This window comes from Catellatospora sp. NPDC049609, from assembly GCF_040675365.1.
Classification (GTDB): domain Bacteria; phylum Actinomycetota; class Actinomycetes; order Mycobacteriales; family Micromonosporaceae; genus Catellatospora.
In genome coordinates, this window is record NZ_JBFAOU010000029.1 from 1 (window position 1) to 57671 (window position 57671).

General features: G+C 72.3%; 50 protein-coding genes, 1 tRNA gene and 1 pseudogene (1 of these 52 running past the window's edge). 28 read left to right on the plus strand and 24 right to left on the minus strand.

All coding sequences use genetic code 11. The features are described from left to right. From AB0J67_RS11425 to AB0J67_RS11435, 3 genes and pseudogenes are all read right to left on the minus strand, one after another. Positions 1-313 (minus strand): annotated as a pseudogene (locus AB0J67_RS11425) (hypothetical protein); the annotation flags it as partial. Between the two features lie 115 nt (positions 314-428). Then, complete coding sequence (locus AB0J67_RS11430) at positions 429-941, minus strand: DinB family protein (RefSeq protein WP_363479788.1); 513 nt, start codon at positions 939-941, stop codon at positions 429-431. 82 nt (positions 942-1023) lie between these two features. Next, positions 1024-2361: a hypothetical protein gene (locus AB0J67_RS11435; RefSeq protein ID WP_363479791.1), complete on the minus strand. Its 1338-nt coding sequence runs from the start codon at positions 2359-2361 to the stop codon at positions 1024-1026. 291 nt (positions 2362-2652) lie between these two features. On the opposite strand from AB0J67_RS11435, the gene AB0J67_RS11440 reads away from it, so the two are divergent. From AB0J67_RS11440 to AB0J67_RS11505, 14 genes are all read left to right on the plus strand, one after another. Further along, on the plus strand, positions 2653-3669 hold the full coding sequence (locus AB0J67_RS11440; RefSeq protein WP_363479794.1) for a carbohydrate binding domain-containing protein: 1017 nt from the start codon (positions 2653-2655) through the stop codon (positions 3667-3669). Between the two features lie 139 nt (positions 3670-3808). Further along, the gene (locus AB0J67_RS11445) at positions 3809-4120 is read left to right on the plus strand and encodes a hypothetical protein (RefSeq protein ID WP_363479797.1); all 312 of its coding nucleotides are present in this window, start codon (positions 3809-3811) and stop codon (positions 4118-4120) included. Between the two features lie 334 nt (positions 4121-4454). Beyond that, on the plus strand, positions 4455-6731 hold the full coding sequence (locus AB0J67_RS11450; protein ID WP_363479800.1) for an ATP-binding protein: 2277 nt from the start codon (positions 4455-4457) through the stop codon (positions 6729-6731). Then, positions 6725-7144, plus strand: coding sequence for a roadblock/LC7 domain-containing protein (locus AB0J67_RS11455; protein WP_363479937.1), 420 nt, complete (start codon positions 6725-6727; stop codon positions 7142-7144). Before AB0J67_RS11450 ends, AB0J67_RS11455 begins: the two co-directional genes overlap by 7 nt. Before the next feature lie 2 nt (positions 7145-7146). Further along, a complete protein-coding gene (locus AB0J67_RS11460; protein ID WP_363479803.1) occupies positions 7147-7506 on the plus strand; it encodes a DUF742 domain-containing protein in 360 nt (119 codons plus the stop codon). Next, positions 7490-8068 (plus strand): ATP/GTP-binding protein, encoded by a 579-nt coding sequence (locus tag AB0J67_RS11465; protein ID WP_363479806.1) that lies wholly within the window; start codon positions 7490-7492, stop codon positions 8066-8068. The genes AB0J67_RS11460 and AB0J67_RS11465 overlap by 17 nt, the downstream gene beginning before the upstream one ends. Positions 8069-8133: 65 nt before the next feature. Beyond that, on the plus strand, positions 8134-9105 hold the full coding sequence (locus AB0J67_RS11470; protein ID WP_363479940.1) for a tyrosine-type recombinase/integrase: 972 nt from the start codon (positions 8134-8136) through the stop codon (positions 9103-9105). Between the two features lie 175 nt (positions 9106-9280). After that, positions 9281-11203 carry a molecular chaperone DnaK gene (gene dnaK, locus AB0J67_RS11475; protein WP_363479810.1) on the plus strand — a complete coding sequence of 641 codons (1923 nt, stop codon included), beginning with the start codon at positions 9281-9283 and terminating at the stop codon, positions 11201-11203. A gap of 10 nt (positions 11204-11213) precedes the next feature. Next, positions 11214-11915 (plus strand): nucleotide exchange factor GrpE, encoded by a 702-nt coding sequence (gene grpE, locus AB0J67_RS11480; protein WP_363479812.1) that lies wholly within the window; start codon positions 11214-11216, stop codon positions 11913-11915. A 3-nt stretch (positions 11916-11918) separates the two neighbouring features. Next, positions 11919-12896, plus strand: coding sequence for a DnaJ C-terminal domain-containing protein (locus AB0J67_RS11485; RefSeq protein WP_363479815.1), 978 nt, complete (start codon positions 11919-11921; stop codon positions 12894-12896). Beyond that, a complete protein-coding gene (locus AB0J67_RS11490) occupies positions 12893-13231 on the plus strand; it encodes a chaperone modulator CbpM (protein ID WP_363479818.1) in 339 nt (112 codons plus the stop codon). Before AB0J67_RS11485 ends, AB0J67_RS11490 begins: the two co-directional genes overlap by 4 nt. Then, entirely contained in the window at positions 13185-15842 is a 2658-nt protein-coding gene (clpB, locus tag AB0J67_RS11495) for an ATP-dependent chaperone ClpB (RefSeq protein ID WP_363479821.1), read from the plus strand. Before AB0J67_RS11490 ends, clpB begins: the two co-directional genes overlap by 47 nt. Position 15843: 1 nt before the next feature. After that, positions 15844-16299 (plus strand): thioredoxin, encoded by a 456-nt coding sequence (trxA, locus tag AB0J67_RS11500; protein ID WP_363479824.1) that lies wholly within the window; start codon positions 15844-15846, stop codon positions 16297-16299. 51 nt (positions 16300-16350) lie between these two features. After that, positions 16351-16914, plus strand: coding sequence for a YdeI/OmpD-associated family protein (locus tag AB0J67_RS11505; RefSeq protein ID WP_363479827.1), 564 nt, complete (start codon positions 16351-16353; stop codon positions 16912-16914). Positions 16915-17082: 168 nt separating this feature from the next. Here AB0J67_RS11505 and AB0J67_RS11510 read toward each other — a convergent pair whose 3' ends face one another. Continuing rightward, a complete protein-coding gene (locus AB0J67_RS11510; RefSeq protein WP_363479830.1) occupies positions 17083-17865 on the minus strand; it encodes an alpha/beta hydrolase in 783 nt (260 codons plus the stop codon). Between the two features lie 88 nt (positions 17866-17953). Between AB0J67_RS11510 and AB0J67_RS11515 the strand changes: the two genes are divergently transcribed. Further along, a complete protein-coding gene (locus AB0J67_RS11515; protein WP_363479833.1) occupies positions 17954-18952 on the plus strand; it encodes a LysR family transcriptional regulator in 999 nt (332 codons plus the stop codon). 32 nt (positions 18953-18984) lie between these two features. Here the strand turns inward: AB0J67_RS11515 and AB0J67_RS11520 are convergent, their stop codons facing one another. From AB0J67_RS11520 to AB0J67_RS11535, 4 genes are all read right to left on the minus strand, one after another. Further along, entirely contained in the window at positions 18985-19743 is a 759-nt protein-coding gene (locus tag AB0J67_RS11520; RefSeq protein WP_363479836.1) for an arginase family protein, read from the minus strand. Positions 19744-19882: 139 nt separating this feature from the next. Next, positions 19883-20584: an NAD(P)-binding domain-containing protein gene (locus AB0J67_RS11525; protein ID WP_363479839.1), complete on the minus strand. Its 702-nt coding sequence runs from the start codon at positions 20582-20584 to the stop codon at positions 19883-19885. 27 nt (positions 20585-20611) lie between these two features. Then, positions 20612-21643: an LLM class flavin-dependent oxidoreductase gene (locus AB0J67_RS11530; protein WP_363479842.1), complete on the minus strand. Its 1032-nt coding sequence runs from the start codon at positions 21641-21643 to the stop codon at positions 20612-20614. Continuing rightward, a complete protein-coding gene (locus tag AB0J67_RS11535) occupies positions 21636-22685 on the minus strand; it encodes an LLM class flavin-dependent oxidoreductase (RefSeq protein ID WP_363479844.1) in 1050 nt (349 codons plus the stop codon). Before AB0J67_RS11535 ends, AB0J67_RS11530 begins: the two co-directional genes overlap by 8 nt. Positions 22686-22762: 77 nt before the next feature. Between AB0J67_RS11535 and AB0J67_RS11540 the strand changes: the two genes are divergently transcribed. Together AB0J67_RS11540 and AB0J67_RS11545 are read left to right on the plus strand one after the other, a co-directional pair. Beyond that, positions 22763-23251 (plus strand): MarR family transcriptional regulator, encoded by a 489-nt coding sequence (locus AB0J67_RS11540; protein WP_363479847.1) that lies wholly within the window; start codon positions 22763-22765, stop codon positions 23249-23251. Between the two features lie 150 nt (positions 23252-23401). Further along, the gene (locus tag AB0J67_RS11545) at positions 23402-24082 is read left to right on the plus strand and encodes a hypothetical protein (RefSeq protein WP_363479850.1); all 681 of its coding nucleotides are present in this window, start codon (positions 23402-23404) and stop codon (positions 24080-24082) included. Positions 24083-24098: 16 nt separating this feature from the next. Here AB0J67_RS11545 and AB0J67_RS11550 read toward each other — a convergent pair whose 3' ends face one another. From AB0J67_RS11550 to AB0J67_RS11575, 6 genes are all read right to left on the minus strand, one after another. Continuing rightward, the gene (locus AB0J67_RS11550; protein ID WP_363479853.1) at positions 24099-24737 is read right to left on the minus strand and encodes a hypothetical protein; all 639 of its coding nucleotides are present in this window, start codon (positions 24735-24737) and stop codon (positions 24099-24101) included. Between the two features lie 58 nt (positions 24738-24795). Continuing rightward, the gene (locus AB0J67_RS11555) at positions 24796-26148 is read right to left on the minus strand and encodes a HEAT repeat domain-containing protein (protein ID WP_363479856.1); all 1353 of its coding nucleotides are present in this window, start codon (positions 26146-26148) and stop codon (positions 24796-24798) included. A gap of 183 nt (positions 26149-26331) precedes the next feature. Further along, positions 26332-28812, minus strand: a complete 2481-nt coding sequence (locus AB0J67_RS11560) for a beta-L-arabinofuranosidase domain-containing protein (RefSeq protein WP_363479859.1) — start codon at positions 28810-28812, stop codon at positions 26332-26334. A 291-nt stretch (positions 28813-29103) separates the two neighbouring features. Beyond that, positions 29104-30360, minus strand: coding sequence for an ankyrin repeat domain-containing protein (locus AB0J67_RS11565; RefSeq protein ID WP_363479862.1), 1257 nt, complete (start codon positions 30358-30360; stop codon positions 29104-29106). A gap of 33 nt (positions 30361-30393) precedes the next feature. Continuing rightward, positions 30394-30466, minus strand: a tRNA-OTHER gene (locus tag AB0J67_RS11570). 187 nt (positions 30467-30653) lie between these two features. After that, positions 30654-31325: a hypothetical protein gene (locus tag AB0J67_RS11575; RefSeq protein WP_363479865.1), complete on the minus strand. Its 672-nt coding sequence runs from the start codon at positions 31323-31325 to the stop codon at positions 30654-30656. 153 nt (positions 31326-31478) lie between these two features. On the opposite strand from AB0J67_RS11575, the gene AB0J67_RS11580 reads away from it, so the two are divergent. The 4 genes from AB0J67_RS11580 to AB0J67_RS11595 all read left to right on the plus strand — a co-directional run bounded on the left by AB0J67_RS11580 (position 31479) and on the right by AB0J67_RS11595 (position 41520). Beyond that, a complete protein-coding gene (locus AB0J67_RS11580; RefSeq protein WP_363479868.1) occupies positions 31479-32261 on the plus strand; it encodes a hypothetical protein in 783 nt (260 codons plus the stop codon). Between the two features lie 24 nt (positions 32262-32285). Then, a complete protein-coding gene (locus AB0J67_RS11585) occupies positions 32286-33500 on the plus strand; it encodes a cysteine desulfurase-like protein (RefSeq protein WP_363479871.1) in 1215 nt (404 codons plus the stop codon). Positions 33501-33681: 181 nt separating this feature from the next. Further along, positions 33682-35454 (plus strand): hypothetical protein, encoded by a 1773-nt coding sequence (locus tag AB0J67_RS11590; RefSeq protein WP_363479874.1) that lies wholly within the window; start codon positions 33682-33684, stop codon positions 35452-35454. Positions 35455-36090: 636 nt separating this feature from the next. Next, positions 36091-41520, plus strand: coding sequence for an RHS repeat-associated core domain-containing protein (locus tag AB0J67_RS11595; protein ID WP_363479877.1), 5430 nt, complete (start codon positions 36091-36093; stop codon positions 41518-41520). A gap of 119 nt (positions 41521-41639) precedes the next feature. On the opposite strand, the gene AB0J67_RS11600 is transcribed toward AB0J67_RS11595, so the two are convergent. Continuing rightward, positions 41640-42464: a metallophosphoesterase gene (locus AB0J67_RS11600; protein WP_363479880.1), complete on the minus strand. Its 825-nt coding sequence runs from the start codon at positions 42462-42464 to the stop codon at positions 41640-41642. Then, positions 42461-43405, minus strand: coding sequence for an AraC family transcriptional regulator (locus AB0J67_RS11605; protein ID WP_363479883.1), 945 nt, complete (start codon positions 43403-43405; stop codon positions 42461-42463). The genes AB0J67_RS11600 and AB0J67_RS11605 overlap by 4 nt, the downstream gene beginning before the upstream one ends. Positions 43406-43454: 49 nt before the next feature. Between AB0J67_RS11605 and AB0J67_RS11610 the strand changes: the two genes are divergently transcribed. Next, positions 43455-44195, plus strand: a complete 741-nt coding sequence (locus tag AB0J67_RS11610) for an SDR family NAD(P)-dependent oxidoreductase (RefSeq protein ID WP_363479886.1) — start codon at positions 43455-43457, stop codon at positions 44193-44195. 46 nt (positions 44196-44241) lie between these two features. On the opposite strand, the gene AB0J67_RS11615 is transcribed toward AB0J67_RS11610, so the two are convergent. Together AB0J67_RS11615 and AB0J67_RS11620 are read right to left on the minus strand one after the other, a co-directional pair. After that, entirely contained in the window at positions 44242-44907 is a 666-nt protein-coding gene (locus AB0J67_RS11615) for a hypothetical protein (RefSeq protein ID WP_363479889.1), read from the minus strand. Positions 44908-44939: 32 nt separating this feature from the next. Beyond that, positions 44940-45761 (minus strand): peptidoglycan-binding protein, encoded by an 822-nt coding sequence (locus AB0J67_RS11620; protein WP_363479892.1) that lies wholly within the window; start codon positions 45759-45761, stop codon positions 44940-44942. Positions 45762-45982: 221 nt separating this feature from the next. Here AB0J67_RS11620 and AB0J67_RS11625 point away from each other — a divergent pair, with 221 nt between their 5' ends. After that, positions 45983-48337 (plus strand): tetratricopeptide repeat protein, encoded by a 2355-nt coding sequence (locus AB0J67_RS11625; protein WP_363479895.1) that lies wholly within the window; start codon positions 45983-45985, stop codon positions 48335-48337. A 212-nt stretch (positions 48338-48549) separates the two neighbouring features. On the opposite strand, the gene AB0J67_RS11630 is transcribed toward AB0J67_RS11625, so the two are convergent. The 3 genes from AB0J67_RS11630 to AB0J67_RS11640 all read right to left on the minus strand — a co-directional run bounded on the left by AB0J67_RS11630 (position 48550) and on the right by AB0J67_RS11640 (position 50201). Further along, positions 48550-49002 (minus strand): hypothetical protein, encoded by a 453-nt coding sequence (locus tag AB0J67_RS11630; RefSeq protein ID WP_363479898.1) that lies wholly within the window; start codon positions 49000-49002, stop codon positions 48550-48552. Positions 49003-49131: 129 nt separating this feature from the next. Continuing rightward, the gene (locus AB0J67_RS11635; RefSeq protein WP_363479901.1) at positions 49132-49332 is read right to left on the minus strand and encodes a hypothetical protein; all 201 of its coding nucleotides are present in this window, start codon (positions 49330-49332) and stop codon (positions 49132-49134) included. A gap of 212 nt (positions 49333-49544) precedes the next feature. Then, the gene (locus AB0J67_RS11640) at positions 49545-50201 is read right to left on the minus strand and encodes a HEAT repeat domain-containing protein (protein ID WP_363479904.1); all 657 of its coding nucleotides are present in this window, start codon (positions 50199-50201) and stop codon (positions 49545-49547) included. A gap of 478 nt (positions 50202-50679) precedes the next feature. Between AB0J67_RS11640 and AB0J67_RS11645 the strand changes: the two genes are divergently transcribed. Continuing rightward, positions 50680-51282 carry a hypothetical protein gene (locus tag AB0J67_RS11645; protein ID WP_363479907.1) on the plus strand — a complete coding sequence of 201 codons (603 nt, stop codon included), beginning with the start codon at positions 50680-50682 and terminating at the stop codon, positions 51280-51282. Positions 51283-51469: 187 nt separating this feature from the next. Here AB0J67_RS11645 and AB0J67_RS11650 read toward each other — a convergent pair whose 3' ends face one another. Further along, entirely contained in the window at positions 51470-52183 is a 714-nt protein-coding gene (locus tag AB0J67_RS11650; RefSeq protein WP_363479910.1) for a hypothetical protein, read from the minus strand. A 481-nt stretch (positions 52184-52664) separates the two neighbouring features. Between AB0J67_RS11650 and AB0J67_RS11655 the strand changes: the two genes are divergently transcribed. Together AB0J67_RS11655 and AB0J67_RS11660 are read left to right on the plus strand one after the other, a co-directional pair. Then, the gene (locus tag AB0J67_RS11655; RefSeq protein ID WP_363479913.1) at positions 52665-53066 is read left to right on the plus strand and encodes a hypothetical protein; all 402 of its coding nucleotides are present in this window, start codon (positions 52665-52667) and stop codon (positions 53064-53066) included. Between the two features lie 281 nt (positions 53067-53347). After that, a complete protein-coding gene (locus AB0J67_RS11660) occupies positions 53348-53812 on the plus strand; it encodes a DUF4259 domain-containing protein (protein WP_363479916.1) in 465 nt (154 codons plus the stop codon). Between the two features lie 289 nt (positions 53813-54101). Here the strand turns inward: AB0J67_RS11660 and AB0J67_RS11665 are convergent, their stop codons facing one another. Beyond that, entirely contained in the window at positions 54102-54752 is a 651-nt protein-coding gene (locus AB0J67_RS11665) for a hypothetical protein (protein WP_363479919.1), read from the minus strand. A 283-nt stretch (positions 54753-55035) separates the two neighbouring features. On the opposite strand from AB0J67_RS11665, the gene AB0J67_RS11670 reads away from it, so the two are divergent. Then, positions 55036-55386 (plus strand): hypothetical protein, encoded by a 351-nt coding sequence (locus AB0J67_RS11670; protein WP_363479922.1) that lies wholly within the window; start codon positions 55036-55038, stop codon positions 55384-55386. A gap of 237 nt (positions 55387-55623) precedes the next feature. On the opposite strand, the gene AB0J67_RS11675 is transcribed toward AB0J67_RS11670, so the two are convergent. Beyond that, positions 55624-56448: an ATP-grasp domain-containing protein gene (locus tag AB0J67_RS11675; protein WP_363479925.1), complete on the minus strand. Its 825-nt coding sequence runs from the start codon at positions 56446-56448 to the stop codon at positions 55624-55626. Positions 56449-56807: 359 nt separating this feature from the next. Between AB0J67_RS11675 and AB0J67_RS11680 the strand changes: the two genes are divergently transcribed. Next, positions 56808-57671, plus strand: the 5' portion of a protein-coding gene (locus tag AB0J67_RS11680; protein ID WP_363479928.1) for a DUF2855 family protein. The gene runs 225 nt beyond the window's last position; the window shows 864 of its 1089 coding nt (coding positions 1-864); it begins with the start codon at positions 56808-56810; the stop codon falls past the right edge of the window.

A 57671-nucleotide genomic window follows, 5' to 3' on the forward strand; every position in this document is an offset into this window, starting at 1 on the left:
GCGCCATCGCCACCGGGTGCGCCCACACCGGCAGCGGCCGGGCCGCCAGGACCCGCAGCGGCGCGTGCCGCGCGTCGGCCTGGTCGGCGGCCGCCGCCAGCGCCGCTAGTCCGGGCCCCGTGGGCTGAAATCCGGCGACCACGGGCGGTGGCTCCCGCTGCGGCAGCCCGTCGGTCGCGACGGCGCCCGCGAGCATGGTCGAGCACTCCTCGGCCAGCTCGCGGGCCAGGTCGTCGCGTCCGGCCGCCACGGCGTCGTTGATCCGGGCGGTGTATTCGGCCTGCAGCCGGGTGATCTCGTGCGGTGTGTTCACGACCCTCACCTCCGATGAGTTCGAGGTCCTGCCCACCACCCTGCCGACCAGGCATTTCGGGCCGGTTACGCCCGCCGGAAGGGGCCGCGAAGGACTGTCCCACCGGCCCCAGGGGTCAGCCCATCGTCCTCTGCCCGTCGAGTGTCTCGCGGATGATGTCGGCGTGCCCGGCGTGCTGGGACGTCTCGGCGATCACGTGCAGCACCACCCGGCGCACCGACCAGGTCGCGCCCTGCTCGAACCACGGCGCCTCCGGCAGCGCGTGCGCGGTGTCCAGGTCGAGGGTGGCCACCAGCTCGTCGGTCCGGCGGGCGACCTCCTCGTACTCCTTCAGCAGGCCCTCGACGGTCTCCCCCGGGGTCATCCGGAAGCCGTCGGCCCAGTCGGTCTCGCCGTCGGCGCCGGTCATCGCGGCCGCGCCGCCGACCGCGAAGGCCATCCAGCTCTTCTCGGTCAGGGCCACGTGCTTGATCAGGCCGCCGACGCACAGCGCGCTCGTGGTCGGCGTCGCCGCCGCCTGCTCGTCGGTCAGGCCCTGCGCGGTGTAGCGCAGGAAGTGGCGGTGCTTGGCCAGCGTCTCGAGCAGGTCGGCGCGCTCGCGGGTCAGCGTCTTCGCAGATACAGACATGGTGCATCCCCCCATCGATCGGTTCATTCCCCCACACCGTAGGCCCGGCCCCCGACATCGCGGCGTATTGCGCCGTGCCGTGTCAGCCGCTCAGCGGCAGCACCCGCGCGATGCGGATCGACGTGCCGCTGCCACCGGTGGCCGGGTAGGCGGCGCTGCCGTCCGGGTAGGGCTTGAACGCCTGGTAGTCGTGGTCCTTCACGCCGATGGTGAACTTCGCGCCGACGGTCCTGCCGTTGCCGGAGTCGTACACCTGCGCGGCGATCGCCGAGCCCGACGCCCAGGCCAGCAGCATCCGGCCCGCGCCGTAGGCCACCAGGTGCGGGTGGCCGGAGCGGGCGGACGTCCGGACGGTGGTGTCGGACCGGCCGGTGGTGAAGTGTTCCAGACGCACCTGGCCGCCCTGGCTCCACGCGGTCCAGTAGCCCTTGGTCCTGGCGAGCACGAGGTCGCCGCCGAACAGGGTGCCGTCGCAGGCTCCCGCGGCGACGGTCCGGTAGGGGTCCGGCTGGGCGATCCGGCAGCCGTTGTCGGTGGCGCAGACCATCACGAACCGGCTGGTACGCGGATCCCACACCACGCGCGTGGTCCAGCTGTGGCTGCACCCGACCGCGAAGCTGTCGCGATGGCCGGGCACCAGGTTCCCCTTGGCGTCGACGACCTGCATGCGGTCGCCCTCGTGGATGTCGACGCAGTCGCCGTTGCGGACGGTGATGGCGACGCCGAAGTACGCCGCGTAGTTCCGGCCGTCGGTGGCGAGGCGGCCGTGGTGCTGGTACCACCACACGAACCGGGCGCCGTCGTCGTAACCCCGCCGGCCGCCGGTCAGGTTCGTCACCTGCCGCTCCCACACCTGACGGCCGGTGTCGTCGAAGCGGATCATGTACATGGTCCGGCACGGGCTCGACGATCCGCCGCACAGCCTGCCGCCGCCGCAGTCGCCGCGCCGGGTGAGCAACAGCACGCCGCCGGTGCTGTCGGCGTGCACGTCCTGCAGGTCGATGCCGGTGAAGCTGGTGGGCCTGCCCACCAGGCGGTCGTCGCAGTCGAGCCGGCCGAGGTAGACCTTGTCGTCGGTGCCCAGCCAGGCGAGCCAGGAGCCGCCCGCGGGGTCGGCCGCGATGGCCATGGGCAGCGGCTCGGTGTCTCCTTCCCGCCCGTGGCCGGCCACCCGCGTACCGAGCTTGACCTCGGTGACCTTGACGACGGGTGCGGGGCCGGCGGGCCTCGCGCAACCGCCCACCGGCTTCGGCGACGGCGAGGCGGACGCGGCCGCGGCCGGCGTGGCGGAAGCTGCAGGGGTCGCCGCGCTGTCCTGAACCGACGGCCCGGCGGCGTCGGCGGTCAGGGCGGTCACGGAGAACGCGGCGGCGACGCCGATGGCCGTGGCGGCGGCGAGCCCGCCGACGACGGCGATCACGACGCGACGGCGCAGCGGGGGGCGTCCCCGGTGGCGGCCTGCCGAGGACTGCGCAGTGGAACTCATCTGCCGGTGCCCCTCATGTGCGTGTCACGACTGAGCGGCGGCGCCGTCGACGGCGTCGCCGCGGTGGGACTTCTGGACGCCGGCGGATACGGCGATCAGGGCAGGCACCTGAGGATGGCATACCCGGCAAGGACTCGCCACCGGAGTCCGCCCATTGACAGGAACGGATCGCCGCCGCTACTGTCCGTCGCGAATAGACAGGAAACCTAACAGTATGGAGTGATCATGCGGCGCTTCGTCGTCCTCGCCGTGCTGGCCGGCGCGACCGCGTTCGGCGGGGCCGCCCCCGCGCACGCGGCGGCGCCCAACCTGGCGGCGAACGCCTCGTTCGAGCAGGCGCGCTACGCCGATCACGCCACCGTGTGGGCCTGGACGTGCGAGCCCGGCACCAGCCAGTTCGGGCAGCCGCGCACCGGCGCCCGGTCGCTGGCCGGCGTGCCGACCGACACCGGTCTGGCTCGCTGCGCGCAGACCGTGCCGGTCCAGCCCGGGGCCACGTACACGCTGACCGCCTGGGTGCGCGGCGGGTACGCCTTCCTCGGCCACGACCACGGCGTCGCCTGGACACCGCCGAGCGCGGCCTGGACCCAGCTGTCGACCAGCTTCACCGCGACCGCCGACACGGCCACCGTCTACCTGCACGGCTGGTACGGGCAGGCCGCGTACCAGGCCGACGACGTGGTGCTCAGCGGCCCGGACAGCGCCGCGCGCACCCCGGTGGCGCCCGCGACGCCGATCCCGGACGAGACCACCAGCCACTCGGTCCGGCTGGCCTGGATCGGCTCACCCGGCGCCACCTCCTACCGCGTCTACCGCGACGGCGCGTTCCTGCGCTCGGTCACCGGCACCGGCGAGGTCGTCGACGGGCTCACGCCGGGCACGGCGTACTCCTTCCACGTGACCGCCGTGAACCGGGCCGGCGAGTCGCCGGCCACGATCGCGGTGTCGGTCAACACCGCGGCGGCGCAGGGCGCGGTGCCGCCGACGACCCGGTCGCTGGTCGCGACGCCGCACGCGTACCACGTCTGGCTGGCGTGGGAGGCGGTGCAGGCCGCGAGCGACGGCTACCGGATCTACCGGGACGGCGTGCTGGTCGGCTGGTCCTACGGGCCCGCGTTCACCGCGACGGGACTGCGGCACGGCACGCTCTACACGTTCGAGGTCACCGCGCTCAACTCGGCGGGCGAGTCCGTGCGCTCCGCACCGGTCCAGGTGATGACCTGGCAGGTCCCGTCCGCCTGAGCGCGCCCACATCGGAGGGTGCGACACCGTCCGGCGGTTCGCTGACGCAGTGCGTACGCACGATCGCTGCACGTCACAGCACTCGCGTTACGGCTGTGGCGGCGCTAATCTCCTCCGAATGACACTCTCGGGCCGACGTTTGGCCGTTCTCGTCCACGCCCTTCTGGTCATTCCGCTGGTCATCGTCTTCGTCGTGGTCGGCTCGGGGGTGAGCGCGGGCGGCAAGGGCATCGGCACCGTCCTGCTCAGCATCCCCGTGGTGCTGGCCGGTGCGCCGTGGAGCATCCTCACGGCGCAGTTCACCGACGGGGCCTCCCCGGCGGTGTTCGAGTTCCTGGTCGCGTTCCCGGCCGTGCTCAACCTCGGACTACACCTGTTCGTCGGGGAGTACCTGGCCCGCCGCCGCGCCGCCACCGACGCCGCGCGGGAGCCGTTCGCCGCCCGGCGCTGACGGCACGACCTGCTCCGGGTCACCTGTTCCGGGACGTACACACCTCCCGGAACAGGTGACCCGGCACGGCGGAGCACCCGGCGGAGCACGGGACCGTGTCGTGGACCCCCCGCGACCGCGAACCGATCGGACGCCGCGCCGGGGAGATCGGGTAGGCGCGGATCGGCCTCACGGCCAGCTTTGACCCGCATCGCACCGGGAGTGCGATCAGCGCGGATAGGGGCTTGTTAGAACGGGCCGCGCGACGAAAACGTCGCGCGCACACCCCGTCACGCCCCGTCCTGCCGGGGCGTGAGCACCTCCCCCTGCCGCGTCCCCTCCCAGAGCGGGTGCCATGACTCGACCACGCAATCCCGGTCTCCGGAACAAGATCGTCGCTGTCCTCTCCTCGCTGGTGGCCCTGTGGGCGTTCGCCGCGTACGTCACCGTCGGCGAGGGTGTGCACCTGGTCTGGCTGGCCGCGCTGGAGCAGCAGGTCGCCAAGCCGACCGAGGCGCTGATCGCGGCGCTGCAGGCCGAGCGGCGCGAGTCGGTGACCTACGCGGCGGCGGGCGCGAGCGCCGACCGGGCCCCGCTGGACGCCGCGCGGGCCGGCACCGACCAGGCGCAGCAGCGGCTGCGCGGGGCACTGGACAGCACCATCGGGCAGTGGTCCACCAGCGAAGCCAGCGACCTGCGCCACGCCGAGCTGCTGCGCGCGCTGGACGGCCTGCCCGACAAGCGGATCCAGCTCGACCGGGGCCGGCTGGACCGGGTCGGCGCGAACGCCTACTTCACCGGCCTGGCGCAGCTCGGCTTCGACGTGTACGACACGTACACCGCCTGGGACGACTCCGAGGTCATCTTCCACACCTCGACGCTGGTGCTGCTCACCCACTCGCAGGAGATGGTGTCGCGGCAGGACGCGGTGCTGTCCGGGGTGCTCGCCGGCAACCTGTTCACCGACGCCGACCGGTCCACCTTCACCGAGCTGGTCGGCGCCCAGCGATACCTGTCGACGCAGGTCGCCGAGCGGCTGCCGCAGCCGGACCGGGGCGACTACACCCGGCTGCTGAACGACCCGGTGATGCTGACCCTGCAGACGCTGCAGGGTCAGGTGATGCGGGCCGCGCCCGGCACCGCCCCGGTCGCCGACCCGGCGCAGTGGCGCGCGGCGGTCACCGCCGCCATCGACGCCCTGCGCACCATGGTGCTGGAGCTGGCCGACCGGACCGTGGTGCGGTTCCGGCCCGCGGCGATCGGCATCATCGTGCAGCTGGTACTGGCCGCGGGCCTGGGGCTGATCGCGGTGGTCCTGTCGATCCGGTTCACCATCCGGGCGCTGCGCTCGCTGCAGGAGCAGCTGGCGGAGCTGAAGGCGGCCGCGCTGGAGCTGGCGCACGTGCGGCTGCCGCGGGTGGTGGAGAAGCTGCGGGTCGGCGAGGAGGTGGACGTCGCCGAGGCGGCGCCGCCGCTGGGGTTCGGTGACGACGACATCGGCCACGTGGGCCGGGCGTTCGACATCGTGCAGCAGACCGCGATCCAGGCCACGGTGGACCAGGCGGAGCTGCGCCGGGGCGTACGCGACGTGTTCCTGAGCCTGGCGCACCGCATCCAGGCGCTGGTGCACCGCCAGCTGAAGCTGATCGACACCATGGAGCGGCAGGCGGTCACCGACGAGGAGCTGGCCAAGCTGTTCCAGATCGACCACCTCGCCACGCGCATGCGGCGCAACGCGGAGAACCTGGTGGTGCTGTCGGGGGTGCCGGCGAGCCGCACCTACCGGGCGACGGTGCCGATGGTCGACGTGCTGCGCGCGGCGCTGGCCGAGGTCGAGGACTACCCGCGGGTGCGGCTGAGAGCGGCAGAGCCGGCCGCGCTCGCGGGTCACGCGGCAGGCGACGTGATCCACCTGCTGGCGGAGCTGATGGAGAACGCGGTGCAGTTCTCCCCGCCGCACACCGACGTGCACGTGGCGGGCCGGACGGTCCCGGGCGGCTACCTGGTCGAGATCGAGGACCGGGGCCTGGGCATGACCGACGTCGACCTGCACGAGGCGAACCTGCAGCTGGCCGATCCGCCGGAGTTCCCGCTGACCGGCGCGGCCCGGCTCGGCTTCTACGTGGTCGGGCGGCTGGCGCAGCGCCATCAGCTGGTGGTGCAGCTGCGGCGCTCGGCGTACGACGGCGTCACGGCGGCGGTGGTGATCCCGGCCGAGCTGGTGTCGCGGTCCGCGCCGGAGGTCGGCGACCGGCCGCGGGAACGGCTGCTGGCCACGGTCGCGGGGGCCACCGCGGTGAGCCCGCCGGTGCGCGAGCGACCCGCCGTCGCCGGCGGCGGCGGCGAGCCCGCGGCGGCGAGGGGCGCCGGCGGGGACGACACCCAGTACACGCCGGTCGGGCTGCCGTGGCGGGAGAAGCGGCCGAAGCGGACCGTGCCCCGCCCGCGCGACCTGTCCGAGGCCGAGCGGCTGCCCGCCGAGCCGGGGGCGTACCCGAACGGCCGCGAGCCGCGGGAGGTCAGCCGGATGCTGGCCGCGTACGTCGACGCGGCGCAGCGCGCCCGGGAGCACGCGAGCGGCGGCCCCGCCGCAGACCTGTCCACCACTCACGCAGAAGGACGAGCATCGTGACGGAGAAGACGGCAGCGTCGGTCGACCTGGCCTGGCTGGTCGACGACCTGGTGCACCGGGTCGTCGAGGCGAGGTACGCCATCATCCTGTCCACGGACGGGCTGCTCATCGCCGCGTCGAAGGGGCTGGGCAAGGCCGACGCCGAGCACCTGTCGGCGGCGGCGGCCGGGCTGAGCAGCCTGGCGCGGGGCGCGGGGCGGCACTTCGGCGACAGCGTGGTGCGCCGCACCATGATCGAGTTCGGGTCGGGGTACCTGTTCGTCACCTCGGCCGGCAACGGCGCGTGCCTGGCGGTGGTGTGCGGCAGCGACATCGACGTGGGCGTGGCGGCGTACGAGATGGAGATGCTGGTGGTCCGGGTGGGCCAGTACATCAGCACGCCGGTGCGGCAGCCGGCGGGGGCGCAGGGCTGACGATGGACCCCACCCAGCAGTGGCCCGACGCGGGCCCGGTGGTGCGGCCGTACGCGATGACGTCCGGGCGCACCACCCCGGTGCGCGGTGCGTTCGACCTCATCTCGATCGTGATGGCGACCCGGCCGCCGGAGGACGACGACGGCCTGCACCCGGAGTCCGCGCAGATCCTGCGGCACAGCCAGCAGCCGGTCTCGGTCGCCGAGCTGTCCGCCGAGCTGGACCTGCCCGCGGGCACGGTCATGGTGCTGCTCGGCGACCTGCTGGCGCAGCAGCTCATCGTCACCCGATCCCCCACCCCGGCCCGCGGTGTGGCGAGCCGGCCCGTTCTCGAGGCGGTCATCAATGGACTCAGTGGTTAGCGACGCCGCACCGGTGGTGCTGCCCACCGCGGTGAAGATCCTGATCGCGGGGCATTTCGGGGTGGGCAAGACGACGATGGTCGGCGCGGTGAGCGAGATCAAGCCGCTGCGCACCGAGGAGGTGCTGACCGACGCGGGCATCGGCGTGGACGACCTGTCCGGCGTGGAGGGCAAGACCCACACCACGGTGGCGATGGACTTCGGGCGGATCACCATCAGCCGCGACCTGGTGCTGTACCTGTTCGGCACGCCGGGCCAGGACCGGTTCTCGTTCCTGTGGGACGAGCTGGCCGCGGGCGCGATCGGCGCGGTGGTGCTCGCCGACACGCGCCGGCTGAAGGAGAGCTTCGCCTGCATCGACTACTTCGAGGACCGGGAGACCCCGTTCATCGTGGCGGTGAACTGCTTCGACGGCGGCGAGCGCTTCCAGCCCTCGGACGTGCAGCTGGCGCTGAACCTGGACGCGGGGGTGCCGGTGGTGATGTGCGACGCGCGTGACCAGGTGTCCTCGCGCCGAGTGCTGGTGGCGCTGCTGCAGCACGTGCTGTCGCTGCCGGTGTGAGCCGCGGTGGCGCGGTCCGCATGTCGGGCCGCGCCGCTAGGCTGTCGATCGTGAACGGTGAGATCATGATCCCGGCGCAGGGCGGCGCGCTGGCCGCCGCGCAGGAGTATGTGGACTTCACCGAGGCGTGGCTGAACAACCGGCGGTTGTCGGCCAACACGCGCGAAGCCTACCGGCGCGACGTCAACGGCTATCTGGCCTGGTGCGCCGAGCACGGCATCGAGCCGCTGCGGGCCCGGTTCACCCACGTCAACGAGTACGGCCGCTGGCTGGAGTCGTCGGTGGACCCGCGCAGCGGCCGGCCGCTGGCGCCGACCACCGTGGCCCGCAAGCTGTCGGGCCTGTCCAGCTGGTACGAGTTCCTCCACAAGCTGGAGGTCATACCGGTCAACCCGGTGACCGGTGCGGACCGGCCCGGTGTGCAGCGCGACCACTCCGCGACCGTGGGCATGAGCGCCGCCGAGGTGGAGGCGCTGCTGCGGGCCGCGGCGGAGGACTCGGCGCGCAACCACGCGCTGCTGACCCTGCTGGCCGACCTGGGGCTGCGGGTCAGCGAGGCGGTCCGGCTGGACCTGGCTGATCTCGGCCACGAGCGCGGCCACCGCACGGTGCGCTTCTCCGGCAAGGGCGGCAAGCCGCGCCGCCGGGCGCTCGCCCCGGGCACCTCGGCCGCCCTGGACGCGTACCTGGCCGAGCGCGCCGAGGGCGCCGGGGTGGCGGTGGCGGACCTGAGCGGGCCGGTGTTCGTCTCCAAGACCGGCCGGCCGGTTGACCGCATCGCCGTGTTCCGGCTGGTGCGCAGGCTGGCCGACAAGGCGGGCATCCCCAGTGCGGCGGACCTGTCGCCGCACTCGCTGCGCCACGCGTTCGCGACCACGGCCCGCGGCGAGGGCGTGCCGCTGGAGGACGTGCAGGACGCGATGGGCCACGCCGACCCGCGCACCACCCGCCGCTACGACCGCGACCGGCACAACCTCGACCGCGACCCGTCGTACGCGGTGTGGTCCGCCCGGACCCGGCGCGGCGCGGGGGCCTGACCTCGGCGGAAGAGCCAGTACCGGCACATCGGGCCGGGCGGTCCGCTAGATTTATGTGAGTCCGATTTATGTGCATATAACGGATGTTCATGCGGCGTGCCCCGGGTCGGCAGCCCGGTGGAGAGTCCCCCGCGCAGGGGGCGGCGCCGGAGACAGCGGACGTCGGGAGCTGGGCATGGCCAAGGCAGTGGGTATCGATCTGGGCACCACGAACTCGGTGATCGCGGTCTTCGAGGGCGGGCAGCCCACCGTGATCCAGAACGCGGAGGGCTCGCGCACCACCCCCTCGGTGGTGGCGTTCACCGACGCCGGCGAGCGCCTGGTCGGGCAGCTCGCCCGGCGGCAGGCGATCCTGAACCCCAAGGGGACGATCTACTCGGCCAAGCGGTTCATCGGCCGGCACTTCGACGAGATCAGCTCCGAGGCCAAGGCCGTCGCGTTCGACGTGGTGCCCGGCCCGGACGGGCTGGTCCGCTTCGACGTCAAGGGCAGGATGTACTCCCCGGAGGAGATCAGCGCGCAGGTGCTGCGCAAGCTGGTCGACGACGCGTCGAAGTTCCTGGGCGAGAAGGTGACCCAGGCCGTGATCACCGTCCCGGCGTACTTCAACGACGCGCAGCGCACCGCGACCAAGGACGCCGGCCGCATCGCCGGGCTGGACGTGCTGCGGATCATCAACGAGCCGACCGCGGCCGCGCTGGCGTACGGGCTGGACAAGAAGGGCCACGAGACGGTCCTGGTGTTCGACCTGGGCGGCGGCACGTTCGATGTGAGCATCCTCGACGTCGGCGACGGCGTGGTGGAGGTCCGCGCCACGGCCGGCGACTCGCACCTGGGCGGCGACGACTTCGACCGCAGGCTGGTCGACTTCCTGGCCGACGAGTTCAAGAACGACAACGGCATCGACCTGCGCACCGACCCGCAGGCGCTGCAGCGGCTGTTCGAGGCCGCCGAGAAGGCCAAGGTCGAGCTGTCCTCGGTCACCCAGACGCAGGTGAGCCTGCCGTTCGTGACCGCCGACGCGTCCGGGCCCAAGCACCTGACCACGACGATCACCCGGTCGAAGTTCGAGGACCTGACCAAGGACCTGGTGCAGCGCTGCCTCGGCCCGGTCGAGCAGGCCATGGCCGACGCGAAGGTGACCGCCAACGACCTGGACGAGGTGATCCTGGTCGGCGGCTCCACCCGGATCCCGGCGGTGCAGGCCCTGGTGCGGCGGCTGACCGGCGGCAAGGACCCGAACATGAGCGTCAACCCCGACGAGGTCGTGGCGATGGGCGCGGCGATCCAGGCGGGCGTGCTCACCGGCGAGGGACCGGACGTGCTGCTGCTGGACGTCACGCCGCTGTCGCTGGGCCTGGAGACCCTCGGCGGGCGGATGACCAAGGTCATCGAGCGCAACACCACCATCCCCGCGCGGCGCAGCGAGACGTTCAGCACCGCCGAGGACAACCAGCCCGCCGTCGACATCCACGTGCTGCAGGGCGAGCGCGAGCTGGCGGCCGACAACCGGACGCTGGGCAAGTTCCGGCTGGAGAACATCCGGCCCGCCGCGCGCGGCATCCCGCAGATCGACGTCACGTTCGACGTGGACGCCAACGGCATCCTCAACGTCTCCGCCAAGGACAAGGAGACCAACGCCGAGCAGCAGATCACCATCACCGACAGCGGCAACCTGGACCGGTCCGAGGTCGAGCGGATGGTCTCCGACGCGGAGTCGCACCGCGAGGAGGACACCCGGATGCGCCAGCTCATCGACGCCCGCAACGAGCTGGAGTCGCTGACGTACCAGGTCGAGCAGCGGCTGGGCGAGCTCGGCGAGTCGGCGCCCGCGCACGAGAAGGCCCGCGCGGACCTGCTGGTCGGCGACGCCCGGCAGGCGCTCAAGGAGAACGCGCCGATGGACCGCCTGCGCTCGCTCATCGGCGACCTGCAGCAGGTCGCCCAGGGGCTGATGGCGCAGCCGTCCGGCCCGCCGCCCGGCGCCGGTGGGCAGCCGGGGCAGGCCGGCCAGGCGGGCCAGGGCGGGCAGGGTGCCGGGGCCCGGACCGGGCAGGGCGACGACGACGTGATCGACGCCGAGTTCTCCCCGAGCTGAGAGGCCGGTCATGGCACACCACCCGCACGGGGGCTCGGGTCCGCAGGCCGACACCGCGCCCGAGCAGCCCCAGCCGCACGCGCCCCGGCACAGCGCCGAGCCGCCGGGGCCGGTCGCCATGGATCCGGCGGAGGTGGACCGGGTGGCCGGGCACGCCGGGCAGGCCACCGCCGAGGCACCCGCCGAGCAGGCCCCCGGCGGGCCGCGGGCCGGGACGTCGCCGCCGCCCGGCGCGCAGGCCGGTGGGGTGCAGGGTGTGGCGCAGCCCGGGACCGGCGGGCCGACGGCGGCCGAGCTGGAGGCCAGGCTGCGGCGGGCGCTGGCCGACCTCGACAACATGCGCAAGCGGTACGAGCGCCAGCTGACCGCCGAGCGGGAGAACGAACGGGCCCGGGTGGCCGCGGTGTTCCTGCCCGTCATCGACAACCTCGACCTGGCCCTGTCGCACGCCGACAGCGACCCGTCCGCGGTGGTCGACGGCGTGCGCGCCGTACGCGACCAGGCCGTGAGCACGCTGGGCACGCTCGGGTTCCCGCGCCGGGAGGACACCGGGGTGCCGTTCGACCCGGTGTGGCACGAGGCGGTCAGCGTGGTGCCGAACACCGGCGAACCCGACGGCACCGTGCTGCAGGTGATCCGGCCCGGTTACGGCGAGCCCGACCGGCAGCTGCGCCCGGCCACGGTCGTCGTCGCCGGCAACACCCAGGGGTGAACGGTGGCGCGTGACTTCTACGAGGTGCTCGGGGTCGGCCGGAGCGCGTCCGCCGACGAGATCCAGCAGGCGTTCCGCAAGCTGGCCCGCAGGTACCACCCCGACGTGAACAAGAACCCGGACGCCGAGGAGCGCTTCAAGGAGATCAACGAGGCGTACCAGGTGCTGCACGACCCGAAGACCCGCGCCCGCTACGACCGCTTCGGCGAGGACTTCCGCAAGGTCCCGGAGGGGTACGAGGAGATGGCCGGCGCGGGTGCGGGCGGGTTCCGCGGCCGGGGCGGCGGCTTCCCGGGCGGCGGCTTTCCCGGCGGCGGGTTCGCGGGCGGCTTCCGGGGCGGCGAGCAGGGTGAGCCGTTCACGTGGAGCTACGACGGCGGCGACGTGGACCTGGAGGACCTGCTCGGCGGCATGTTCGGCGGCGGGCGGGGCGCGGGGCCCATCGCGGGCGCGGACCAGGAGGCGGAGCTGCCGCTCAGCGTCGAGGAGGCGTACCGGGGCGGGCAGCGCAGCATCACGCTGTCCGGTGCGGAGGGTCCGCGCAGCTACGACGTGAACATCCCGGCGGGCGTGACCGACGGCCAGCGCATCCGGCTGGCCGGGCAGGGCGGCCGCGGCCGCGGCAACGCCCCGCCCGGCGACCTCTACCTGGTGGTACGCCTGCAGCCCGACCCGCGCTACCGGGTGGAGGGCCGCGACATCCACGTCACGCTGCCGGTGAGCCCGCCGGAGGCGGCGCTGGGCGCGAGCGTGCCGCTGCGCACGCCCGGCGGCGAGACGAAGGTGACCGTGCCGCCCGGCACGTCGAGCGGCCGCCGCCTGCGGCTGCGCGGGCAGGGCATGCCGCACCGCCGCGGCGAGCCCGGCGACCTGTTCGCCGAGGTCCGGATCATGGTGCCGGCCACGCTGACCCCGCGCGAGCGGGAGCTCTACGAGGAGCTGGCCAAGGCGTCCGACTTCGACCCGAGGAGCGGCCGATGACCACGGTGTACGCGCTCGCCGTGCCGACCCGGCTCAGCCTGGACCGCTTCGCCCGCCAGGCGAACCTGCACCCGGTGCTGGTGCAGCGCTACGTGGCGCTGGGCCTGCTCGACTGCAGCCGCGACGCCGCCGGGAACCTTTGGTTCTCCCCCGCCGCCGTGCGCCGGGTCGCCCGCGTGCAGCGCCTGCGCAGCGACCTGTCCCTGAACTACACCGCGATCGGGCTGGTCATGGACCTGCTGGACCGCGTCGACGAGCTCGAGTCCGCACTGCGAAGGAGCCAGGCCCGTGGACATGAACCGGCTGACCCAGAAGTCCCAGGAAGCGCTGCATGACGCGCAGACCATAGCGCTGCGGCTGGGACACACCGAGGTCGACGGCGAGCACCTGCTGGCCGCGCTGCTGGAGCAGCCCGACGGCATCGTGCCGCGGCTGGTCGAGCAGACCGGCGCCGACCCGCGGCGGCTGCGCGCCGAGGTCGAGCAGGACCTGTCCCGCCTGCCGAAGGTGAGCGGGCCGGGCGCCCAGCCGGGCCAGGTGTTCGTGACGCAGCGGCTGTCGCGGGTGCTGGACACGGCCGAGCGGGAGGCCAGGCGGCTCAAGGACGAGTACGTCTCGACCGAGCACCTGCTGCTGGCCCTGGCCGACGAGGGCTCGGCGACCGCGGCGGGACGCCGGCTCAAGGAGAACGGCGTCACCCGCGAGGCGTTCCTGGCCGCGCTGACGCAGGTCCGCGGCAACCAGCGGGTCACCTCGGCGATGCCCGAGGTCACCTACGAGGCCCTGGAGAAGTACGGCCGCGACCTGGTCGCCGACGCCCGCGCCAACCGGCTCGACCCGGTCATCGGCCGCGACGCGGAGATCCGGCGGGTCATCCAGATCCTGTCCCGCAAGTCCAAGAACAACCCCGTGCTGATCGGCGACCCCGGCGTCGGCAAGACCGCGATCGTCGAGGGCCTGGCCCAGCGCATCGTGCGCGGCGACGTGCCCGAGGGTCTGCGCGACAAGACCGTGTTCGCCCTCGACATGGGCTCGCTGATCGCCGGCGCGAAGTACCGCGGCGAGTTCGAGGAGCGGCTCAAGGCGGTGCTGAACGAGGTCCGCGCCGCCGAGGGCCGCATCCTGCTGTTCGTCGACGAGCTGCACACGGTCGTCGGCGCGGGCGGCGGCAGCGAGGGCGCGATGGACGCGGGCAACATGCTCAAGCCGATGCTGGCCCGCGGTGAGCTGCACATGATCGGCGCGACCACCGTCGACGAGTACCGCAAGCACATCGAGAAGGACGCCGCGCTGGCCCGCCGCTTCCAGCAGGTGCTGGTCGACGAGCCGACGGTCGAGGACACCATCTCCATCCTGCGCGGCCTGCGCGAGCGCCTGGAGGTCTTCCACGGTGTGAAGATCCAGGACAGTGCGCTGGTCGCGGCCGCGACGCTGTCGCACCGCTACATCACCGACCGGTTCCTGCCCGACAAAGCGATCGACCTGGTGGACGAGGCGTGCGCGCGGCTGCGTACCGAGATCGACTCGATGCCGGCCGAGCTGGACGAGATCACCCGGCGGGTGATGCGGCTGGAGATCGAGGAGGCGGCGCTGGCCAAGGAGACCGACCCGGCGAGCGTGGCGCGGCTGGACCAGCTGCGCCGGGAGCTGGCCGACATGAAGGCCGAGTCCGACGCCAAGCGCGCCCAGTGGGAGAGCGAGCGCCAGGCCATCCGGCGCGTGCAGGACCTGCGCGAGGAGCTGGAACGGGTGCGCCGCGAAGCCGAGGAGGCCGAGCGCGCGTACGACCTGAACAAGGCCGCAGAGCTGCGCTACGGCCGCATCGCCGACCTGGAGCGGCGGCTGACCGCAGAGGAGGAGAAGCTCGCCGCCCGCCAGGACGGGCGGGGCCTGCTGCGCGAGGTCGTCACCGAGGACGAGATCGCCGAGATCGTGGCGGCGTGGACCGGCATCCCCGTGTCCCGGCTGCAGGAGGGCGAGCGGCGCAAGCTGCTGCGCCTCGACGAGATCCTGCACGAGCGCGTCATCGGCCAGGACGAGGCCGTCCAGGTCGTCGCGGACGCGATCATCCGGGCGCGCTCGGGCATCAAGGACCCCCGGCGGCCGATCGGGTCGTTCATCTTCCTCGGGCCCACCGGTGTCGGCAAGACCGAGCTGGCCAAGGCCCTGGCGGCGGCGCTGTTCGACGCCGAGGACAACATCGTGCGCCTGGACATGAGCGAGTACCAGGAACGCCACACCGTCAGCCGGCTGGTGGGCGCGCCGCCCGGCTACGTCGGCTACGAGGAGGGCGGCCAGCTCACCGAGGCCGTACGCCGCAAGCCGTACTCGGTGGTGCTGTTCGACGAGATCGAGAAGGCGCACACCGACGTGTTCAACACCCTGCTGCAGGTGCTCGACGACGGCCGCATCACCGACAGCCAGGGCCGCACCGTCGACTTCCGCAACACCGTCATCATCATGACGTCCAACATCGGCGCCGAGTACCTGCTGGAAGGCTCCGATGCCGACATCTCCGAGCAGGCACGGGCCAAGGTGATCGGCGAGCTGCGCGGGCACTTCCGGCCCGAGTTCCTCAACCGCGTCGACGACATCGTGCTGTTCCACCGCCTGACGCTGCCGCAGATCGAGAAGATCGTCGACCTGCAGTTCGCCGACCTGCGCGGCCGCCTCGGCGAGCGGCAGATCACCCTCGACCTCACCGAGGACGCCCGCAAGCTCATCGCCGAGCACGGCTTCGACCCGGTGTACGGCGCACGCCCGCTGCGCCGCTACATCGCGCACGAGGTCGAGACCCGCATCGCCCGCGCCATCATCGCCGGTGACCTGCGCGAAGGCGCGGTGATCCACGTGGACGTGCGCGACGGCGCATTGGACGTTACCTTCGACGCGGCACCCGCCGTGGCGGAGCCGATGGCAGAGGCGGGCGCGGGAACGGGAGCATGACATGACCCAGGCACCACAGCAGACCAGGGCCGACCTGGTGACCTGCCCGCACTGCGGCAAGCGCAACCGGATCCGCGCGGCGGCCAGCGGGGTGGCCCGCTGCGGCAGCTGCCGCGGCATGCTCCCGTGGCTGACCGACGCGACCGACGCCGACTTCGACGCGGTCGCCGTGCGGTCGTCGCTGCCGGTGCTGCTCGACCTGTGGGCGCCGTGGTGCGGCCCGTGCCGCATGGTCGCGCCGGGTGTCGAGCGCGCGGCGCAGCAGTTCGCCGGGCGGCTCAAGGTGGTGAAGGTCGACGTGGACAAGTCGCCGCAGACCGCCGCGCGCTACCAGGCCCAGTCCATCCCGCTGCTGCTGATGCTGCAGGGTGGCGAGGTCGTGGCGCGCCAGCTCGGCGCGGTCCCGCCGGACACGCTGCTGCAGTGGGTGCAGAACGCGCTGCCACCCGCGAAGTGACCCCGGCTCCGGGGCGGCGCGCTGTCACAGCCCGCGCCTAAAGTCGTGCCCGTGGAGATCTTGAGCTTCGAGAACGCCGACCAGTGGGAGGCGTGGCTGGCCGCGCACCACGCCACCGCCGACGGCGCCGTGTTGAAGGTCCGCAAGAAGAACGCGAAGCAGGTGGCGATCACCGTGGCCGAGGCGGCCGACGTCGCTCTGTGCTACGGCTGGATCGACAGCGTCCGCAGGTCCTACGACGCCGACCACTTCCTGCAGCGATACTCCCGCCGCAGGCCGCGCAGCCCCTGGTCGCGGGTGAACGTCGAGCGCATGGAGGCGCTCATCGCCGCGGGCCGGGCACGGCCACCGGGCCTGGCCGAGGTGGCGGCCGCCAAGGCCGACGGGCGGTGGGACGCCGCCTATGCCGCGCAGCGCGACGCCACCGTCCCCGACGATCTCGCGGCGGCGCTGGCCGCGGACGCCGCCGCCCGCGAGTTCTTCGACCGGCTCGGCAAGACCGAGCAGTACCTGGTGATGCTGCCGCTGCTGAAGGCCACCACCGCCGAGACCCGCACGGCCCGCCTGCGCAAGGCCGTCGACGACCTCGCCGCCGGCCGCAGCCCGCGCCCCTGACCGTCCGGCGCGCTCGACCGCGACGCGCGGCGCTGACCGTCCGGCGCGCTGACCGCAACACGCCTCTGACTGGACCGGCGGGCTCGACCGCAGCGCGCACTCCGTCGAGCATTCGCAACGCGGGTCCTGGTGCGCCGTGACCGAGCGCACCGGGACCCGCACACCCGACTACCGGGACAGCCAGTCGGTGAGGATCGAGTCGACCTGGGCGGCGTGCGCCGTCTGCGGGGCGGCGTCGATGCCCGGCTCCTCGGCCAGGGCGTGCCCCAGCCCGGGGACCGTGACCAGCGACGCGCCAGCGGGCAACGCCGCCCACAGCCGCTCGGCCGGGTCGCGGAAGGCGTCCTTCTCGTCCTCCTCGCCGACCACCATCAGCAGCGGCCGGTCGATCTCCGCGGCGCGGGCCACGAAGTCGAGCCGGTCGGCCGCGGCCCGGCTCTGCTCGGTCCAGGTGTACGGCATGCCGAACCGGCGCGAGTTCGCGTCGACCAGCGTGCCGAGCTGCACGGCCGGGCTGACCAGCGCGACCCGGTCCACGGCCAGGCCGGAGCCGGTGAGCACGCGCAGCGCGGTCATCGAGCCGATCGAGCCGCCGAGCAGGCTCAGCGGGCCGGTCGTGCCGAGCTGCGCGCGCAGGTCGGCGAGCGCCGCCGGGAACTCCTCAGCCGCCTGCCGGGTCAGCGGCTCGAACAGGTTCAGCACCGCGTCCTCCATGACGAGCTTCATCAGCTCGTCGGGGCCGCCGGGCAGGGAGCGGGCGCCGGTCATCGGCAGGCCGAGGTAGACGCGCCAGGCGTTCAGGCCGTTCAGGGGTAGTGCGGCAGCCATCGCCTGCTCGCTGCGGGGCGGGTCGAGCAGGTGCCAGGCGACCACGAGCGGGGTGTCCGCGGACGGGACGGCGGGCGGCAGGGCGACGTACGGCACTCCGGCCGCGGTTCCAGTGAGCGTCATGCGGTCAGTCAACCCGCCGTGACCGGCAGCGTCGAACAACCATGCGAACGGGGTGGACAACCGTCGGTTGTCAGGCCAGGCTGGCCCGATGGATCTGGACCTGGCACAGGTACGCGCGTTCGTGCGCGCCGCCGAGGAGCTGCACTTCGGACGGGCCGCGGCGGGGCTGTACCTGACACAGCAGGCGCTGTCCAAACGCGTCGGCCGGCTGGAGCAGGCGCTGGGCACGCGGCTGTTCGAGCGGGGCGGGCAGCGGGTGGAGCTGACCGATGCCGGTGCGCGGTTCCTGCCGTACGCCCGCGACCTGCTGACCCTGGCCGTGCGGGCGGCGCAGGCAGTCCGGCCGACGCCGCTGCCGCTCAAGGTGGACGTGTGGGGGCCGGTGCACCGCCCGCTGTCGCTGCTCGGCGAACTGGTCGCGGCGTACCCGGATCTGCTGCTGGAGCTGAGCATGCGGCGCAGCCTCGGCTCGGCGCTGGACGCGGTGGCCCGCGGGGATGTCGACCTGGCCTGGGGCCGGCCGCACGACCTGGGCACGCCGTGGCCGGAGGGGCTGCGCCGGCGGCTGGTCTGCCTGGAGCCGATCGCGGCCGGGGTGCTCGCCGGGCACCCGCTCGCGTCGGCGGCGTCCGTGGGCGCGCCGGAGCTCGCCGAGTACGGCCTGTGGATCCCGTTCGAGGACCGTCCGCCGGAGCTGGTCGGCCTGCTGCGCGCGTACGCCGGGGCGCTGGGCGTGCCGCTGACCGGCACCGCGGGCAACCTGGGCGTCGAGCACACGCTGGCCGAGCTGCGCCGCAGGCCGGAGCGGGTGACGCCGCTCGGTGCCTGGTGGCAGCTGCCCGCCGACGTGGTGCGGGTGCCGCTGCGCCCGACGCCGTACCTGCCGTGGTCGGTGGTGTGGCGGGCCGACAACCCGCACCCGCTGCTGCCGCGGCTGCTCAAGCTGCTGCCGGGGCCGGGCTCGGTGCGGTTCGCCCCGGACCGCGACTGGCTGCCCGAGGCCGACCGCGCCGACCTGCCCGCCCCGCCGGACGGGCGAGCGGCGCGCGTTCCCCGGCAGTCCGGCCGCACCCGGGCGGCCGCCTAGGACGTCGGCGGCCGCCCGGGCCCGGTGTGCGCTCAGGCGGCGGTCAGCTCGGCGAGCAGGCGGGCGCGCAGGCCGGTGTCGTCGCGGCCGTCGGGATACCAGGTGCAGGCGACGTCGATCGCGGCGACGCGGCCGGTGGCCAGCACCCGGCGCGCGGCGGCGAGCACCGCGTCGGCCGACGGGCCGCCGGGCACCGGGAAGCGCAGGCCGGGCAGGTCGGCCGGGTCGATGACGTCGAGGTCCAGGTGCAGCACGAGCGGCCCCGGCGGCAGCGCGTCCTCGCCCAGGTCCGCGACGCCGCTGCGGTGCACGGCGGCGGCGTCGAGGTAGGCGGCCTCCGGCGGGTCCAGGTCGCGGGCGTCGACGAGCAGCGCGCGGTCCTCGGCGATCGGGCGCAGGCCGATCCGCTGGGAGATCAGCTCCGGCCGGTAGCCGACGATGATGCGCAGCGGCATGCCGCCGACGTACCCGGAGGTGGTGGTCTCCAGGGTCTGCACGTCGCCGTGCGCGTCGAACCACACGATCGCCGGGTCCACTCCGGCCTGCTGCAACCCGGCCATGGTGGCCAGGGAGACGGTGCAGTCGCCGGACACGACCACCGGCACCGCGCCCGCCCGCGCCACCCGGGCCACCTCCCGCGCCGCCGAGGTGTAGAGCCTGCCGAGCCGCGCCCACACGTCACCGCCGGGCAGCTCCTCGGTCACCGCGGTGACATCGAGGTGCGGCGGCAGCGGCAGGTCGCGATCGGGCAGTCGCTCGTCGAGGTGATACGGCACCAGAATGATCTCCACAAACCCCACCCTACCGGCCCCACCCCAGCGCCGATCTTGCGCGTACGGTGGGTACGACACGCGCAGATCGGGCAAAAGGGCAACAGTTCGCGCAAGATCGACGAGATCTTGGGCGCGGGCCGCGGGCCGGGGTGGCGGGTCAGCGGGTGGTGGTGCGGGCCAGGGTGATGGTCCGGCCGCGCTCGGTGTCGGGGAAGCGGGCGAGTCTGGCCCGGACCTCGGCGGCGTCCACATCGGCGCCGAACAGCTCGCTGCCGGGTTCGAGGCGTACCCCGTCGGCCAGCGACCCGGCCACGACGGGGTCGAAGCCGAGCGAGTCGACCAGCGCCGCCACGGCGGCGAGGTCCGCGGGGTCGTCGCCCGCGATCGCCACGGCCAGGCGCTGCGGGTCGCCCGCGGGCCGGGCCTGGTCCTCCAGGTTGTGGTAGCCCACGTGGTTGAACGCCTTGACCACCCGCGAGCCGGGCAGGAACGCCTGGACCAGCTCACTGCTCGACGTGCGCGGGTCGGTGAGGTCGGCGCGGACGCCGTCGACCTCCCACCAGTAGTTCATGGCGTCGACCACGAGCCTGCCCGCCAGCGCGTCCGCCGGGATGGTGCGGTACCTGCCCAGCGGCAGGGCGAGCACGACGATGTCGGCGCGCGCGGCGGCGTCCCGGGCGTCGGTGGCCACCGCGCCGGGGGTGAGCACCTCGACGGTGAGCGCGATCTTCGCGGGGTCGCCGGAGCCGGCGACGAGCACTCGGTGCCCGGCGGCCAGGGCGAGCCGGGCGAGCACGGTGCCCAGCTTGCCGGCGCCGAGGATGCCCAGGGTGAGTGGATGCGGGGTGGGGTGGGTCATGGGGTCTCCGATCAACGTGCGGCGGCGTCAGCCGGCGAGCAGGTCGCGGACCATGGGGAGCACCTTCGAGCCGTACAGCTCGACCGCCCGCAGCCGGGCGCTGACCGGCTGCGCGCCCGCGGTGTAGATGAGGTCGAACCGGCCGACGCCGAGCGCGCGCACCGCACCGGCGATCTTGCGGGCGACGGTCTCCGGGGAGCCGATGTAGAGCGAGCCGTGCTCGACCTCGGCGTCGAACTCGGCGCGGGTGACCGGCGGCCAGCCGCGCAGCGCGCCGATCCGGTCGCGGATGACCCGGTAGTGCGGCCAGAACACCGCCCTGGCCGCGTCGTCGGTGTCGGCGACGAAGCCCGGCGAGTGCATGCCGACCGGGTGCGCGGTGGTGCCGTACTGCTCGGCGGCCCGCCGGTAGAGGTCGAGGTACGGCGCGAAGCGCTGCGGCCGCCCGCCGATGATCGCGAGCATGAGCGGCAGGCCGTGGCGCGCGGTGCGCACGACCGACTGCGGCGAGCCGCCGACACCCACCCAGGTGGTGAGGCGGCCGGACGCGGTCTTCGGGAAGACGTCGGCCCGGTCGAGCGGCGGGCGCATGGTGCCCGTCCAGGTGACCGGTTGCTCGTCGAGCAGCTTCACGAACAGGTCGAGCTTCTCCTCGAACAGCGCGTCGTAGTCGGCCAGGTCGTAGCCGAACAGCGGGAACGACTCGGTGAACGAGCCCCGGCCGAGGATGACCTCGGCGCGGCCCTGCGACAGCGCGTCGACGGTGGCGAAGCGCTGGAAGACCCGCACCGGGTCGTCGGAGCTGAGCACGGTCACGCCGGAGCCGAGCCGGATGCGCGAGGTGCGGGTGGCGATCCCGGCGAGCACGGTCTCCGGGGTGGACACGGCGTACTCGGGCCGGTGGTGCTCGCCGAGGGCCAGCACGTCGACGCCGAGGTCGTCGGCGAGCACGGCCTCGGCGACGACCTGGCGGATCGCGGCCGCGTAGGACACCGGCCGGCCCGCGTCGTCCTCGGGCACGTCGCCGAAGGTGTCGAGGCCGAAGATGAGATCAGACATGGGCGGGCTCCGTCGCGAGTAGTTCCCGCACCCGCGGGGCGACCTCGCGGCCGAGCAGCTCGATGCTGCGGGCGCGGGCCTGGCGGGGCAGGTGCATGATGTCGTACTTGAGGTCGAAGCGGCTCAGCCGCAGGTCGCGGGCCACCGTGGCGATCTTCTGCGCGACCGTCTCGGGCGAGCCGACGAACAGCGCGCCGCCGTCGAGCTCGGCCTCGTAGCGTTCCCGGGTCGGGTGGTAGAAGCCGCGCTCCCGCTGGATCTTCGCCACGACCGGCTGCCAGTGCCGCCACCAGGTCTCCCGGGCCTGCTCGTCGGTGTCGGCGACCAGGCCCAGCGAGTGCTGCCCGATCGGCAGCGCGGGGTGCCCGAACTGGGCCAGCGCCCGCAGGTAGAGGTCGACGTGGCCGGCGAAGCGCTGCGGCCGCCCGCCGATGATCGCGAGCATGAGCGGCAGTCCGTGGCGGGCGGCGCGGACCACCGAGCCGGGGCTGCCGCCGACGCCGATCCAGGTGGGGATGCCGCCGGGCCGCATCCGGGGGTGCAGGCGCTGCTCGACCAGCGGGCTGCGTACGGTGCCGGACCAGGTGACCCGGTCCTCGCGCTGCAGCCGCAGGAACAGGTCGAGCTTCTCCTCGAACAGCCGCTCGTAGTCGGCCAGGTCGTAGCCGAACAGCGGGAACGACTCGGTGGCCGAGGCCCGGCCGAGCACCAGCTGGGCGCGGCCGTGCGACACCGCGTCCAGGGTCGAGAACTCGTGGTAGAGCCGTACCGGGTCGTTGGTGCTGAGCACGGTGACGGAGGTGCCGAGCCGGATCCGCTCGGTCGCGGTCGCGATGGCCGCGAGCAGCACGGGGGTCGCCGAGTCGGTGTGGCCCTCCCGGTAGTGCTCCCCCACGCTGAACACGTCGAGCCCGACGGAGTCGGCCAGCCGGGCCTCCTCGACGATCAGCCGCACGGTCTCGGCGTCGCTGAGGACCCGGTCGCCGTCGGTGGCGACATCGCCGAACGAGTTGAGTCCCAGCTCGAATGCTGCTGTCGGCATCGCTGCCCCTTCCCGGTCGGCTGATTGACATGTCAATTATGTAAGCCGGTATGATTGACATGTCAATCGGAGGGACCATGACGCGCACCACACCTGAACAGCGCAGACGACGCCAGTTGCCGACGACCGAGCAGCTGCGGATCTGGCGGGACTTCATCGAGACGACGGAGGCGCTGCGTTCGGAGATCGCCTCGCGGCTGCAGAGTGACTGCTCGCTGTCGCCGGGCGACTATGCGGTGCTGCTCGCCCTCAGCGAGGCCCCGGACCGGCGGATGCGCTCCTCCGAGCTGGCCGCCCGCATCAACTGGGAGCGCAGCCGCCTGTCCCACCACCTCGGCCGGATGGAGCGGCGCGGGCTCATCCGCCGCGAGGAGTGCGCCGCCGACAGCCGCGGGGCCGAGATCGTGCTGGCCGACAGCGGAGCCGAGGCGTTCCACGCCGCCACGGTCCCCCACCTGCGCGCGGTCCGCGAGCTGTTCGTGGACGCCCTGACACCGGACCAGCTGACCGCGGCGGGCGAACTCGCCGCGGCGCTCCGCGCCGGCCTGGCGTCCCGTGAGCCGTGAGCCGTGAGCCGTGCCGAACGGTGCCTGCTGGCCTGACCTGCCACCGTGCCACGGCCGGGATCCCTGCCGCGGCACCGGGCGGGCCGCGATGAGATCCAGTGTGGACGATCACACTGTGGGATTGTCGGCGCGTTGTGTGAAACTCCTCGGGTGACGTTCACCCCGCCGCCGACACCGCCCGAGTATCCGCCCACCGCCCCGTGGCAGCCGGGCCCCGTCCCGCCGCAGCCCCGCAGCAACACGGGACTCATCATCGGCGTGGTCGCCGGCGTGCTGGTGCTGTGCCTGGCGGGCCTCGCCATCGGCGGCATCGTGGTGTTCAACGTGCTCGACGGCAGCCCGAGCGCGAGCGGGCGGCCGTCGCCCGCGTCACGCACCACCGAGGCCGCGGTCTACTCCCCGCCGCCGGTGGTCGAGACCACCGAGGCCGCGCCGCCGCCCGCCCCGGTCCGGGTCGGCGACTGCGTCGCGGTCGACACGTCGGGCAACTACCTCGGGCTCGGCAACTGCAACGGCTCGAGCGGCACCTACCGGGTCCTGTCCGTGGACCACTCGCAGCGCACCTGCGCCGACCCCGACTCGCCGTACATCACCGTCGACGGCTACCGGCTGTGCATGGAGCTCTACCTGGTGCGCAACTACTGCTACAAGCTGCCCGCGGGCAGCGGGTGGGTGACCGCGGCGGCCAAGTGCAAGGCCAAGGGCACGGTCCACGTCATCGACATCGTACCCGGCGCGAAGAACGGCGACCGGTGCACCCGCGACTACAAGTGGAACCACTGGTACCGCTACACCCACCCCACCGTCGTCTACTGCGTCATGAAGTACTGACCACGGCCGGTCCGGTTCACAGCGAGCCGGACTCCGGCCAGAACGACCAGTGCGTGTTCGGCCGGTGCGTCGGCCGGTACGCCGCCACGTCGCCCGTCGCCAGCACCTGCGCGAGCTGCTGGAACGTCTCCGTCTCGCTGGGCAGCTGGTCGTGGCGGGCCGGGTCGCGGTGCCACCACTCCTGCAGCACCATGATCCGCGGCAGGTCGGCGGGCAGCCGGTGGCGCAACTCCTGCTCGTCGGCGAGCAGCAGGTCGCGGTACTCGGGCACCAGGCGGCGCAGCACGTCCCACACCGGCTCGCCGGCCTCCGCACGGACCGGGACGGCCTCGCCGCGCACGACGACCGGCACCATGCCGCCGTGGCCGGCGCGTTCCAGCTCGTGCATGTTCTCGACGCGCTCGATGAAGTCGCCCGGTCCGTAGCCGGGCGCGCCGCCGGTCAGGCAGTTGCCGAAGCAGTGCAGCACGTCGATGACGTTGCCCGCGCGGGCGTGGAAGCCCACCAGCTCGATGACCAGCGCCCAGCGGCGCTCGTCGCGGAAGGCGTGCAGCCGGGCGTCGATCGCGTGGTGGTAGCCGTGGTCCGGGTCGGCGAAACCGAAAGCGCGGGCGGCGGCGTCGAGCTGCGCCAGCACCTCGTCGGGCGAGATCACGGCGGGACACTACACCGTCCGCCGGGCCCGGCGGCCGCCGCGACGCGCCCGTCACGGGTCAGATCCGCAGGGCGCCGGGGGCGGTGCCGTACGCGCGCCCGCACGCGGTGAGGGCGAGCACGCCCTGCCCGCTCATGCGGGTGTGCGGACCGAAGGCGCTCGGATCGACTGAGGTGAGCGCCGCTATGTCGGTGGCGTGGCAGGTCTCGGGGATGCCGAGGCGCTCCATCAGCTCGGCGCGGCGCGCCATGAACGCGTCGGTGTCGGCGAAGTCGATCCCGGCGTAGGCGTCGGCGGGCAGCTCCGGGCGCTCGTCGGGCAGCAGGAAGCCCTCCTCGGCGGGGTGGCGCGGTCCGGCGTGGTTGTCCGCGTCGGCCTCGTAGAAGCGCTGGACCGTCCCGTCCTCCGCCAGGCACCAGGCAGTCCAGCCGTCGCCGCAGCTCATGCCGTAGAGGTGGGCCGCGCCGAACAGCTCGCTGAGCCGGGCGCAGGTGCACATCACCGCGTACGCCCAGTCGAAGGGGTCGTCCGAATCGGCGTGGGCCATGGCGGTGTCGGCGCCGAAGACGAGCGTCCAGCCGTCGACGGCCGGGGTGACGTATGCGCGCCCGTGCCGCCGATGGTCGTCGTGCTGAAGGTGCCATCCGTGGTGGTCGTGGTTCCAGGCCGACTCCCCCAGCCGCAGGGTGACCGGTTCGGGGTCGGACAGGTCGAGGGCGGACAGCACGGCCGCCTGGTCGGTGCTGCGCACGGCGAGCCACGTGCCGCACAGGTGGACCGGCTCGGGTGTCTCGGCGCGCTGCTTGACCCGGATGAGCCGCCGCACCGCGGCCCGGTCGCGCTCGCTGATCGCGGCCGGGTCGATGTCGGCCAGCGCCGTCAGCGCGCCCCGGCGCAGGCCGCCCGGTCCGTGCGCCCGGATCCGCTGCAGCGTCGGGAGCAGGCCCGGCCCCAGCTCAGGCAGCGCCCACTGGCCGCGTTGGCGCACCTGCTCGTCCTCGTCGCGCAGCAGGGCGAGCAGCGCGTCGGCGTGGGGCAGTGAGCGCTCCTTGCGGCACTGCAGCACGTACGCGGCCTGCGCCCGCACCTCGGCGCTCGGGTGCCGCAGCAGCTCGGCGTAGGGTGTCAGGTCGTCGAGCTTCATCCAGCTCAGCGCGAAGCACGCGTAGCGGCGCACCTCGGGGTCCGGATGCTCGGCGATGACGTCGACCACCGGTGCGAACGCGGGCAGCCCGATGCGGCCGAGCAGCTGCGCGGTCAGCCCCCAGTCGATCCGTTGCCGACTGCGGCACAGCTCGGCGACCAGCGCGGGCACGGACTGCGCCCCGGCCCGCACGATCGCCTCCTGCGCGGCCGTCCGGACCGCGCCGTCGGTCGAGGCGAGATCCTCGATCAGCGATGCGTTCCACATGGGACGCCACGCTACGTCAGCGCGCCGACATTCTGCCCGCGATCGGCCGCGCGCAGGCCAGAGGCTCCGGCCGAGCCCAGGGAACAGCTCGGCCGGAGCCTCGGGCGCCGCCCGCCTCGCGTCGACCCGCCGGGCCCGTCGCGCGGCGCGCGGCGCATGACGCGCGGCGCGTGCCGGGGGCGACTACTGCCCCGTGGAGTGGAGGCTCGACACCTCGGCGGCGGTCAGCACGCGGCTGTAGACGCGGAACGAGTCGACCGCGCCGTCGAGGTAGGGGTCGCCGCTGTACTGCGAGCGGCCGATCCAGTTCTGCGAGGTGCTGCCCAGCGCGCCCGGGGTGAGGGTCATCGCGGTGTTGCGGGCGACCTCGGCGCCGTTGACGTACAGGATGCCGACGCCGGCGCCGACGGTGACCGCCACGTGCGTCCAGGCGCCGGTGGGCAGCGCGGCGGGGGCGTTGATGCGCTGCTCGCCGCCCGAGCCCGAGGTCGTGATCGCGAACCGGGCCGTGCCCGAGCTGCTGCTGGGCACCAGGAACATGTTGGTGGTGGTGTTCGAGCCGAAGTCGAACAGCCGCGCCCAGTTGGTCCGGGTATCCAGCCGCACCCAGGTGGCGATGGTGACCGCGGACGCGCCGGCCAGGATGCCCGACGGCAGGCTGACGTACTGCGCGGTGCCGCTGAGGTTGACCGCGTTGCCGGTGCGCCCGGCGACCCAGGTCGCGCCCCCGGCCACCGTCGCGGTCTTGCCGTTGCCGGTGGCGTCGGCGGCCGTGGTGCCGGAGGTCTCGTTGAACAGGTAGTGCGCCACGAACGCGGGCAGCGGCGTGGTCGTGGTGACGTTCCAGTAGACCGTGTACCGCTGGCCGTGCATCTTGTAGAACGGCAGCAGGGTCACGTTGCCGGTGGACGCGCTCGCGGTGAACTGCAGCGGCGTGGCCGTCGCGGCGATCGACGACGCGTTCAGGGTGGGCAGCGCGGACAGGTTCGTGCTGCCGTACGCCCCGGCGAGCACGATCGGGCCGTACTTGACCGCCTGGGTGGTGGCCGAGTCCGGGGTGGCCTCGCGGACCAGTGCCATCGGCAGGGAGACGTCGACGACGTCGCCGGTGGCCCAGGTGCGGTTGATGACGGCGTACGAGCCGGGTGTCACCCCGCTCTGCGTGGTGCCGTTGACGCGGATGCTCGCCCCGGCGGCCCACGCGGGCACCCGCACGCGCAGCGCGAACGTGCCGGACCCGGCCGTGACGGTCAGCCTGCTGGACGGCGCCTCGGGGAACGTGGTGTCCTGCCGGATGGTGACGCCCTTGGCAGCCCAGTTCAGCTGGGAGGCGATGAACAGGTTGACGTACAGGTTGTCGCCGGAGTGGAAGTAGATGCTGTCGCCGTACTTGGTGTTGGTCTCCATGCCCGTGCCGTGGCAGCAGGTGAAGTTGTTGTAGTCGTTGCTGTAGGTCTTGATGCCGCCGGCCCGCAGCGGGATGTAGTAGCTGTGGAAGCCGTGCGCGGAGTTCGGGTCCTGCGCGCCGAGCAGGTGGTTGTACAGCGCCTTCTCGTAGTAGTCCATGTAGTCGGCGCGGGCCGGGTTGGTGAAGAACAGCTGGCGGCTCAGCTTGAGCATGTTGTACGTGTTGCAGCACTCGGCGGTGCTGTCGGACAGCTCGCTGGCGATCCGGTTGGGCGCCTTGAAGTACTCGCCGTTGGAGTTGCCGCCGATGGCGTAGGTGTGCCGCCCGACCACGATGTCCCAGAAGTTGACCGCGATGTCGCGGTAGCGGGTCGTGCCGGTCGCGTGGTACTCGCGGATCGCGCCGATGACCTTCGGGATCTGGGTGTTGGCGTGGTAGTTGTTCAGCGCGTCGGTGTTGGCCGCGAGCGGGTCGAACACCTCGGCGTGGTCGAAGTGCTGGGCCGCGGTCAGGTGCGCACTGTTCTCGGTGAGCTGGTAGAGGTTGGTCAGCACCTCGTTCATGCCGCCGAACTCGGTGTCGAGCATGTTCTGCCGCTGGGTCTGGGTGAGCCGGTCGTTGCGGAACTTGACCCAGCCCGCCATCGCGGTGAGCACCGCGAGCGCCTGCGCGTTGCCGGCCAGCAGATGCATGTCCAGCAGCCCCGCCATGATCTTGTGGAGGGTGTAGTACGGCGCCCACACCTGCTGGCGCGCCTCGACCCGGTCGATGAAGCTCTCCGGGAAGGCCGACAGGTAGCCGGTGTTGTACCCGGCCGTGGTCGCCCGGGCCTGGCAGATCGCCAGCTGCGCGACGAGGTAGTCGCCCTTGGTCTTGAAGCTGGTGGTGCCGGTGCCGGCGTACGCCTGGGCGAGGCCGGTCAGCACGTGGCCCATCGAGTGCCCGCGCAGCTCGGTGGTCGGCGACTCCCAGCCGCCGCACGCGGTGGCCGACGAGCTCAGCCCGTAGTTGAGGCGGAAGGTGTGCAGCAGCCGGTCGGCGTCGAGGAAGCTCAGGTAGCTCTGGGTGCGGCCGGTGTTGCTCAGGAACGGGCCGGCCAGCAGCGTCACCGCGCCGAGCGGGAACGGGTGGACCGACACGCCGATGTCGGTGCGGGCGGCGTGCGCGGGTGCTGCGGGCAGGCTACCGGCGACCGCTGCGGCTGCGGCGCCGACCGCGCCGGCGCGCAGCACGGTACGGCGGGACAGTGCGGACATCTCTTCGCCTTTCTCGGGGACGGGGCGGTGAGAGCGAAGTGTCCGGGCGATCTGACGATGTCCTACGAAAACCCTTTCGGCAAGATGTCCGGCTCATTGCGCCAGCTTTCGAAACCTTTCGGCGCACTGCTGCCAGGCGGCCCCGTCCCGCCAAGATCGCTGCTTTGTGCCATGATCTGCGCTCGCACCACAGGTTCTGACACCGCGAGGCGATCTTCGCCGGGAGACGCGGAAGGCGATGGGGTTCGTCAGCGAACCTTCGGCCAACGTGGACATGGCGGCGGGCCGAGGTCAGCTGCGCGGCGACGCTGATGGACGCCGGACCTGGGCCACGATCTCGTAGCGGGGCAGCAGGCGGCGGGCGGCGGGCACCCGCCCGGCCAGGTCGGTGGCGCCGGGATCGGCGCCGGCCGCCCGCAGCGCCGCCGCGAGGTCATCCGCGAGCGCCTCCTCGGCGCGGTGCAGCGGCGTCGCGCCCTCCTTGTCCCGGCCGTCGACCGGCAGGCCCGCCGCGAGCAGCCGCGGCAGCAGCACCTGGTGGTCCAGGTGGGACAGCACGTGCAGCAGGGTGCCGCCGCTACCCTCGGCGACGGCCGGGTCGAACCCGGCGTCGAGCATCGACACCACCAGGTCGGTGCGCCCGCGCCGGGCGGCGTGGAAGAGGTCGGCGCGCTGCCAGCGCAGCCGTTTCGGCAGCCGGCCGTGGCCGGTCTGCCAGGCGCGCAGCGCCGCCGCGCAGCCCTGGATCCGGCCGCCGAGCGCGCCGAGCGCCAGCTCGCGCCTGATCTCCTGCGGGGTGTGGTCGAGGGCGTCCAGCCGGCCATCGGCGACCCGCATCCGGTGCCACACCGTCGTGCAGCGCACCCTGACCTCGGGAAAGTCCCAGTGCGGCACGGACGGCCGCCGGGTCTGGCCGGGCCGCACCGCCTCGAACACGAGCGGGTGCAGGTCATGGGCGGACATCGGCCCCGGCTCCAGGTATGCCGCGTCGCTCAGGGTTTCGGGGTGCCTGGCGGCGTACGCGGCACGGCGCTCGGCGACCGCGTCCGCGCGCCAGCACCACACCGGCAGCGGGGTCCAGTAGCCGGGCAGCCGGCTCGCGTCGGTGACCCCGAGGTGCGCGCCCCGGTCCTCGGCCGACGACGCCGGTCCGGTGATCACGAGCACCGGGCCGTCGAGCAGCCCGAGCAGGCGCTTGCGCTCCTTGCCGTAGTCGTACGGGTAGGCCGGGACGGCGCGGTGGATCGACGCCTGGCGGGTGAGGACGACGAGCCGGGTCCACTGCGGCCAGCTGCGGTATCCGGTCGCAAGGTAGGCGCCCAGCAGGTCGGGGGCGAGGTGGCGCAGGTCCTCGGCGATGCGCAGGGCCGCGGAGCCGCCGAAGGTGACCGCCACGTCGGCGAGGTCGACCGCGGGCGTCAGCCCGGCGGCACGGCAGGCGCCGGCCCAGTCCCCCGCCTCGCGCAGCCGGGTGCACTCGTCGACCACCGCCGGGGCCGTGTGATGCAGCGGGGTGCGGGTGAGGTGCTCCCACCGCCAGTCGGACATGCCCGGATCTCCCTGTCACCGTCGGGTGGGGAGCGGGACCGGCCGGATTCGCACCGGCGTCCTCTCGATGTGAGTGCGAGCGCGACGACTTCTGCGCTACGGCCCCGCCCGGCGGGCAGTCTAGCGACCGCTCGCCCGGTGCGCGGGTACGGGCGAGCGGCCTTCACGTCGGGTGCGCGGGCGACCCGCCCGCGGGCCGGGACGGGCGGCCGGTCAGGCGTCGCAGCCAGGCGACCCGGAACACGGCGGATGGTCAGGCCTCGTAGCCAGGCGTGCCACGACGCGGCGGCTGGTCAGGCTCGTAGCCAGGCGTGCCAGGAGGCGGCGGTGACGGGGGCGCCCGGGTGGTCCAGGGCCCAGCGCAGGTAGCCGGCGCGCAGGCGGACCAGGCCGTCGAGGTCGTCCTCGGCCCACTCGACGATCATGCGAACCGACGGCTGGTGCAGCGCGCGGGCGAGCTTGACGTAGCCGAGGTCCTCGCAGCGGTGCTCGCGCCGGACCGCCGCGCCGACCAGGGCGAGCAGGTCGCCATGGGTCTCCGGGGTCGGCCCCTGCGTGGCGAGGGTGCGCAGGATGTGCCGCTTGGCCGCCCAGCTCTTGCCCAGCGACGCCCACTCGTCCGGGTACTCGGTCTCCCAGCGCAGGTAGAGCACGGCGTGGCGGGCGAACGGGGCGAGCTCCTCGGCGGCCGCCGCCCCGGACAGGTAGTGCCAGATGGGTGCGGCGAACATCCGGTCGTACGCGTCGCGCATGGCGGCGTGGACCTGGTCGTACTCGGCCTGCAGGCGCGGGGTGGCGCCGTCGCGCTCGGCGACGCGCTGGCGCGCGATGCGCACCCAGGTGTGGTGGCGCGCCCACTCGTTCTGGTAGCCGCGTTCGCGCTCGATCGCGGCCCGGCGCCGGTCGGCGTCCGGGTGCACGATGTCGAAGGTCCAGGCGAACTCGGCCAGCTGATCCACATGCACGGGGCAAGGTTGCCAGCGACTCGGCCGATCGCCAACGAATTGAGCCCCACGCGACCCCGGTGGGCAGTGGGCATGCTTCTACGCGATCATGCGACTACATAGAGTTACGAACGATGGCTTCCGGTCGGTCCGACCGGCACCTAGGGTGACGACGTGATCTTGCTGTTGAAGCTGGTGCTGGCGCCCGGCCTGGTCGTCGCCTCCTCGCTCGCGGGACGGCGCTGGGGCGCGCAGGTGACCGGCACCCTGGTCGCGCTACCCATCGTGGCCGGGCCGATCCTGTTGATCACCTGCCTGCAGCACGGCGCCGCGTTCGGCGCCCGCGCGGCCGGTGCCGCCCTGCTCGGCCTGGTCACCCTCGCGCTGTTCACGGTGGTGTTCGCGCGCTGCTCGCGTACCACCGGATGGGCCGGCTCGCTGGCCGCCGCCTGGGCCGCCTGCCTGGCCGGGGACTTCGCGCTGGCCGGGCTCGCCCTTCCCCCGGTGCTCGGCCTCGGCGTCGTGCTCGCGGCGGTCGTCGCGGCGCTGCGGATGCTGCCCGCCGTGCCGCCCGCCGGGCCCGCCGACGGGGCGCCCGCCTGGCCGTGGTGGGACCTGCCCGGCCGGGCGGCCGCGACCGCCGCCCTGGTGGTGGCGGTCACCGCCGCGTCCGGCGCGCTCGGGCCAGGTCTGACCGGGGTGCTGGCGCCGTTCCCGATCGCCACCAGCGTGGTCGCCGCCTTCGTGCTCGCCCAGAGCGGCTCCGACCAGGCGGTACGCACCCTGCGCGGCGTCGCCCACGGCCTGGTCGGCTTCGCCGTCTTCTGCTTCGGCGTGGCCGTGCTCGTCGAGCCGGCCGGCACCGCCGGGGCGTTCGGGGTCGCGCTGGCGGCCACGCTCGGCGTCCAGCTGGGCCTGCGGGCGGGGCTCAGCCGGTGGCGGATGCGTACCACCTGATCGCAGCGGGTTAGAGTCGCCGCCATGGCGTTCGACATCGCGACAGCCCGCGCGGCCTACCCGGCCCTGGGCGAGGGATTCCGGCACTTCGACGCGGCGGCGGGCTCGCTGGTGGCCGAACCGGTCGCCCGAGCGGTCCACGCCGTGTACACCGGCGCGGTCGCCAACCGCAGCGACGCGTTCGCGCCGGGCCGCCGCGCCCTGGAGATCGTCGTCGAGGCGCGCCGGGCCGTCGCCGACCTGCTCGGCGCGGACCCGGCGGGCGTGGTGTTCGGCTCCAGCGCCACCTCGCTGACGTACCTCATGGCGCGGACGGTTGCGGCGAGCTGGCAGCCCGGCGACGAGGTAGTCGTCTCGCGGCTCGACCACGACTCCAACGTGCGGCCGTGGATCCAGCTGGCCGCCGAGCGCGGCGCGACCGTGCGGTGGGCCGAGTTCGACCCGGCCACCGGTCAGCTGCCCACCGGCCAGTACCGGGAGCTGATCAACGAGCGCACCCGCGTGGTCGCGGTCACCGCCGCCAGCAACGCCATCGGCACCCGGCCCGACGTGCCCGCCATCGCCGCGCTCGCACACGCGGCCGGCGCGCTGGTGTACGTCGACGGCGTGCACGCCACCCCGCACCAGCCGACCGACGTCGCGGCGCTCGGCGCCGACTTCTACGTGACCAGTGCGTACAAGTGGTCCGGGCCGCACCTGGCCGCCTGCGTCGCCGACCCGGCACTGCTGGAGACGCTGCGCCCGCTCAAGCTGCGCCCGTCCAGCGACGCCGTGCCGGAGCGCTTCGAGCTGGGCACGCCGAGCTTCGCCTCGCTGGCCGGGGTCACCGCCGCGGTCGACCACCTGGCCGGCCTCGACCCGGCCGCCCCCGGCGGCCGCCGCGACCGGGTGCTGACGTCCCTGGCCGCGGTACGCGACTACGAGGCGGGCCTGTTCGGCCGACTCGTCGACGGGCTGGCGGGCATCGACGCGGTGACGCTGTGCCCCGCGCCCGACGACCGGTGCCCGACGGTGTCGTTCCGGCTCGGCACGCAGCACCCGGCGGCGACGTCGGCCCTGCTCGGCGACGCCGGGATCTGCGCCTTCGCCGGGGACTACTACGCCTGGGAGTACTTCCAGACGACGGGCCTGCGCGACACCGGCGGCGCCGTCCGCGCCGGCGTCTACCACTACACCACCGCCGAGGACGTGGACGTCCTCCTGGACACCCTGCGCACGGCGGCCAAGTCGGCCGCCTGACCGTCACCCCGGGTGACCGCTACATTTACGCAGAAGAATGCCCGCACGTCACGCATTCCAGTTTGGACCACCTCAGGATCGGGTGTTTGCGCTGGCAGCGGTATAACGGTCGCCACGGTTGGTGGCCGGGCCGGGCGGGTTGTACCCTCCACGCGACAGTCGGCCGGTCGGGGAGGAAGCCTTGCGCCCAAATGAAGAGCGCGCGCTCTACGGAATCGCGGACGACGGTCGGCCCGACCCGGCCGATGCGCAGACCGCGGCCGAGTTCGTCGCGCTGCTCGGCGCGTTCGTCGAGGCGTCCGGGCTGCCACTGCCCGAGATCGAGGAAGTAGCCAAGTCCAAGGGCTACGTGCTGCCGGAGACGATCATCGCCGCGGCACTGAGCAATGACACCCTGCCGCCCGAGGAGATGGTCGTGGCGCTGGTGCGCGCCATCGGCATCAACGACCGCGAGGTGAAGTACTGGGCGGACGCGTTGTGGCGCCTGCAGTCCAGGCCCGCCTACGACCCCGATCAGGAGCCCCGGCAGGAGTACGAGCGCAAGGCGGCGTCGAACGTCGCGAAGTTCTTCTCGACCAAGAACGATCCTGCTCCCGCCGAGCCCTATGTGGTCCCGGCGCCCGCCGAGGCCGGCCCGGGTCCCGCACCGAAGGTGGACCCCTATCTCGACCCGCCGGTCGAGGCCGGCCCTGCCGCGACGGACGACCGGCCCTATGTGGTCCCGGCGCCCTACGCGGTGGGCCACGTCCCGGGCGTCGACGACGCGTACGACGAGCGGCATGCGGCACCGCAATCCCATGACGCCGACCAGGATCCCGACCTGGATGAGCGCTACGAGGACCCGCAGCCCCACGGGGCCGGGCACGGTCCGGCGGCCGACGAGTACTACGAGGCGGACCCGCACCCCGGCGACCCGCCGTACGGCGCCGCCACCGAGTACGACCACGGCGAGTACGACGAGCCGTACGAGGAGCCCAGACCCGCCGACTACGCCGACTCCCCCGACTACGCAGCCTCACCCGACTACGCAGCCTCACCTGACTACGCCGACTCCCCCGGCTACGCCGAGGCACCGGCGGCGCACGCGGTCCCCGAGCGGCGGAGCCGCGGCTCACGGTCGGGTCTGCACCGGCTCGCCGCCCCCGACGACGATGACGCCGCCCGCCGGGACGAAGCGCCGCCCGTCCGGCGCCGCGAGAGCCGGGACACCACCCGGCGGGTGCGCCGGGACGGTCCGCGCGTCCGAGGGCTCGCGGCTCCGTCGACCAGCCGGTCCGGCCGCAAGGCAAAGTGGCCGTTGCCGGTCGCGGGAGGACTGTCCGCGGTGCTCGCCGTCTCCATCGTCGCCTGGATCGCGTTCGGCGGCAGCGGTGGCGGGCAGGCGCCCGTCAACGACGCCGCCGGCGCACCGCAGGGCGCCCGGTCCGCCGGCCCGACCACCACCGACGGCAGCCTGCCGAGCGAGGCGCCGGGGGTGGTCCCGGGCGTCAGCGCGTCCCCGCCCGCCGATCCCAACCCGCGGCAGACGACACAGGGGCCGCAGCCCGGCACCCAACCGACCGGGCAGGCGCCGCAGCCCGAGAACCCGCAGCCGACCACGCAGGGGCCGCAGCCCAGCGCCACCCCGGCCCGCACCTACAACACCTCCCTGAGCGGCACTGGCAGCACCACCTGCGCCAAGGAGGGCGGCCAGTGGCGGGTCCGGATCTCGGTCAGCGTCTCGGTGAGCGACGCGCCGCCGGGCGTCAGCCCGCGGGGCCAGGCCGGCCCGAGCGGCTCGATGCAAAGCTTCTCGCTCTCCGGCGGCGGCTCCTCGTTCAGCGGCTCCACCACCGTCGCGGTGGGTCCGGACTCCTCACCGAACGTCGGCACCGTGCAATGGGTGGTGACCATGAGCGTGCCGGGCGGCAAGACCGCCCGCGACGAGGCCTACGAGGGCTACAGCTGCGCCTGATCCGTTCGGGCCGGGTCCGCCCCGCGGAGCCCCGGCCCGGACGCCGCCGGAGGCGTTGAGCGCGAGGTGGTCGAGGTCACCGGGTCGCGGATCTGCAAGAACCTCCGACTTTCCGCGTTTCTGCCACAACTCGGTCACCCTCAGTCACCCGTCCCAACTAAGTACGCGCAGGCAGTCACCGGTCAGCGGTGGTAGCGGGCCCAACCGTTACATGATCAATGTAATCAAATTGTGACCGATCACTATTAGTGATCGCCGCGGGGTCGTAGCCGCCTCGCGGAGACGTCTATGCCGAGACGCGGTCCAAAACCGACGGTCGTCGTCACTGTCGGGATTGGTAGATCGCCGCCGACGGTAGCCGGCGCGACGCGCAGCGGGCTTGGCGAGGTGGGTTATGCCTTAGCCTCATCACGCTTTTGCGATTCCCGTCAATCGATCTCGGGAGGATCGGTGCGCGAACGTCTTGGTCCGTTGACGCGTAGACGTGCCTGGTTGAACGTCGGTGTGGTTTCGGTGTTGGCAGCCGGGTTCGCGGTGGGTCTTCCCCCATCTGCGGCGCTGGCTGCCGACGGCCAGCCGGCCGAGCAGCCTGTCGCCACGTCGCCCTTGCCCTATCAGGCCCCGCAGGTGCCGACCATGCCACAGTGGACGCCGCCCGCGGCGCCGGCGTGGCCGGTCGCCGGTTCGGCGGTGGTGAACCTGGGCAGTGGCACGCTCGCGTCGAGCTTGGATGGCGACATGGGCATCGCCAGCACGGTGACACCCGGCGGACTGCCCATCACGCTCACGGTGCCCACCTCATCCGGACTCAGCGAGGCCGAGATGGAGAAGCGGATCATGAAGGGTGAGCGGCTCAGGTACCAGGCCGCCCTGACTGGCACGCTGACCGTGTCCACCTACGCCCAGACGGCGTCGCAGTCGCTGGGCATGCGCGGCGTGGTGGTGTCGCTGTCGACCAGCGAGACGTTCACCTCGCCGGCGTTGCTGCAGGTGTCGGTGAACTACGCCGCGTTCGCCCGGGCGTACGGCGCCAACTACGGCGACCGGCTGCGGCTGGTCGCGATGCCGGCGTGCGCGGTGACGACCCCGACGGTCGCCACCTGCCGCACGCAGGCGCCGCAGGGCGCCAACAGCATCGCCACCGACCAGGTGTCGACCACCGTCGACCTCGGCACGTCGAGCTCCATGAGCTCCGGCGGCTCCATGCAAAGCGCCGCCGCCGGCGACCGGATCGTGCTGGCCGTGATGGCCGGCGAGGCGTCGGGCACCGGCAACTGGTCGGCCACGCCGCTGTCGCAGACCAGCGACTGGGCCGCGACCCCGTTCGCGGACGACAACGGCTGGTCGGCGGGCTCGGTGGCCGGTGACTTCACCTACAAGGTGCCGGTCCAGCTGCCGCCCGCGCCGGGCGGGCTGGAGCCGGAGGTCGCGCTGACCTACTCCTCGGCCCGGGTCGACGGCTTGACCAGCTCGAAGAACACCCAGGCGTCCTGGGTCGGCGAAGGCTGGGACTACCACCCCGGTTACGTGGAGCGGGCCTACCGGCTGTGCCGCAACGACGGTGTCTCGTACACCGGCGGCGATCTGTGCTGGGTGGCCACCTCGCCGGTGACGCTGTCCCTCAACGGCAAGACGACCCGGCTCATCGCGGCGGACACCGGCTGGAAGGCCGAGGACGACTCGCTGGGCTGGAAGGTCGAGCGGGTGACCGGCCTGGACAACGGCGTCCGTGACGGCGAGTCCTTCAAGGTGACCACTCCGGACGGCACCCGCTACTTCTTCGGGTCCCGGCGGCCCGGCGGTCCGAACAACGGCAACGACCCGAACGGCAAGTACGGCGGCCCGCTGTCGGTCGAGGTGTTCGGCAACAACGCCGGTGAGCCCTGCTACAGCAGCACCGGGTTCGCGGCCTCGCACTGCCAGATGCCGTACCGGTGGAACCTGGACCGGGTCGTGGACACGCACGACAACGTCATCGACTACGAGTGGTACCGCGACCGCGGCAGCTACGGCGGCAACAACGGCGCCAGCGTGTACCCGTACGACCACGGCAGCCGGCTGACCGCGGCGGTCTACGGCGCGAACCTGACCATCGGCAGCGCGCACACCGGCCGGGTGCAGTTCGACGCGTTCACCCGCTGCACCGGGACCACCACGACCTGCAACCCGGCCACCCCCGCCAACTGGGTGAACTGGCCGGACACCCCGTGGGACCAGTTCTGTGCCGTGGGTGCCACCACCTGTGGGCAGTTCACGCCGACGTTCTTCGACCTCTACCGGCTCGGCGCCATCGAGACGCAGGTGTTCCAGCCGGGCTCGGGCACGTGGGGCATGGTCAACCGGTGGGAGCTCACGCACACCTACCCGACCCACTCCGACGGCACGTCGCCGTCGCTGTGGCTGAGCCAGCTGACCCGCCCCGGGTTCGTCAACCCGCTCGTCATGGGCGGCACCGACCTGGCCAACCGGGTGGACTACAGCGCGGGCAACCCGGAGATGAAGCACTGGCGGCTCGCCCAGGTCGACAACGGGACCGGCGCGATGACCCGGGTGACCTACTCGGCCCAGGACTGCACCAGCTCCACCCTGCCCACCCAGGTCGACTTCAACGCCAAGCGCTGCTACGCGCAGAACAACAACGGGCTGTCGTGGTGGCACAAGTACGTCGTCAACGAGGTCAGTGTCGTCGACCACGTGGCGGGCGGCCGGACCGAACGCTGGCAGTACGGCTACAGCACGCTGGGATCGTCGACCACCACGTTGTGGAAGCACGACCAGGCGTGGCACACCCCGACGTGGCTGCGGACCTGGTCGCGTTGGGCCGGATACCCGACGGTCACCACCACCCACTCCGACTCCTCGGGCAACGGTCCCAAGGAAGTCTACGAAACGATGTTCTACCGGGGGCTGCACGGTGACTGGACCGCCGCCGGGGGTCACGGGACCCGGGTGGTCAACCTCATCGACGACGTCGACGGCGCGCGGCCGGACAAGGAGTCGCTGACCGGCAAGGTGGCCCGGGTCCGGGCCTTCGACGGGCCGGTCAACACGGATCGGACGAACTGGACGTCGTCGGAGTGGCACATCTACACCGTCACGGCCACCGGCTCGCTGGCGTTCGCGGCGCCGAACCCGACCATCTACGCCGCCCGCATCCGGGAGACCGAGACGCGGCGGTCGACCAAGATGGCCGACGGGTCGCAGCGGGAGAGCCGGGTGCGCACCGACTTCGAGGGCACCTACGGTCTGCAGACCAAGGTGACCGACGAGGGTGACACCGCCGTCGCCACCGACGACACCTGCACCATGACCGAGTACGCCACGGCCAACACGACCAAGTGGCTGATCGGTCTGAAGAAGCAGGAGTGGACCACCAACTGCGCCGCCACGCCCACCGCGCAGTCGGTGCTCAAGGCGTCGCGGACCCAGTACGACGGCCTGGTGTACGGGGCGGAGCCGACGCGCGGCCTGCCGACGGTCGAGCAGGTCGCCAAGGCGGTCACGGCCTACCCGCTGGTGGCCGGCGACTTCCAGCAGTCGCAGCGGTCCACCTATGACGGCTACGGGCGGGTCCTGGACTCGTTCGACGCCCTGAACCGGCAGGTCACCACGGCCTACACCCCGGTCACCGGCGGCCCGGTCACCAAGATGACCGTCACCGGTCCGTCTGCCAACGGCCAGCGCTGGGACACGGCGATCAACCTCGACGTCCGCAACGGGCGGCCGACCGCGGTGATCGACGTCAACGGCAAGGTCATTCTGGCCTCGTACAACGCCGACGGCCGGTTGGCCAAGATGTGGCAGAACAACCGGGCCAACGGCGGGACCTCCGGCGTGGTTCCCGATGTCGAGTACGTCTACCACCTCGGCGCGCCGGCGACGGTGACGACCAGGACGCTGATGCCCACCGGGCAGCAGCTGGAGTCGTTCGAGATCTTCGACGGCATGCTGCGGCCGCGGCAGAAGCAGACCCTGTCCGCGACCACCAGCGGTTCCAAGATCGAGGACACGGTCTACAACGGCATCGGCAAGGTCGACAAGACCACCATGGTGTACGCGGCCGAGGCACCCTCGACGACGTTGCGCGCGGTCAACGACCAGGACGCCAAGAAGCAGACCCGCTACGTCTACGACAACCTGGGCCGGGTCACCAACGAGCAGGAGTGGGCCGGCAACGGCACCACCGCCGGCCAGCTGTGGCAGACCGTCACCGCCTACGACGGTGAGAAGAAGGTCAGTGTCACCCCGCCGTCCGGCGGCACCGCCACCACGACCTTCAAGGACGTGCGTGGGCTGGTGACCGAGCTGCGCCAGCACTCCGGTGGCACCCCGGCGGGCACCGTCGCGGCGACCACGACCTACGGCTACGACCGGCTCGGCCGGCTGACCCAGGTCAAGGACACCGCGAACAACACCTGGGCCTACACCTACGACCTGCTGGGCCGCAGGACCCAGTCGGTGGACCCGGACGCCGGCACCTCGACCGTCACCTACGACGCGGCCGGGCAGGTCCTGTCCACCACCGACGGCCGTAACAAGTCGCTCCACTACACCTACGACGGCCTGGGCCGGACGACCCACCTGCGGGAGGACTCGTCCACCGGCAACCTGCGGGCGTCGTGGACGTACGACGGCGCGGCGCGCGGCAAGCTGGTCTCGGCCACCCGGTACGAGGGCGGGCAGAGCTACATCCAGACCATCACGGGCTACGACGACGGCTACCGGCCGCTGTCGGCCACCTACACGGTGCCCGGGTTCGGGACGGGTGGCGCGACGCTGACCTACTCCACCAACTACAGCTACAAGATCAACGGTGATCTGAACACCCAGACCTTCCCGGGTGTCGGCGGCCTGCCGCAGGAGACGGTGACGCAGCAGTACAACACCATCACCGGCCTGCCCAAGGGCCTGACCACCAACGCCAGCCAGGCGGTCTACCTGGACAACACCATCTACCAGTTCGACGGGTTGATCTACAACCGGTTCCTGGGCGGTGCGGACAAGCACGTCCGCATCCAGAGCAACTACAGCGCGCCGGGCCGGCGCCTGTCGAGCGTCTTCCTCAACACCGAGACCCCCGGGGTCCCGGGCGAGTACGGCAACTCGAAGCTCGCCAACGACGAGTACCTCTACAACGCGGCCGGCATCATGACGTCGATCCGCAGCTCCACCAACGCCGTGGCCGAGCAGCAGGAATGCTTCCGGTACGACAGCCTGCAGCGACTGAGCGAGGCCTGGACCCAGGTGCCCGGTTCGTGCACCACGGCCCAGCGAGGCGGGCCCGACCCGTACTGGCGGCAGTGGAGCCACAACGCGGTGGGCAACCGGCTCACCGAGACCGACAAGGACCCGGTCGGCGGGGACACCACCTGGACCGACACCGTCGGCGCCGCCGGTGGAGTCGCCCCGCACCAGGTCAAGACGATCACGGGGACCGGTCCCAAGGCCGGCCCGACCCGCACCTTCGGCTACGACGCGGCCGGCAACACCACCAGCCGGACGACTCCGAGCGGCACCACCCAGACGCTCACCTGGGACGCCGAAGGCCGCCTCAGCACCGTGGCGGAGGGCAGTGTCACCACCACCTACATCTACGACACCATGGGCAACCGGCTCATCGCCAGCAGCCCCAACAAGAAGACCCTGTACCTGCCCGACGGCACCGAGCTGGTGAAGATCGGCACGGCCAACCCGCTGGGCACCCGGTACTACGACGGCATCGCGGTGCGCGACAGCGCCGGGCTGCGGTGGATCTTCGCCGACCACAACGGCACCACCATCGCCCAGATCGACCCGAGCACCCTGAGCATCGCGAGGCAGCGCAGCATGCCCTACGGCCAGCCGCGTGGCCCGCGGGCCACCGAGTGGAAGGGCACCCAGGGCTATGTCGGCGGGACCACCGACGACAGCGGCCTGATCCACCTCGGCGAGCGGGAGTACGACCCCACCACGGGTCGGTTCATCTCCGTCGACCCGTTGCGGGATCTGACCGACCCGGCGCAATGGCACGCCTACGCGCTGAACCCGCTCCACACCGACGACATCCTGTCGCGAGTGGGAGCCTGACGGCCCGTTGAAGAAAGCGGTGCGGGGCGGTCCCTTTCGGGGCCGCCCCGCACCGCTTTGTGGACTGGGATCGACGCACGGCGCGGTCCGGCCGCACGGTCTGACCCCGAAAATGATCCTCAGTCGAGGATGCGGCGGATCGGCTTCGGGTCGGTGCCGTGGCGGCCCCACTCGCGGGGATAGCCGAGGGAGACCTCCTCGAAGCGCACCCCGTCGTAGTGCGTGGTGCGCGGGATGTGCAGGTGGCCGTAGACCGCGACGGCGGCGTTGAACCGCACGTGCCAGTCGGCGGTGCGCTCGGTGCCGCACCACTGCGCGAACTCCGGATACCACATCACCTCGGTGGGCTGGCGCACCAGCGGCCAGTGGCTGACCAGCACCGTGCGCGCCGCCGGGTCGAGCGCGGCCAGGCGTTGCTCGGTCTCGGCCAGCCGCGCCCAGCACCAGGACTCGCGGTCCGGGTGCGGGTCGGGGTGCAGCAGCAGCTCGTCGCGGCACACCACACCGGACGCGTACGCCTTGGCCAGCGACTCCTCCTTGGTCGTGGTGCCCGGCGCGCGGAACGAGTAGTCGTAGAGCTGGAACAGCGGCACGATGGTGACCGGTCCGCCCACGCCGGGCCAGACCGGGAAGTCGTCCTCGGGGGTGACCACACCATTGTCCCGGCACATCCGCACCAGCTCCTGGTAGCGCGCGACGCCGCGCAGCTGCACCGGGTCGGCGGGCACGGTCCACAGCTCGTGGTTGCCCGGCACCCAGATCACGCTCGCGAACCGCGAGCGCAGCAGCCGCAGCGTCCGCTCGACGTCGGCGAACTGGTCGGCGACGTCGCCGGCCACGATGAGCCAGTCGCCGTCCGAGGCGGGCAGCAGGCCGTCGACGACGCGGCGGTTCTCCTCGTAGGACACATGCAGGTCGCTCACGGCGAGCAGGGATCCCGTCACCCGGCGAATCCTTCCATCGCGGGACCGCCCCGTCGAGACTCGTCCCGGCGGTCGTGTCGCCGCAGCGCCGCCGGGCCGCGGCCGTGGCGGGCGGTGACGCAGCGGGTCAGGTGGGCGTGGTCGGTGAACCCGCACGCCGCCGCGATGTCGGCCAGATTGAGGTCCGTGCGCACGATCAGCCCGTGGGCGATGCCCAGCCTCGTCGCGCCCACCAGCTCCCGGAAGCCGGTGCCCGCCTCGGCGAGCGCCCGCTGCAGGCTGCGGGTGGAGGTGGCCGAGCGCGCGGCGACGGCATCGAGCCGCCAGCGGCGGGCCGGATCCGCGGCGACCAGCTGCCGGACCGCGGCCGTCGGCGAGCCCGGCTCCCGGTGGCCGCCGACGGCGAGCCGCCAGCCCGTGACGCGCCCCGGCCCGGCGCCGTCGAGCCTGTCGGCGGGCAGCTCGGAGCCGTCGGCGACGCACAGCGTCACCTCCGGCCGCCGCCCCGTGCAGGCGCCGATCAGGACCTGGTGGATCGCCGCGGTGAACAGGCTCTCGGCGAGGTGCGGCATGGCGCCGAGCAGCGGCCGGTGGGTCACCGCGAGCCATGCGCCGTCGCGTCGCAGGTCGGTGGTGTGTCCGGCGTGGAAGCGCAGCTGCATGGCCGGCAGCTGGGCGAGCAGCTCGGTCAGCGATCCGCGCTCGATGACCGCGGCGATGTCGTGCTCGCGCGGGCGGTCCAGCAGGTGCCCGGCCGCGCCGGTGAGCGCCGCCCAGCCGTGCCCGGCCAGCTCCGCCAGCAGGATGTGGTGCAGCCGCTCGGGCACCGGGTCTCCGGCGGCGTGCAGCCGGGCGGCGGTGTCGGCGGCCGGGCCGCCACCGTTCCGGCGTACGCCGAGCAGGGCGGCGCGGGCGAGGTCGGGGTGGACGGTGCGCTCATGTGCCGGGGCCCGCACCTGCATGGCGGAATCGTACAAGCGGCGGCGGCCCCGGCTCGGCCACGCTGGCGGCATGGACTTCCACGGAAAGCGCGTCCTGGTCACCGGCGGCACCAGCGGCATCGGCGCTGAGCTGGTGCGCCTGCTCGCCGAGCGCGGCGCGCTCGTCGCCACCTGCGGGCGCGACGCCGCCCGGCTCGCCGAGACCGTCCGGCGGCCCGGCGTCACCGGCTGGGTCGCCGACCTGGCCGACCCGGCCCGCTGCGCCGCGCTGGTCGGCGCCGCGGCCGCGGCGCTCGGCGGGCTCGACGTCGTCATCGCCAACGCCGCAGTGCAGCACCAGCAGTCGTTCACCGGCGGCTGGTCGGCCGAGCACAGCGCGCGCACGCTGGCCGAGGTGCACACCGATCTGGTGGGGCCGGTCGTGCTGGCGGGCGCGGCCGGGCCGCACCTGCGCCGCTCCCGCGGCGTGTTCACCGCGGTCACGTCCGCCCTGGCCTACTCGCCGAAGAAGGGTGCCCCGGTGTACTGCGCGAGCAAGGCCGGGCTGGCGGTGTTCCTGCGCGCGCTGCGTTACCAGTGGGAGGATGACGGCGCCGGGGTGACGGTGCAGGAGGCACTGATGCCGCTGGTCGCGACCCCGATGACGGACGGGCGCAACGCCGGCGCGCTGCCCGCCGGCGCGGCCGCGAGCCAGATCCTGGCCGGCGTGGCCCGCCGGACGCCGGTGATCGCGGTGGGACGGGCGAAGCCGTTCCGGCTGGTCCGGCGGGTGGCGCCGGGGATCGCCGACGCGATGCTGCGCGACGGGTGACGCCCGCCGGCCACGGGGCGCGGCCGCGGCGTTGCCGCGGCTCTGCTCACGCGGCGAGGCGGCGCAGCCGGGTGAGGAACTCCCGGCGCTTGGCCGGCTCCTCCAGCAGGTCGGCGCCCTCGCCGCTGAGCAGCTCGATCTCGGCCAGTTGCAGGTCCAGCTCGGCCTGGATGGCCGGGTGCGCCAGCTCCCAGGCCAGCGGGTCCGTCTCCGGCGGGCGGCGGCGCGGCCAGGCGCGGTCGGCGGCGGCGTGCACGGCGGCCGTGTCGAAGCCGCGCCAGCCCGCCCACGAGGCGAACTCTACGCAGCCGTGCAGGTAGGACTCCGCGGCGTAGAAGGCGGCCATCGCGGCGTTGCCGGGCATGTCGGTCGGGTCGTCGCGGCGGGCGTCGGCGAAGTTCGGGCTCAGGTAGAAGCAGCCGACGGCGTGCGCGACCTCCGGCTCGGCGGTCGCGTCCCCGGCCAGGCCGCGCCAGACCACGTCCAGCGCGGGCCGCCAGTCGGTCGCGTACGCGACGTGCTCGCGCGCGGGCAGGCTCTCGTGCTCGCGGACGAGCCGGTCGGCGACTACGGCGGCGTACGCGGCGCGCTGCAGCCGGGCGAGGTGCTCCAGCAGCGAGCGCACCGTGGCGCGCACGTCGAGGAAGTGTTTGAGCCCGAGCTGGTCCAGTTGCTCACGGACTACCTCGTCATGAATGGCATCTCGGACCATATCCGACATTATGCCCGGTCCACCTCGCCGGCTCAGCGCGCCCGCTGGTACTCCTCCCACGTCACCTTCGTCACCTGGGGACCGTCGTCGGGCCCGCGGTTGGCCAGGCCGTTGAACCCGAGGTAGTAGTCACCGGCCTGGTTGCGGGCCGGAGTGGACTGGTCGGTATCGGCCAGCGCGATCGCGTGGACGTGGTAGGGCCAGTTGCCCTGCGACGGCGTGCGCAGCCAGGCGGCGAAGCCGACCTCGCGCAGGCGCCGGACCGAGGTCGTGCGCTGCGTGGCGGTCAGGCCGTCCACGGCCAGGTCCAGGGCGCCGCCGCCGTCGTGGGTGCCCGCCGAGGTCGGGTCCTCCCCCGGGCTGTAGGAGCCCTGGCTGATGGTGAACTGGCGGCCGAGCAGCCGTTCGGCCTCCAGCAGCATCGCCTTGGTGCGCGCGTTGACCGGCACGCCCCGCCACGTCGCCACCGCGCCCGGCGAGAGCACCCTGGTCAGCGTGAAGCGGCCCTCGCCCAGCAGCCGCAGCGAGGTCGGGCCGGGCAGGCCGGTCGCGTCGAGGCCGGTGTAGCCCAGCGAGCGCTGCCAGGCGGCGTACGCGTCGATGGTCCTGGTGCCGAAGTGGCCGTCGACATAGGTGGCCGCCAGCAGCCCCTTCGCCTGCAGCGCCTGCTCGACCAGGCGTACGCCGTCGCGGCTGCCGGGGGTGATCGCCGAGTCGGCGCGGCGCGGGTCGATCTGCGCGGCCTTGACGACCGTCTCCATGTCGACCACGGGCAGCGCAGCCGAGGCCGTGCCCGGCAGCGCGGCCGCGGCGGCGGCCAGCCCGGTCGCGATGACGGTTCTTCTGGTGAGCATGGGTACTCCCGACGGCGGAGGCGGCACCGGGCGGTGGCCCGGTGCCGGCCACGCTAGGGCTGGCCACTACACCCGCGGTACACGGTCGCTACAGCCGCTCTCCGCGCGTACGCCGCCGTCCGGCACCTCGGGTCAGCAAGCCGACACGGTCGGTTAATCGATACGACCGGCCCTGCGCGGCTGCCTAGGCTCGGGGCGAACCATCGATATGGGAGATTATGATGCCTGCCGCCGGTGATGTCGCGCATAGCCTCCTCACCCGGCTCTGTGACGACCTGCGCCAGCTCCGCGAGGAGGCCGGCGGGCCGAGCCTGCGCGCGCTCGCGGCGGAGGTGGGCCTCGGCAAGAGCCAGCTCGGCGCGATCCTCACCGGGCAGGTCGGCAGGCTGCCGGACTGGCGGGTGGTCCGCGCGCTGGTCGCGAGCTGCCACGCCCACGCCCGCGACCGGGGCCGGGCCGCGCAGGTCTCCCGCAGGTTCGGCGTCGAGGAGTACTGGCGGCGGCGCCACGCGGCGGTGGAGCACCTGCTGACCGAGCCCGCGCTGGACGTGCCCGCCAAGCCGGGACGGCCCGCGGACGCCGGGAAGCCGCGGGTCACGCCACGGGCGCTGCCGCCCCGGGTGCGCAGCTTCGTCGGGCGCGAGCCCGAGCTGGCCACGCTGGACACCGCAGCGGGACCGGTGGTGATCACCGGGCCGCCCGGGATCGGCAAGACGACCCTCGCCGTGCTGTGGGCGCACACCGCCGCCGAGCGGTTCCCCGACGGGCAGCTCTACGTCGACCTGCGCGGATTCGAGCCGTCGGGCGCGGTGATGACACCCGGCGAGGCGGTGCGCGGGTTCCTTGAAGCGCTGGGCGTGCCACCGGACCGCGTACCGACCACCCCGGACGCCCAGCTCGGCATGTACCGCAGCCTGCTCGCCGACCGCGCCGTGCTGGTGGTGCTGGACAACGCCCGCGACGCCGACCAGGTCCGCCCGCTGCTGCCGAGCGGGCCCGCCTGCCGGGCCGTGGTGACCAGCCGCAGCCGGCTCACCGGGCTGGTGGTGGCGCACGACGCCCGGGTGCTGGGCCTGGACCTGCTCAGCACCGACGAGGCCGCGCAGCTGCTGGCCGAGCGCATCGGCCCCGACCGGCTGCGCGCCGAGCCGGCCGCCGTCACGGAGATCGTCGGCGCGTGCGCCCGGCTGCCGCTCGCGCTCAGCGTCGTGGCGTGCCGCGCCGCCCTGCAACCCGCCCTCTCGCTGCAGGAGCTCGCCGCCGAGCTGCACGGCGAGCTTGGCGAGCTGGACGCGCTGCGCACCGGTGACGGGTCGACCGACCTGCGCGCCGTGTTCTCCTGGTCCTACCGCACGCTGGGCGCCGGCGCGGCGCGGCTGCTGCGGCTGCTCGGCCTGACCGCGGGCGGGGACATCTCCCTCGCGGCGGCGGCCTGCCTGGCCGGGGTGGACGCCGGGCCCGCCGGGCGGACCCTGGCCGAGCTGGTCGACGCCGGCCTGCTCAGCGAGCACCGTCCCGGCCGGTACGCGCTGCACGACCTGGTACGCGCGTACGCCGGAGAGCTGGCCCACGAGCTGGACCCGCCGGACCGGCGGCGGCTGGCCGGGCAGCGGCTGCTCGACCACTACGTGCACACCGCGCACCGCGCCGCCAACCTGCTGCACCCGCCGTTCTGCGACATCACGCCCGCGCCGATGGCCGACGGCACGGCGGCGTGCGAACTCGCCGACGGCGCGGCGGCCGGCGCCTGGTTCGACGTGGAGCACCCCGTGCTGCTGGCGGAGGTCCGGCGGGCCGCCCGCACCGGGTTCGGCACGCACGCCTGGCAGCTCGCGTGGGCACTGTCGGGCTACCTCGACCGGCGGGCGATGTGGCCGGACTGGCAGGAGATCGAGGAGCTCGTGCTGCAGACCGCGCAGCACGACGGCGACCCGACCGGGCAGGCGCACGCGCACCGCGACCTGGCCCGGGCCTGTTCCCGGCTGGGCCGGCACGACGAGTCCCACGGGCATCTCAAGCAGGCGCTGGACCACTTCGCCGAGCTCGGCGACACCGACGGGCTGGCCCAGACGCACCTGAACCTCGGCCAGTCGCTGGAGCGGTCACAGCGGCACCGCGAAGCGCTGGAGCAGTCGCGGCGGGCACTGGCGCTGTTCACCGCGTCGGGTAACACGGCCGGGCAGGCGTACACGCTCAACGCGGTCGGCTGGCAGCTTGCGCTGCTCGGGGAGTACCGCGAGGCCGTCTCGCACTGCGAGCGGGCGCTGGAGCGGCTGCGCCGGGTCGACGACTCGCAGGGGGTGGCCGACACGCTGGACAGCCTCGGGTACGCCCACCACCATCTCGGCGACTTCGCGGTGGCGGTGACGTACTACGCGCGGGCGCTGGCCATGTTCCGGGCCGAGGGCGACCGGTTCGGCGCGGCGAGCACGCTGCAGAACCTCGCCGACAGCCTCGCCGCGCAGGGCGACGACGACGCGGCCCGCGCCGCGCTGCACGAGGCCTGGACGATCCTGGACCGGGTCGGGCACGACAACGCGCGGCTGCTCCGCGCCCGGCTGGACGCCACCCCGTGAGGACGGCCTCCGGCCGGCGGCCGGCTCAGTAGCAGAACTGCGCTGCGTTGCACGTTCCTACCAGGGCAGACACGCCCAAGATCCGCTGTAGGCCGTCGCCAGGCCGTGAGCGGCCGATTCTGTGCCTGGCTCGAGTCGGGCTTCGCCTGATGCGTGACGGATCTGTGTCGGCTGATCCGTGACGCTTCGGCTAGATGATCATGGGGGTGATGTCAGTCCCAGAGATTGAAGAGTAGGTCGCCAACTGTCGTTGGGCGCCAGTATCCGATCTGCTTGACCTCGTGTGGGCGGAGGTCTTCAAGGTCTGCGGTTGTGGGCGGCTGGAGCAGTTCGGTGCGGGTGAGAAGGCGCAGGTCCGACACTTCGCGGATGGCATCGGCGAGGTCGGCTCGATCGATCCAGTCTCGTGGGACTTGCCCGGATGGCGCGGGCTGGGCGAGGGCGAGCCAGGGAAGCAGTCCGTGCCGCAGCACCGCGACTGCGCTGTCGGAGTAGGCGATCGTCGCGGTGTGGAAGTTTGGCGTCGCGCCGACGGGTAGCAGGTCGGTGACGGTGGCGCCGGTGCGGCGTGCGGCGTGGTGGCAGATCGCTGCCAGCGCGCGGAGATCCTCTTGCGCGGTGTAGCTGATGGTGCCGAAGCCGGTCGCGCCGGGCGGTAGTTTCATGGTCTTTCTCCGTCTTGTCGGCGTCGGTTGACGTTAGCCGACGTCGCGGTGGTTCCGTCTTGCGTGCCTTGAACCTGGCGATAAGCGAAACCGCAGCCTGGCCACCCGTTATGACAAGCTCGCCGTCCGCTACCAGGCGAGCATCCACCTTGCTGCGATCAGCGAATGGCTCTGACCATGCTTGCGAATATGACCTCGGTTGTCGTCTCCATCCTCGACGTCTGCCAGCCAGACGGCAGCTCGGGCGACCACATCACCCATTGGGCGCTCACGCACTTCCTCCTCGACGGCCATCACAAGATGCAGCCAGCCGCCGATAGCGGGCAGCAAATGCAACTCCTGGCGCTGTTATCCGTCGATGCGGGCCTGGCACGCCGGACAGGTCAACCGCATCCCTCAGCTACGAGCACCAGAAAGGTCGATCCCATGATCGGGACCAGCCTTCTGACCCAGTGCCGACACACCAGGAGTGGTCAGTCAGCCAGAGCAGGCTGGGTCGATCCCGGTAGGGGTGACCCACGCCCGCCCGCCCCTTGGAGTCCTCAGTGGCAGGCGTCGTGGTGTTCGCGAGCAAGCCTGCGGATCTGCTCGTCAGGGTCGTTCATTAGGTCGATGATCAACTGAGTGTTACGGCCCCTGTCGACACCGGTGACTTCCTCAAGCAGCGCGTACAGGGCGTAGAAGCGGATGTCAGCCTCGTCGTCCCCGCACAGATGCTGCAGCGCGTTCAACGCCCTGGACTCGATGTGATCCGGGTCCACCAGCGACGGAAGTGCGGCCGCGACGTGAAAGCGAACCCTCCAGTGGGGGTGCTCCGTGAGCCGAAGAACCTCTCCGAGCGCCTCCCGTGCACCGTTGTAGCCGAGCGCAGAGATCACCCACCCCAGCACTCGTGGCTCGCTCTCCTGGGCGAGCCTGTCGACCAGGAGCGGCACCGCCTCGGCACTGAAAGGCCGACGTCCTGCGTCGTCGTGGGGCCCTAGCTCGCGCAGAACGCGAGCGCCGAGTTCCCGCGTCGCCGGATCGCCGCCGACCAGCAGGCACGCTGCGACATCGAACACCTCCCGGGTGGGCCGCTGGTGCAGAGCGACCAGATGTGGGACATGGTCCTCCGGGTGCTCCTCGGGAACCTCGATCTGTGCGGCCGCAAACAGCTGCGCCGTCGGCATCTGCGCCAGCTCGACATCCCAGAACTCCATCGCGCCATTGTCATCCATGGTGCGACCCATTAATGCGTCGCGACGGCTGAGCTCGCGGGCGAGCGATCATCCACTCATCAACAGCTCCGGACGGGTTGGAACGACACGCCGGGCCGACTGAAGCCCCTCGCTCGGTCGGATCTGCTGGTCAGCACCGCGGCGCACAACCTGGGGCTACTTGACGAGCGGTCAAGATGCGCTGCCAGCCCACCAGCTGGTCCCCGCCACGCAAGAAAGGCCGATCCCATGATCAGTATCAGCCTTCTGACCTGCAGATTACCCTGTCGGGCTGGCCGGATTCGAACCGACGGCCCCTTGACCCCCAGGACGTTGGCTCCAAGGCGCTCACACGTCACGCCCCCGCTATGTAATCGCTCTTCACGTTCGCCTGAGCAGGAGGCGATTCCTCCCGCGCATGACGTGTGCTCCCCGCCTGGTCCCCGCATTGACTATCTCCCTGATGCGGTAGAACTACACGATGATCTCCAACCGGTACCCGCAGCCGCAGGCTCTGACCGACCTGTGGGAGCAACAGTGGCCGGTGTGCCCGCCGATGGCGCATTTGCTGCGCTCGCGCTACCCGGATCGGTGGGTCAGATTCCACAGCTTGCCCGGTTCCAAGCGCTATCCCGAGAACGAAGGCGAGTACGGCACGGTGCTCGACCGGCATTACACCGTTCTCGACCAACTGGGAGCCGGGCCGGTAGTCCTCGTCATCACCACCGAGTGGACCGACACCGAGGAGCTCACACCTCAGCGGTGGCCGCGGCGCGCGGAGATCGCACCTCGGGCACACCACTGGCGAACTTTCATAGAGGACCCCACCGACGAGCCGGAGGACCGGATCTATCAACAGCTCTACGTCGAGGCGTTGCAGTGGACACCCCGCTGCATCGACGGACTGCTACGAGCTGTCGCCGACGACGAACTCGCGAACGTCATGCTCGCGCCCGCAGACCTGCGCTGGCTCTACCACCCGTACGACGGTGGGGCCGACGTCATCCTGCCCACACGCGAGCAGCGCGATGAACTGAAGCACCGCCATCGCGACTGGCTGTCCGACCACCCGTCAGGGCTGTGACCCCCTTACCGCCGTGACCAAACTGACCTCGTCGAAACGGCATGGTCACCCAGGCGCCGGCGCGGGCAACTGCGACCTCACCATCTGCGTCGGCCACGAGGCGTGGATAACCGCACCATTGAGCAGAGTGGGGTCGCAACCCAATGTGCCGTGGGCGGCCGGAAGCTACTCGACCACGATCAGGTCGTCAGAGTGCGTAGGAGTGCGGTCCGCCGAGCCAACGGCTGAGGTACTCGGACTGAATTTCGCCGGTGAGCAGTCCGACCAGCGTCGCGGAGAATCCGACGTTGCACTGCTCCCAATACGGCCCTCGTTCCTTCAGCACCACCGGCCAGTCGGCAGGCGCCGAGCCGGTCCTGACGTGCCAGAAGAGGAAGTCACCGTTGACGGAGCTTCCCCACGAGATCAGGTTGTCACCGGGCTCGAACCAGGACGGGACATCTTCACGGTTCGGTGTCCAACGCGACGCCTCACCCAGCGGCCAGTCTCCGGACCAGTTACCAGGACCCGCGAAGTCGAGGCGGACGCACTCGTGCGCCCAGGTGTTGTGTTGCAGCAGGTCCGCCCAGTCATGGGCCGCGTCAGGGGCGCAGACGATGACGTGGTCATCGACCGAGCCGGCGCCGTACGCGTCGACAAACATCTTGTAATCGTCCGGAAGCACAACACCGAGCTCCGTCTCGGCCGGCGACCAGTCGCATCCGGTATCGGCTGCCGTGGCGAGCGCCGGCAGACCCAGAATCTGGGACAGGCGTTCCGTGGCGTCGACCGGTCGCTGGCGCTTTTCGCCAGCCCGGTCGATGTCGTCGATGAGACGCTCGCCGGACACGATGTCGTCGGGCCTGAGCAGGTCGCCACCGACGCCGGTGACGATGGCGAATGACCCGGTGAGCTCAACCACGACCAGGTCCACATCCCGCGGCCCGCGGCCGTGCTCGCGGCGGGCCCGGTCGAAGCGGTCTCCCGGACGAGCCCAATGCCGCGGGTGATACCCCGGCTCACCCTCCAGCCGCCAGCCTCCCGACACTGCCTGGACCGACTCAACGGAGAAGCTCAGACGCTCGCTACGCACAAACGGTATCTTGCACGGCTGGCATGGCACCCGTCATCCGGCCCCGCCTCCCACCGATATCCACTCATCGGCGGACCCAGACGGGTGGGGATCCGCTCGTCGTCGCCGCTGCGGCTCGATCCTTCATATGGTGGACCCGCCTTGTACGGCCTCTGCACTGCCTGGGCCACACGGTCAAGATGCGCTTCCAGCCCCCAACTGGTCCCCAGGACGCAGGAACGGCCGATCCCATGATGGGGCACAGCCTTCTGACCGGCACATTTACCTTGTCGGGCTGGCCTTCCACCACGAGCGTCGCGGCATCCGGTGGGTGGCCATCGAGCCTTGCGGCAACGGCCGGTACACGGTGGTGCTGTACCTGAGCTGGGACGTCGGCGGTGAGCGCTTCGGCGATCTGCTGGAGTCCCCGCCGCTGGTTCCCGACGCCGACGACGGCGAGGTCCTCGCCGAGGTCGATGACGCCGTCGAAGCCCTCGAGGTCGCCGAGCGGTTGACGGACGCCGTCCGGGAGCGGTGGGCGAACTTCGGCGTGGCCGCCGAGGACCACTTCGATTACGTACGGTCCGGTCGGCTGCCTGATCCGCTTACGAAGGACGCCGCTATAGACATCGTGCGCACACTCCTGACCGCTGAAGGCGGGGACGAACGATCTATCAACTGGTGCCTGGAGGGTCTGGATGGCGAACCGGATGTCTGCACATCAGCGACATGATCTACTGGCCTGCCGGACCATCGTGGACGGCCGAGGAGATCATCGAACACGTCGAGGCCTGTACGCCGATCGCCCTGTGCTCCGCTGCGGTCGCAGACCAGCCGGATCCCAAGTTGAATGCCCCCAACCATCACGCAGTGGTGTCTGACGGCTTCGTTCGCCTGGAGCACGGGTGCTACACGCTGACCTCAGACCAACGCTGACCTGCGCCAACGGCTCAGCCAAGGTTCTGTCGGCCACCGATGCCACAATGCAGGCCAGTCGACCTTGAGGAGGACAGCGTGGGGACCTGGGACAGCGGACCGTTCGACAACGACACTGCCGCCGACTGGTGCGGCGAACTCGACGACGCCAGCCCCGACGACCGCCCGACACTGATCCGCGTCACCCTGACCCGAGCCGCCGACGAGGACGACTACCTCGACTCCTCCGACGCCTGCGAAGCGATCGCCGCAGCAGCCATCGTCGCCGCACAGCTACCTGGAGGCCAACCGATCACCTCCACGTACGCGCCGGACTTCCTACTCGACGGCGGCAGCCTGCACCTACCCGAAGACCTGGCGGCACTCGCGGTGGACGCCATCGACCGGATCATGGCCGGCGACTCCGAATGGCTCGACCTCTGGCAGGACGCCGCCGGCACACACGCCGACGCCGCGTTCGACAACATCCGCAGCATTCGAGCAGTGCTGGCACAGCCGCGTAATGGCGGGCAGATCACCGACACTCCCCCGCCCCTGTTCTAGGCAGCGGAGAACTCAGCGGCGGGCACCCCTCCTGTTTCGCCGCGCCGCAGCAGCGACCCACTCGCTCCCAATTTGCCCGGGCAATTGAATGTTGCCCCTCCGGAAGGCCGCCGACCAGCAAGAACAGCTTCGAGATGAAATCTCGAAGTCTCCGGGGCTACATGAACCCGAAGTACATGATCACCATGGCACATGACCTGCGACTTCCGTGATCAACAGGCCGTGCGGCGGCCCACCACGGTGATGACACCGCCCGGCCGACCTCGCGTCAGACGAGTACCTCAGGCCGCTACCGCTCGGCGTCGACCGGCAGTTGGAGCACGTACGCCCGCACGGGTGCGGACAGCTCGTCATCGGTGCGGCCCTGGCCGACCACCTCGTACCAGGCCAGGTTCTCGATCCAGAAGCGGGCAATGAACTCGTCGAAGTCGGACGCCACCCGCCACAGGTCCTCGGCCGCCTGCTCCGGCGCCACCTCGTGCTGGTCGTAGGCCTCGGAGCCGGCAAGCACCTCGTGGCTGCCGTCGGGCAGCAGGTGCAAGTACCAGAACACGCAGCCCTGCTGGTCGTTGAGGAACCGCACCAGGCGGGCGCCCTCGCGGACCGGGCTCGCGGCCGTCGGCAGGCCCGCCTCCCAGTAGCAGGAGGTGCAGGTGGGCACCGAGTCCCGCAGCACCGGATCGGCCATGAACGCGACGAACGGCTCCGGCAGTGCCGCCGGATGCCCGGTCGTGGCCACCGCGCCGCCGAGGGTGTCCATTCCAAACTCGCCCTTGGCCAGGTCACCGAGCGGAACGAGTTCGCGCATCCACTCGTGCAGGCCGCCAGGGTGGTCGTGCGGCAGTGCCGGCAGCACCGCGCCCAGTGTGCCGCCGTAGGTGCCGTACACGGGCCGGAAGCGGCCTAGCCCGAACGAGATCCAGCCGTTCTTGATCGTCATGAGCGGCACCGTAGCGGTACACACCGACAGTACCGGCCGCCCGCGCGGTGCCCCAGCCGAGACGTCCAGGCACGTTCCACGACCGCAGTGACGATCAAGAGCGGCTGAGCGCTCGACCGGTAGCGGCGACTACGGCAGTCACGAAGATCCATCCACTCACTAGTACGGCAGGTGCAGCTCGGCCGCAGCGGCGAAACTGGCTGGGCCTTCAGTTGATCGCAGCAGCTGTGGCGCGAGGACCAGCAGGATGACGCCGGTCTGGCACTCATGTGATGATCGTTCCGTGATCGCTGACGTGGTCGTCAAGGAGCCGACCTTTGTGGCGCGATTCCTTCTCGGTAAGGCTGACCCGGAGTCTGTTGCCAACGTCGACGCTTTTGTCGAGCTGACCGACGGGTCCAGCTGGGCGCTGACAATCTTCAGTGTTGACGAGGTTCGCCGACTTCTCGACAAGTGGCGAGTGTCCGGCGAGTGCGCCAACGGCAGCTACTTCTGGGCCGTTGACCAGGTGATCGTGCCCGAGGGCGGCATCGCCGGAATGGTCGCCGCGATTCGAGAACTCGTCCGGTCGGGAGAGATCACCAGCGTAGGCGTGCGCTGCGAGCCCGTCTGCATCAGGCGACCGGCGTTGTGACCACGTCCCGAACACCTATCGAGTTCGAGCTGGTGGCGGCGCCTGTAGTGACTGTCGCGGGCTTGGGCTTGATGTCGACGGCCATGTCGACCCGCAGCTCGGCCCGGGGTGGGACTTCGAGGACGCCGACGAGGTCCGTCGACGTCTGCCGAAACTTGCAGCGCTCTTCGCAGATTAGCTTCTCCTTGCCCGTTTGCCGGGGCGAGCTGATCCATCGTGTAGGCCGTGGCGCGAGAGTCAGCCAGAGGTGGTGGAAGCTTCGGTGAACACCTGGTCGCGGGCGGCAAGGCGATCGCGCGGTCCGGCTGCGCGGAGCACCAGGTCGAGAACCCGGTCGGGGTCGGCGGCGTAGCTCGTGCTGAACCAGGCCATGTTGGCCTCGACCACGGCCCAGTGCTCCTCGCCGCGGTCGGCATCGCTGACCAGGCCGACGTCGACGACGACAGCGCTGGGCAGGCTATCCGCGCAGCCCTTGAGCAAACTCTCGGCGAAGTCGAGCACGGCATCGCGGTGTCGGCAGGCGTCGAGGGAAGCCGGGCCCAGCCGGCCGTTGACCGCGTAGCGGCTGGCGGCATGGACTGTGGCGTCGAGGACGAACAGCCGATACTCCGCCAGGAACGTCACGATGTCGGCGACCAGCACCGCAGTGTCAGCGGAAAGGACGTGGTCGCCGGGCAGCCGGGAGCCGTCGACGTAGACGCCGGCCGGCAGCGTCTTGTCGCGGGGCTGCTTGACGAACATCGGTGTACGGGACCAGCGCGCCTCACCAAGTGTGGTGAGGGTGACCTCGCGGCGGGAGTACTCGTACGGCAGCCGGGCCAGCCAGTCATCGGCCGGCTCAAGCAGCACGAGGTCGAGGTCTGCGGCGACCGCGCCGGCGAAGATCGGTCCACCGTAGAGATGCCCGCCTGGAGCGCGCCGAAGCCGGTCCGGAACCACCGGGCCGGCCAACTGCTCCACCGCCATGCCTCGACGCCGGGCAGCTGCGGCGAGCAGCTCAGCGGTGTCGTCCAGACGCGGCGGCACCACCAGGAACTCGGACACCGGGGCGGCGATGGTCATGGTCGACGATTCTGCTGTCTCTGCCGCACTGCCGTCGCGCGACTTCCTTGCACCGCCCGGCGCGGCCAGGCCGCTCACCGCCGACGGCGCGCCCTGCCTGCCGCGTCAGCCGCCGAGCTGTGCCGGGGACGGGGAGCAGTACTGCTCGTATTCGGCCCAGGGCCACCTGCCCACGCGCATCTCGGTGATCCGCCCGGACTGGTCGGTGCGGAAGTAGATGCCCGGGAGCGGCTGGTGATCCCGTCCTGCACGAGCGTGGCGGAACCGGCGATCTTGCCGATGTGCGCGCCACGTCTGGCGTGGCAGTGTCCGAGCAGGTCCACCGCACCGCAACCGCCGCGTCGAACTGGAGCACACCGATGACCCGTGTCACCGACACATCCGCCGCCTGGACGATGAGCGTGGCCCGCCACGACCTCGCCGACGCGGCGGTCGCCGCTTCGGCGCTGCCGCGGCCAGGCCAGGGCGAGGTGCTGCTGCGGGTGGACCGGGTCGGCGTCACCGCCAACAACATCACCTACGCGGTCCTCGGCGACTCGTTCCGGTACTGGGAGTTCTTCCCGCCCGTGCCGCGTGGCCTGGACCCCGGCCGGGGGCTGCCGCCGCTGTGGGGCTTCTGCGAGGTGCAGGAGTCCACGGTCGCCGACGTCGAGCCCGGCCGGCGCCTGTACGGCTACCTGCCGCCCGCGTCACACCTGCTGGTGCGCCCGCAGCGGGTCGACGAGCACGGGTTCCGCGACGCCAGCCCGCACCGCGCCGAGCTGCCCTCGCCCTACAACGCCTACCGGCTGACCACGGGCGACGCCGCGTACGAGCCCGGCCGCGAAGACCTGCTGATCCTGTTCCGGCCGCTGTTCTTCACCTCGTTCATGCTCGCCGACCACCTGGTCGACAGCGGCTTCCACGGCGCGCGGACGCTGGTGCTGTCGTCGGCGTCGAGCAAGACCGCCTACGCCGCCGCGTTCGAACTGCGCGGCACCGGACCGCTCCTGGTGGGCCTGACCTCCCCCGGCAACGCCGCGTTCACCCGCGACCTGGGCTGCTACGACCTGGTGCTCACCTACGACCAGGTCGCCGAACTGGACCCGACGGCCCCCACGGCATACCTGGACCTGTCCGGCCGGGCCGACCTGCGCGCCGCGCTGCGCGCGCACCTCGGCGACCGGCTGGTCCGCGACGTGGCCGTCGGGCTGACGTCGCAGACCCCGAACGCAGCCAGCGCC

What these genes read in the sequence shown, in the direction of transcription:
- AB0J67_RS11470 (WP_363479940.1), top strand. Translation starts at nt 8,134, where the DNA reads ATGATCCCGGCGCAGGGCGGCGCGCTGGCCGCCGCGCAGGAGTATGTG.
- AB0J67_RS11620 (WP_363479892.1), bottom strand. Translation starts at nt 45,761, where the DNA reads ATGCTCACCAGAAGAACCGTCATCGCGACCGGGCTGGCCGCCGCCGCG.
- AB0J67_RS11565 (WP_363479862.1), bottom strand. Translation starts at nt 30,360, where the DNA reads ATGTCCGACTGGCGGTGGGAGCACCTCACCCGCACCCCGCTGCATCAC.
- AB0J67_RS11625 (WP_363479895.1), top strand. Translation starts at nt 45,983, where the DNA reads ATGCCTGCCGCCGGTGATGTCGCGCATAGCCTCCTCACCCGGCTCTGT.
- AB0J67_RS11490 (WP_363479818.1), top strand. Translation starts at nt 12,893, where the DNA reads ATGACCACGGTGTACGCGCTCGCCGTGCCGACCCGGCTCAGCCTGGAC.
- AB0J67_RS11595 (WP_363479877.1), top strand. Translation starts at nt 36,091, where the DNA reads ATGCCACAGTGGACGCCGCCCGCGGCGCCGGCGTGGCCGGTCGCCGGT.
- AB0J67_RS11615 (WP_363479889.1), bottom strand. Translation starts at nt 44,907, where the DNA reads ATGGTCCGAGATGCCATTCATGACGAGGTAGTCCGTGAGCAACTGGAC.
- AB0J67_RS11630 (WP_363479898.1), bottom strand. Translation starts at nt 49,002, where the DNA reads ATGAAACTACCGCCCGGCGCGACCGGCTTCGGCACCATCAGCTACACC.
- AB0J67_RS11675 (WP_363479925.1), bottom strand. Translation starts at nt 56,448, where the DNA reads ATGACCATCGCCGCCCCGGTGTCCGAGTTCCTGGTGGTGCCGCCGCGT.
- AB0J67_RS11460 (WP_363479803.1), top strand. Translation starts at nt 7,147, where the DNA reads ATGGACCCCACCCAGCAGTGGCCCGACGCGGGCCCGGTGGTGCGGCCG.
- trxA (WP_363479824.1), top strand. Translation starts at nt 15,844, where the DNA reads ATGACCCAGGCACCACAGCAGACCAGGGCCGACCTGGTGACCTGCCCG.
- AB0J67_RS11450 (WP_363479800.1), top strand. Translation starts at nt 4,455, where the DNA reads ATGACTCGACCACGCAATCCCGGTCTCCGGAACAAGATCGTCGCTGTC.
- AB0J67_RS11530 (WP_363479842.1), bottom strand. Translation starts at nt 21,643, where the DNA reads ATGTCTGATCTCATCTTCGGCCTCGACACCTTCGGCGACGTGCCCGAG.
- AB0J67_RS11535 (WP_363479844.1), bottom strand. Translation starts at nt 22,685, where the DNA reads ATGCCGACAGCAGCATTCGAGCTGGGACTCAACTCGTTCGGCGATGTC.
- AB0J67_RS11665 (WP_363479919.1), bottom strand. Translation starts at nt 54,752, where the DNA reads ATGACGATCAAGAACGGCTGGATCTCGTTCGGGCTAGGCCGCTTCCGG.
- AB0J67_RS11510 (WP_363479830.1), bottom strand. Translation starts at nt 17,865, where the DNA reads ATGACGCTCACTGGAACCGCGGCCGGAGTGCCGTACGTCGCCCTGCCG.
- AB0J67_RS11540 (WP_363479847.1), top strand. Translation starts at nt 22,763, where the DNA reads ATGACGCGCACCACACCTGAACAGCGCAGACGACGCCAGTTGCCGACG.
- AB0J67_RS11605 (WP_363479883.1), bottom strand. Translation starts at nt 43,405, where the DNA reads ATGCAGGTGCGGGCCCCGGCACATGAGCGCACCGTCCACCCCGACCTC.
- AB0J67_RS11465 (WP_363479806.1), top strand. Translation starts at nt 7,490, where the DNA reads ATGGACTCAGTGGTTAGCGACGCCGCACCGGTGGTGCTGCCCACCGCG.
- grpE (WP_363479812.1), top strand. Translation starts at nt 11,214, where the DNA reads ATGGCACACCACCCGCACGGGGGCTCGGGTCCGCAGGCCGACACCGCG.
- AB0J67_RS11515 (WP_363479833.1), top strand. Translation starts at nt 17,954, where the DNA reads ATGGATCTGGACCTGGCACAGGTACGCGCGTTCGTGCGCGCCGCCGAG.
- AB0J67_RS11560 (WP_363479859.1), bottom strand. Translation starts at nt 28,812, where the DNA reads ATGTCCGCACTGTCCCGCCGTACCGTGCTGCGCGCCGGCGCGGTCGGC.
- AB0J67_RS11645 (WP_363479907.1), top strand. Translation starts at nt 50,680, where the DNA reads ATGATCTCCAACCGGTACCCGCAGCCGCAGGCTCTGACCGACCTGTGG.
- dnaK (WP_363479810.1), top strand. Translation starts at nt 9,281, where the DNA reads ATGGCCAAGGCAGTGGGTATCGATCTGGGCACCACGAACTCGGTGATC.
- AB0J67_RS11440 (WP_363479794.1), top strand. Translation starts at nt 2,653, where the DNA reads ATGCGGCGCTTCGTCGTCCTCGCCGTGCTGGCCGGCGCGACCGCGTTC.
- AB0J67_RS11585 (WP_363479871.1), top strand. Translation starts at nt 32,286, where the DNA reads ATGGCGTTCGACATCGCGACAGCCCGCGCGGCCTACCCGGCCCTGGGC.
- AB0J67_RS11610 (WP_363479886.1), top strand. Translation starts at nt 43,455, where the DNA reads ATGGACTTCCACGGAAAGCGCGTCCTGGTCACCGGCGGCACCAGCGGC.
- AB0J67_RS11525 (WP_363479839.1), bottom strand. Translation starts at nt 20,584, where the DNA reads ATGACCCACCCCACCCCGCATCCACTCACCCTGGGCATCCTCGGCGCC.
- AB0J67_RS11640 (WP_363479904.1), bottom strand. Translation starts at nt 50,201, where the DNA reads ATGGAGTTCTGGGATGTCGAGCTGGCGCAGATGCCGACGGCGCAGCTG.
- AB0J67_RS11555 (WP_363479856.1), bottom strand. Translation starts at nt 26,148, where the DNA reads ATGTGGAACGCATCGCTGATCGAGGATCTCGCCTCGACCGACGGCGCG.
- AB0J67_RS11430 (WP_363479788.1), bottom strand. Translation starts at nt 941, where the DNA reads ATGTCTGTATCTGCGAAGACGCTGACCCGCGAGCGCGCCGACCTGCTC.